Origin of the sequence: Ancylobacter sp. G4_0304 (genome assembly GCF_047501495.1) — a bacterium.
Taxonomy (GTDB): domain Bacteria; phylum Pseudomonadota; class Alphaproteobacteria; order Rhizobiales; family Xanthobacteraceae; genus Ancylobacter.
In genome coordinates, this window is the sequence record NZ_JAZDRM010000034.1 from 1 (window position 1) to 50,900 (window position 50,900).

A 50,900-nucleotide genomic window follows, 5' to 3' on the forward strand; every position below is an offset into this window, starting at 1 on the left:
AAGCGGGGCGATGATCGCCCATTCCTCGTCCGTCAATTCGTGGCGGCGCATCTCTCTCTCCCCTATCGAGAGAGGTTGAATCACGCTCCTAGCCGGCCCGCAAATTTATGGGGCCACTGCCTAGGCGCAGCAGCCTGCGCAGCAGAACCCGCGGCCGTGGCCGCGGGTCTGCCGGGTGGGGCTCTAGGATCAGGAGCGCTTGTCCATCTCGATCTGGCGGCGGATATAGGTTTCGAGCTGGAACGTCGGGCGCTCGTTCACATAGGCGTTGCGGCCCTGATAGCCCGGAGCACGCGGCGCGGACGCCGTGGCCCCGGACGTGGTGCGGCTGGCCTCATAGCCCGTACCCGGCACATAAGCCGGCGCGTTCGCCAGCGCCGTGGTGGTCAGGCCGGCGGCAGCAAGAGAAAGAGCCGTGGCGGTAAGAGTGGTTTTCCAGTTGAAAACGCTCATGTCGATTTATCCTCATATCTACATCTCTTGTCCTGACGTTTAATCAGTCAAAAGAATGTTCGACAGAATGGACGAGCAAAGGATTTTGCTCCGTTTTCCTGATACGACTGGTTGTGCCGTCATCGGATGAAGGCAGACTAAGTGGCGCCTGTCGCAGATGTTCTTCAGATGTGGCCGTGAATGTCTCGCAATGTGCCGAGACGGCGCGGGCTATACGATTTGTTACAATTTTTCCCAGCGGCCAGAAGGCGATGACGGTATGTAAAGGGCGTGGAGCTCGCCCATGGACGCCGTACCGCACATCGCCATCGTCGACGATCATCGCGATATTCGTGATCTGGTCGGCAAATACCTGCACCGTCACGGCTATCGGACCTCGCTCGCCGAAAACGCCGCGGCTTTCCGCCGCCTGATGGAGCGCAACGCCTTCGATCTCGTCGTGCTCGATGTGATGATGCCGGGGGAGGATGGGCTCTCGCTCTGCCGTTATTTGCGCGAATCCACGCAGCTTCCGGTGATCATGCTCACCGCGATGGCGGAGGAGACCGACCGCATCGTCGGGCTGGAGCTCGGCGCCGATGATTACCTGTCCAAGCCCTTCAACCCGCGCGAATTGCTGGCGCGCATCAAGGCGGTGCTGCGGCGCGTGCAGAGCCTGCCGCCCCAGCGCGGGCAGTTGAAGGCCAAGGAGGTCCGTTTCGATCGCTGGGTGCTGAATGTCGGGCGACGCGAGCTGATCGACCCGGAAGGGCTCGCCGTGCCGCTCAGCACCGCGGAGTTCCGCCTGCTCAGCGTGTTCCTGGACCATGCCGGGCTGGTGCTGAGCCGCGACCAGCTGCTCGATCTCACCGTCGGGCGCAGCGCGGAGCCTTTCGACCGGGCGATTGACAATCAGGTCAGCCGGCTGCGCAAGAAGATCGAGGAAGATCCCAAATCCCCGGTGATCATCAAGACCCATTGGGGCGGCGGCTACAGCTTCTCGGTCGAGGTGGACGGCCAATGACCCGGATCTGGAATCGCAGCCTCACCGCCCGCTTCGTCGCCGTCGTCCTGCTGGCGCTGGCCGTGTCGCAGGGCATCAGCTTCCTGCTGTTCACCGACGAGATCGGCGGCGCGCTGGTGCGGGCCGCCAAGACGGAATTCCTGAGCCGCACCGCCTCGGTGGCGCAGCTTCTGGAGACCACGCCGCCGGCGGTGCAGCAGGACATTCTGCAGGCGAGCGGCACCAGCTATACCCGCTTCTGGGTGTCGCCGAGCTTCCCGGGCGATGTCGACAGCTGGCGGCAGGAGGCGAAGCGGCGCCTTGCCGAGCCGTTGCCAGCGCTTGCCAATCTGACCGGCACCGAGCCGGCGACGCGAGAGCCGTCCTCTCCCGCGTCGATGCCCGCGCCGCAGGCCGCGAGCGTGGCCGGAACCGCGGTGACGACGCCCAATGGCGGCCCCGATGCCGGCTGGATCGACCTGCCGGCGCATGCCTGGCCGCTCTCGCGCCCCGCCAAGTTCATGTACTGGGGCGAGTCCTACGCGATGGGGCTCGCCGTGCAGTTGAAGGACGGCTCGTGGCTCAACAGCGCGATCGCCAAGAAGATGGTGAACAGCATGCTCACCGCGCGCTCGCTGATTTCCCTCGCGGTGACCGCGGTCATCCTCTCGCTCTGCGCCGCCTTCATCGCCCGCACCATGACCAAGCCGATGCGGCGCCTTGCGGCGGCGGCGGAAGCGCTGGGGCGGGGCGAGAGCGTGCCGCCGCTGTGCGAGAAGGGGCCGGACGACATCCGCCACACCGCCGTCGCCTTCAATCTCATGCAGTCGCGGCTTCAACGCTTCGTGGAGGACAGGACGCGCATGCTGGCGGCGATCGGGCACGATCTGCGCACGCCCATCACCTCGCTGCGGCTGCGCGCGGAGTTCGTTGCCGACGACGAGACCCGCGAAAAGATGCTCGGCACGCTCGACGAGCTGCGCGCCATGACCGAGGCGACCCTCGCCTTTTCCCGCGAGCAGGCGGCCGAGGAGCCCACCCGAAATGTCGATCTCACCGCGCTGGTCGGGAGCCTGTGCGACGATCTTGTCGAGCTCGGTCACGACATCACCTGTGCCGAGGCGCAGCAGATCAGCTATCGCTGCCGGCCGGACGCGCTGAAGCGGGCGATCCGCAATCTCGTGGAAAACGCGGTGCGCTATGGCGAACGCGCGCATGTCTTCCTGCGCGTCACGCCGCAGGCGATCGAGATCGTCGTCGAGGACGAGGGGCCGGGCATTTCCGCCGACGCGCTGGAGAAGGTGTTCGAGCCGTTCTTCCGCCTGGAGCATTCGCGCAATCGCGAGACCGGCGGCATAGGTCTCGGCCTGTCCATCTCGCGCAACATGGTGCGCCAGCATGGTGGCGATATCCTCCTCGCCAATACCGCGCGAGGTCTGCGCGCCACCATCAGCCTTCCCCCAACCAGCCCCGCGACGGCGGCGGCGGCGGAGCCGAAGCGGGCGGTGCGTTCCCGGCGGCGGGTCGGCCGGCCCATCGGCGCCACCGGCCGCACTCCCGCCGCGTAGGACGTTCGCTACGCGGCCTGCAAGACGGGACGGCTCACGGGCGGACGCCGGGCGTCTCCATCGCCATGCCGGCGGCACGCTGCATCAGATAGAGTTCCAGGGCGATGATGTCGTCCGATCCGGGCGCGAAGGGTTCGGCGCGCACCCCGACCATGCAGTTGCGCATCCGGCGCTGGAGCGAGCCGACGCCCTGCCATTCCAGCCGGTAGAGCGGATAGGCGGTCGGATGGCCCTGCGTCACCGCGCTGCCGGCCAGGCGGCCGCCCCAATTGGCGTCATGGCACTGGGCGCAGGCGAGATCGAGCTGGCCCATGCGCGTGTTGAACAGCTGCCGCCCGGCCTCGCGAAAGGGATCGAGGCGCGGCTCCTCCGGTGGGGTGATCGGCAGGCCGCGCGACTGATGGGCGACGACGGTGGTGAGGGCCAGCAGATCGTCGCTCTCGGCCGCGAGGGCTGGCGCATCCTGATGCTCGGCGCGGCATCGGTTGATGCGGCCGGCGAGATCGACGGGCTTGCCGCTCGCCGCGTCGAGGGCGGGATACCGCGCGGCCACGCCACGCATACTCGCCGCCGGGCCGTGGCAGTCGGCGCAGGAACGGCCCGCCGCTCCGGCCTTCTGCTGCCACAGCGCCTCTCCCTGAAGCACCCAGAGCATGCCGGGGTTGCTGGCATCGTCCGCCTGCATGGCCCGCGTCTCCGGTGCCATGAAGTCGCGCCCGGAGCGGCGCTCGGTCGGGGAGAGGCCCTGCGCGGCGACAGGGCCGGCGAGGGTTGCGAGTACCCCCACCAGGACGATGAGGCGCGCCGCGGGGCCCGGCATCAGCTCACCACGATCTCGGCGCTCGCCGTCATGGTCTCGCCGGTCTCGTCGGTCCAGGCGAAGGCGACTGTGCCGCTCTCAGTTGCCACAAGGCTGAACGACACGAAAGGATTGGCCGAGACCGCCGGGAAGAACTCGGCCGCAAACACCTCCTCCCCGCCATAGGTGCAGCTGAAGCGGGTGATGATGCGCCGGGGGATGGCCGCCCCGTTCGGGCCCATGCGGTAGCCCGTCTCCATCGGGTGGGCGATCATCGCGCGGATATCGACGATGTCGCCGCGCCGGGCCGTCTTCGGCACGCTGACGAGGGCTCGGGTGGGGGTGTCGCTCATGTCAGGTCCTCGATGCAGGCGGCGAGGGTGACGATGACATTCGCCTGGCTCGACCAGTAGCTGCCGTCGCTGAGCTCGGCGACCGCGACCACGGTCTGAGATGTGGCAAGGCGGATGCGGCTGGCGATGCGCGCCCGGCCATTGGCTGGTCCGAGATGGAAGACCGCGACCTCGGCCTGCGGGTTCTTCTCGTTGAACACGCCGATGCGCCGGACATGATCCGCCGCGGTCATCGGACTCTCGACCTCGACCGTCACGCCCACGGCGTTGCCGTTCTCGACCAGCGGCGGCACGGTGAGCGTCACCCCGCCCGCCTGGACCGGCGCGCCCCTGGCGAAGGTGGCGACCGCCTCGTGCAGCGAGGGCCGCGCCAGCGCCGGCAGCGGCAGCGCCAGCACGAAGAGGCCGGCGGCCCCGGCAAGCACCGCCCGCCGGTCCAGCGCCGTGCCGTCCGCGATCTCAGGCGTGGCGGCGTCCTCCATGAAATCACGAGCGACCGGATCACGAACCATGGGTTCACTCCTTCAGCGTCACGAGATAGGCGACGAGATGCTCGATCCCGGTGGCGTCGAGCAGCGGCCGGCCTCGCCAGGCGGGAGCGACGCGCACGCCCTCCCGGATGGCGTAATAGCTCGGCATGATACTCTCCCGGTTCAGCCGCTTCATGTCGACGATGCGCAGCCGGATCTGCCCCTCGCTCAGCCGCGCGCCGATGCCGTCAAGGCTCGGCGCGAGCGTGCCTTGAAACGGTTCCGGCACGCCGGGCGCTGCATGGCAGAGGATGCACAGGCTGCGGTGGCGGTCCTCCAGCAGTTTCCGCCCTTGAGCCGCATCGCCGCGCCGGCCGGCCAAGGGCTCTGCAATGGCGTCCCCGGAGACCACATAGGGCGCCAGCTCTACCGCCGCCGCGCCTTGCGCATGGGCCAGCGGCGCGCCGACGAGCACACACGCCGCGCCTATGGCCCACGCCGGGCGCCTCATCCGAACGCCTCGGCCGTGACGGTCTCGAACCATGCCTCACCATAAGCCGCCTCTTCCGCCCGCACGGCCGCGGGCGCGTCGAGCGGCGAGGTGCCGCCGGCGCCCTCGACCTCGGCCAGCAGGCCGTCGCGCGGGGTGTACACGCCGGCGATGGATATGCCGTAATCGGGCGCCAGCAGGCTGTAGCAGGTGTTGATCAGCTTGGGATCGCCGGGCGTCTCCCCGCGCAGCAGCGCGATGACCGCGCTGGCGCAGGCCTTGGCCTGGGCGTTGGCGGTAAAGGCGGATTTTGGCATCGCCCCGCCGATCGCCGCGTCGCCGATGACATGGATGTCAGGCACGAGGCGCGACTCGAAGGTCACGGGATCGATCGGGCACCAGCCCGTGGCATCGGCGACGCCGGCGATGGCGGCAATGGCCCCGGCGCGCTGCGGGGGAATGACATTGGCCACCGCCGCGCGATGCTCGCCGAACTCGGTGCGCAGGGTCCGCGTCGCCGCGTCCACCTCGGTGACGCCGCCGCCAAGCGACTCCCCGACCCATTCGATCCTGCCCGGATAGAGCGCGGCCCAGCCGGCCTCGAACAGGCGCTGCTTTGAGAAGGCGTCCTTGCGGTCGAGAATCAGGATCTTCGAACGCGGCTTGTGGCGCTGCAGATAGTTCGCGATCAGGCTCGCCCGTTCATAGGGACCGGGGGGACAGCGAAAGGGGTTGGCCGGCGCGGAAATGACTACCAGCCCGCCATCCTCCATGGCTTCCAGCTGGCGGCGCAGCAGCCGCGTCTGCTCGCCCGCCTTCCAGGCGTGGGGCATGAGATCGGCGGTCGCCTTGCCATAGCCGGGCAGCGCGTCGAACCGCAGATCGATCCCCGGCGCGACGATCAACCGGTCGAACGTCAGCCGCACCCCGTCGGCCAGCACGACCTCGCGCCGCTCCGGCTCGACGCGCGTCGCGGCCTGCGGCACATGGACGATGCCTTCCGCCGCGATCGCGGCATAGCCGAAATGCTGGCGCTTCATGTCGCGCAGCCCGGCGATGACGGCATTGCTGAGCGGACAGGCGGTGTAGCGCGGATTGGGCTCGACCAGCGTCACCGCGAGGCGCGGGTCCTCGCGCTTCAGGGCGCGGGCGGCGCTGGCGCCGGCAAATCCGCCGCCGATCACCACCACGCGCGGCGCCGCCTGCGCGCGCACGGCCGGGCTGCCGAGCGCCGTGAAAGCGCCGGCCGCCAGCCCCCGCAGCACGCGTCTACGGCTGAGCGGGGGCGTTGCCGCCGGCCGCGAAATAGTCGGCGAGGGCGCGGATTTCCTCATCGGTGAAGCCTTTGGCGATGCGCGTCATCACGGTCGAGCGACGCTCGCCCGAGCGGAAGGCCGCCATCTGCGACATGAAATGGTCGGCGGGCCTGCCGTTCAGGCTGGGAATGGGGCCGTTGCCGGCGGCGCGGGGATGGCAGCCCGAGCAGGAGGCGGCCCCGCGCGGCGGCGCGGCCTCTGCCGGCGCGAGGGCGATAAACAGCCCCAACGCCGGCAGAAGCAGACGGAGCACGCGCATCAGGACAGCTCGTGGTTCTTGAGCGGCAGGGTGCGGTAGCGCGTGCCAGTGGCGGCGAACAGCGCGTTGAGCACGGCGGGCGCGGCGACCGCGATGGTGGGTTCGCCCACCCCGCCCCAGAAGCCGCCCGAGGGCAGCATGATGGTCTCGACCGCCGGCATTTCCGCCATGCGCAGCACCTCATAGGTGTCGAAGTTCTCCTGTTCCATCCGGCCGCCCGCGACCGTGCATTCGCCATAGAGGCAGGCGGAAAGGCCGTAGACGAAGGAGCCCTCGACCTGCCGCTCCACCTGCGCCGGGTTCACCACATGGCCGGGGTCGGTAGCGGCGACGATGCGATGGATCTTCAGCTCGCCATCCTCCACGGACACTTCGGCAGCGGCGGCGACATAGGAGCCGAAGCCCATGATCTGGCCGAGGCCGCGGAAGCGCCCCGGCGCCGGCGGGGTCTGCCAGCCGATGCCATCGGCGGCGGCGTCCAGCACGGCGAGGTGCTTCGGGTGATTCGCCATCAGCTTGCGGCGGAAGGCGAGCGGCTCGGCACCGGCGGCGTGGGCCAGCTCGTCGATGAAGCACTCCACATAGATCGCGTTCTGGTTGAGGTTCACCCCGCGCCAGAAGCCCGGCGTCACCGGCGGGTTGCGCATGGCGTGATCCACCAGCAGGTTGGGCACGGTGTAGCCGAGATGGCCTTCCGGCGCCGATTGGGTGAGCCCCTGGAACACGATCGGGTCCATGCCGCCCTGCATGCCTTCCGGCCGCACCGCGGCGAGGATCGATTGGCCGGAAATGCGCAGGTGCAGCGCCGTCAGATTGCCGTCCGCGTCCAGCGCGCCGGTGAGCTTGGCCTGTGTCGTGGGATGATAAGCCCCGTGCAGCATGTCCTCCTCGCGCGTCCACAGCAGTTTCACGGGGGTGCCCGGCATCTGCCGGGCGATGCTGACCGACTGGCGGACATAATCCTGGAAATTGCCGCGCCGGCCGAAGCCGCCGCCCAGATGCAGCTTGTAGATCTCGCACTGGCCGACCGGCAGGCCGGCGGCCTCCGCCGCGGCGGCAAGGCTCGCCTCGCCGTTCTGCGTCGGCACCCACACCTCGCATTTGTCAGCCGTCCACAGCGCGGTGGCGTTCATCGGCTCCATGGTGGCGTGGTTCTGATAGGGGAAGGCGTAGGTGGCAGTGATCACCTTGCCGCCGGCGGCGGCCATGCGAGCAAGTTCGGCCTTGGCATCGCCCTGGCGGTTGCCGACGAAGGCGTCCTCGGCCTCCAGCCCCTCCGCCAGCATCTGGCGGATGGCGGTGCTGGAGAGGTCCTTGTTGGGGCCATCCTCCCAGGTGACGGGCAGCGCATCGAGCGCGGTCTTGGCCCGCCACCAGGTATCGGCGACCACGGCGACGGAGCGGTCATCGACCCGCACCACCTTTTTGACCCCCGGCATCGTCTCGATCGCCGCCGCATCGAAGCTTGCCAGCGTGCCGCCGAACACCGGGCAGGCCTTGATGGCGGCGTTGAGCATGTTCGGCAGCGTGAGGTCGGCGCCGTAGATCTGTTTGCCGGTGAGCTTGTCCAACGTGTCGAGGCGCGGCAGCGGCTTGCCGGCGATCTTCCAGTCCTTCGGGTCCTTGAGCGTGATTTCGGTCGGGGGCGTCAGGCGGCCTGCCGCTTCGGCTACCTCGCCATAGCGCAGCGTGCGCCCGGTGGGTGCGTGGGTGATGACGCTGCCGGCCGCCGTGCATTCGCCCGCCGGCACGCCCCAGCGCGCGGCCGCGGCGGCGACGAGCATCTGGCGCGCGGCGGCGCCGCCCTTGCGCACATAGTCATGGGAATCGCGGATGCCCCGGCTGCCGCCGGTGGAATAGCTGCCCCAGACGCGATCGCGCCTCAGGTTCTCGCCCGGCGGGGGATACTCCGTCGTCACCTTCGACCAGTCGCCTTCCAGCTCCTCGACCACGAGCTGGGCGAGGCCGGTGAGCGTGCCCTGGCCCATCTCGGAGCGGGCGATGCGGATGATGATGGTATCGTCGGGCTTCACCACCACCCAGGCGTTGATCTCTGGGGAGATGCCGGTCTCCTGCGCCAGCGCCGGGCCGGCGAACGGGACGTGAAAGCCGAGCGACAGACCGCCCAGAGTGGCGGCGGAGCCGACGAGGAAATTGCGGCGCGAGACCGAGGCGGGAGTGTGCGCGGGATGGACGTTCATCGTGCTCTCCTCAGCCGGCCTTGCCGTCGGCCGCCATATGGATGGCGGCGCGGACACGGTTATAGGTGCCGCAGCGGCAGATATTGGTGATCTCGGCGTTGATGTCCTCGTCGGTCGGCGACGGATTGGTCTCCAGAAGGCTCGCCACCGCCATGATCATGCCGGTCTGGCAATAGCCGCACTGGGGAACGTCGAGCGCCAGCCAGGCCTTCTGTACCGGGTGCGAGCCGTCCGGCGACAGGCCCTCGATGGTGACGATCTTCTGGTTCGCCTCGATGGCCGAGACCGGCATCACGCAGGAGCGCGTCGCCACGCCGTCAATATGGACCGTGCAGGCGCCGCACTGGGCGATGCCGCAGCCGAACTTGGTGCCAGTGAGCCCGACCTGCTCGCGCAGCATCCAGAGAAGCGGCGTATCGGGGTCGACCTCGACCGTGTGCGTCTGCCCGTTGACGGTGAGCTGGACCATCATGACCTCCCGGCTGGAGAAAGGGTGTCGGCCGGCCCCGGCAAGGGCGCGGCGGTGTTCATCGGCCGGGCAACGCTAGGCGGGCGGTGTCGCAGAAGCGTGCCGCCCGCCCGGCCTATTGTCGCGAGCTGTCGCGTCTTCGGGCCTTGATAAGAATTGATACAAACTGGGTGGGCGGCGGTGCCCGGCGCTACACCGCGGCCGCGAAGGGATCGACCGCGAAATAGCCGGCGTGGCGGATGTCGCTCAGCAGGTCCGGTCCGGCGGGCGTCCATCGCAGGCGCTCTTGCGTCCACGCGCTGGACACCGGCTGATGCATCGACGCGAAGCCGAGAAACCAGCCGAAATGCGCGCGCGCCTCGTCGCCGGTAAGCGACACGCAAGGCACGTCCAGCCCTTCACCGATCGCATGGGCGATGTCGCGGAACGCGATGCCGGTCTCGGCGGCGGCATGGAAGGTCGCGGCGCCCGGCCCCTGCTCGACGGCAAGCCTGAAGGCGCGGGCTGCGTCGCCCACATGCACGGCGGGCCAGACATTCGCGCCCTCGCCGAGATAGGCCGAGCGGCCGTTGCGTCGGGCCAGATCGATCAGCATCGGCACGAAGCCGTGATCGCCGCATCCGTGGACGCTCGGCGGCAGGCGCATGATGGCGGTGGGGATGCCGCTTGCCGACAGGCGCCGCGCCGCGCTGTCGGAGGCACGGGGATAGGCGGCCGAGGGGGGCGGCGCGAGGTCGCTTTCGGTTGCTGCCCGACCTTCGACGCTAAGCCCGGCAAGGCCGGCGGTGACGATGAACGGCTTGCCCGTCCCCTCGATCGCGGCGCCCATGGCCTCGATCGCCGCCTCGTCAATCGCGCAGGATGCGGCGAACCGCGCGAAGTCGTGGACGAAGCCGGTGTGGATGATGGCGTCGCAGGCCCGTGCGCCCTCCTGCAGCGTTTTCGGGACCGCCAGATCGCCGATCAGGCTCCGCGCGCCCTTTTCCTCCAGCCCGGCGGCGCGCTCCTGCGAGCGCGCGAGGCCCAGAACCTCGTGGCCGTGAGCGAGCAGTTCCCCCGTCACGGCGGCGCCGACGAAGCCGGTGGCGCCGGTAACAAATACACGCATGACCCTTCTCCTTCTTGTCGAGAGGGAGATTAGGCGTCAGGATATATCCAGTTAAATATGTGACTTTATACGGGTATAATGGCTAACATGACTGATGTCGGCGGCGACGCGAACCGTTTGGGCGCTTTTCTGAAGGACCGGCGGCTTCGGCTCGACGCAACCGCGCTCGGCCTGGGCGGTCGTCGCCGGACGCCGGGCCTCCGGCGCGAGGAAGTCGCCCAGCGCGCCCATATCAGCACCACCTGGTACACCTGGCTGGAGCAGGGGCGCGGCGGCGCTCCCTCTGCGCGTGTTCTGGACAGTCTCGCCACCGCGCTGATGATGACCGAGGCGGAACGCGAGCACCTGTTTCTTGTCGGCCTCGGTCACCCGCCGAAAGCCCGCCATCCGTCGCGCGAGGGCATTTCCGGCCGCCTCCAGCGCCTGCTCGATGCCTTGCCGCTGATGCCGGCGACGATTGCCACCGCCACATGGGACATCATCGGCTGGAACCGCGCGGCCCGGCTGGCCCTCGCCGACTACGAAGCCATGGCGCCCGAGGCACGCAACATCCTGCGGCGGATCTTCCTCGATCCGGCCACGCGCGGGGCGCAACTCGACTGGGAGCCGGTGGCGCGCTTCCTCGTCGCCACCTTCCGCGCCGAAACCGCCCGCACCGGGGAAAATGCGCGCGCGGCCGAGCTGGTCGCCGAGCTCTCCGCCGCCAGCCCCGACTTCGCGCGCCTGTGGAGCGAGAACGACGTCACCCTCACCGGCGACGGCGCCAAGACGATCCGCCACGCGGCGGCGGGGGAACTTTCCTTCGAATTCTCGTCCTTCGCCATCGACGGCCGGCCGGACCTCCGGCTGCTGGTCTATGTGCCGGCCGATGCCGCCACGCAGGACAGGATGCGCCACCTGTGCGGCACGCAATGACGGGCGCTTCGGGGTCCCTCGACACGCGGCGCTTCCAAGGGCCAGCGCCGCCTTCACCCTCGGGCGGGAGGCCGGCGTCGGTCCCCGGCGATTCACGGCAACCAGCGATCCTCCCCGCCGTCGGGGCGGCTGATCTCCTTGACGAGGCGCATCGGCGCCGGCGCGGCGCATGGCGGCTGCGGCGCGATCGTCGTGGCGGGCTCCACCGCGGTGTCCTCATCGTCAAGGAGGGCGACGGGCGTGCACACCCGATAGGTCGCCTGCAGGTTGGGCGAGGCCTGCGGCGCTTCCGCGGCGATGGCGGGCACCAGCACCAATAGGCTGACGGCCAGCGCACAGAGTACGCCTTCCACCAGCAGGGCCTCGCCGAACCGGACCCGTGTCACGCGGTGCCCGACATAGTCCGGCTCCCGATCTTCCTCTCGCCTGGTCATGACGTTCCTTCCGTCGGTCGCGGTGCGATACCGAGGGAAGGCTAGCGGGAACCTGTCGCGCAGATTGCGCCGCTGAACCGCAATTTTGTCGTGACCTGTCGCGGGAGCGGATGCGCATACGAACTGTTACAATTTCGGCGCGGGGGTCCTCAGCCGATGGACGCCGTGTCGGGATTCAAGGTCGTCCGTTCCTTTCAGGGGCCGGTGCGCAGGCAGGCCCCATCAACCCCGCTCTGCATCGCGCTCCCGGAACAGGCGGGAGCGTCCTGCCAATCGGCCGAGGCCGCCTTGCGTGAGACGGATGGTTGCCGCACAATCTACGTTCCGGAAAACAGCCGGCCGAGGTCGACGCTTCTGCGCGTGTCGCGATCGAGATCGAGCCTGTCCTCGACATTGCCGAGATGCTCCTCCATCAGCGCGGTGGCGCGGGCGCTGTCGCCTTCAAGGATGGCGTCGAGGATCATCTGGTGTTCGTGGTGCGAGCAGCTGGGCTGTCCCGGCTTCTCATAGACCAGGATCACCAGCGCCTCGCGGGTGATGAGCTCGCGCAGGAAGCGCAGCAGGATGTCGTTGCCGGCCATCTCGGCCAGAAGCACATGGAATTCGCCGGATAGCCGAACCATCTCGTGCCAGTCGCGGCGCGCCTCGGCGGCGACCTCCAGCGCGATATGGCGTTTCAGCGTGGCGAGTTCCGCCTTGCCGAGCCGGCCGGCCAGCAGCCGCACGATGGTGCCCTCGATGCCGCGCCGGGCGGCGAAGATTTCGCGCGCTTCCTTCGGCGTCGGCTGGAAGACCGAGGCTCCCTTGTTGGGCTCGATCGTCACCAGCCCGGCATAGGCCAGCCGCGAGAACACCTTGCGGATGCGGGCGCGGCTGACCCCGAAAATCTGCCGCATCTCGTCCTCGCGCAGTCGCGTGCCCGGCGGCAGGTCCTGCGCGGCGATGGCGGCGTAGATCTTCGCGTAGATGGCGTCGTCCGTGGCGCCCCCGCGCTCGTCATCCTGTGCCTGCGCAACCTCTGCCACGTCGCCGATCCCGTTCTTGCGCGCCATCGCCCACCGTGGCGATCACCCTGGCATGTAGACATGTAGTGGATTGGATGTCGAGAGGAATGCCCATTTTTGTTGCAACGCCAGCAAATTATTCGTGCACATAACCGGATTGTTTTGTCGACAATCAGCTATATGATTATCGACATAAACCGGCGCGCTGGCGCCGCCTCCGCTCCCGTGAGGTCGCCCATGTCGCTCGTTCAAGCCGACGATTCCCCGATACCGGCTGTTGCGCCGGCCGGCACCGTGGCCCGCCGCCGCCCGCTGCTGCCGGTGCTCGTTCTTCTGGGGCCGGTGGTGCTGTTCTTCCTCGCGGTATTCGTCATCCCGGTCGGGCTGATGGTGCGCTACAGCTTCCTGCAGCAGCTTCCCGACGGCACGCTGACCGGCAGCTTCACCTTCGCCAATTACATCCGGCTCGGTGCGGTGGATCTCTATCGCAACGTCGTCATCACCACGCTGCGCATCAGCCTGCTCACCACCCTCGGCGCCATGCTGCTGGCCTACCCGCTGGCGATGGTGATCGCGCGTGGCCCGGCGGTGATCGGACGGGCCATCACCGTGCTGGTGATCGCGCCGCTGCTGGTGAATGTCGTGGTGCGCGCCTATGGCTGGCGCATCATCCTCGGCAACGGCAATGGCGGCGTGCTCAACTGGGCACTGTCATGGGTCGGCCTCGGTCCGGTCGAGATCCTCTATACCGAATGGGCGGTGGTCATCGGCTCGATGCAGGTGTTCCTGCCGATGATGGTGCTGCCGCTCGCCGCCGCCATCGGGCGCATCGATCCGGCGGTGGAGGACGCCGCCCGCACGCTCGGCGGCTCCAGCCTTGCGGTGTTCCGCCGCGTGACCCTGCCGCTCAGCGTACCGGGCCTCGGCGTCGGCTGCACGCTGGTGTTCTCGCTCACCGCCTCGTCCTTCATCCTGCCGGCCCTGCTCGGCGGCAGCTTCACCAAGATGCTCGGGACGCTGGTCGAGGAGCAGATCCTGACCGTGTTCGACTGGCCGTTCGGCGCCGCCATCGCCACCGCCATGGTACTGATCGTTATGGCGATCAACCTCGCCTACATGACATTGATCGAGCGACGCTTCCGCTCCCGTGCGACGGAGGGCGCGTGATGTCGGAAAACGGTCTCGGTCGCGCCGCGCCGCTCATCTACACGCTCACCGGCTTCATCGTCCTTTTCCTGCTGCTGCCGCTGATCTTCCCGATCGTGCTGTCGATCTCCGACACGCCGTTCGTCACCTTCCCGCCCAAGGGTTTCACCCTGGAGTGGTACGGCAAGGTGCTGCAGGACCCGGACTTCACCACGTCCTTCGGCTTCAGCGTGCTGCTCAGCACCACGGCGGCCTGCGGCGCGGTCCTGCTCGGCACGCCGACCGCCATCGGCCTCGTGCGGCTGTCCTTTCCCGGCAAGGCGCTGGTGCAGGCGCTGGTGCTCTCGCCGCTCATCTTCCCCTCGCTGGTCACCGGCATCGCGCTGCTGCGGCTGTTCTCGTCGATCGGTTCGAACGATGCCTTCCTCAATCTGTGGATCGGCCATGTGCTGGTAACGACGCCCTATGTGGTGCGCACCGTCTCGGCCAGCCTGGTGGTGGTCGATCCCGGACTTGAGGAAGCGGCCCGCACGCTGGGCGCTGGCAGGTTTACTGCCTTCTGGCGCATCACCCGGCCACAGATCATGCCGGGGCTGGTGGCCGGCGCGCTGTTCGCCTTCGTGACCTCCTTCGACAATTACGCCGTCTCGATGTGGCTGTTCGATGCCTCGCATGTGCCGCTGCCGATGATGATGCTCTCGCTCATCAGCCGCATGTTCGACCCCGGCATCGCCGCCATCGCCTCGCTGATGATCTTCTTCTCGCTGTTCATGGTGCTTCTGCTGGAACGCCTCGCCGGCCTGAGACGCGCCATGAGCTTCTGAACGCCCGCTTCCTACCCCATCGCCTGCCATTCCCATCGCTGCGCGCGGCCCGGCCGGAGCGCAAACCCGGAGACTTGCCATGACGACCTCCACAGTTGCCTCCAAGGTGCTTTCGACCAGCCTCAGCCGCCGTCGCCTGCTCAAGGCGGGCGCGGCGACCGCCGCCGGCCTCGCCGCCCCCAGCTTCTTTGTCCGCAATGCCTGGGCCGCCGGCAAGACCATGCAGATCGGCATCTGGGGCGGCGTGCAGGGCGAATTCATCCGCAAATCCGTGCTGCCGGCCTTCGAGAAGGAGTTCGACTGCAAGATCGACGCCCAGCAGGGCTCGACGCTCGGCCAGATCGCACTGCTGCGCGCCGGCAAGGATGCGCCGAAGTTCACCGTGATGTTCGTCGACGATCTCGGCGTCGAAATCGCCAAGCGCGAGGGCCTGATCGACCCGCTGCCCAAGGACAAGATGCCCAATCTGGCGAAGGTCTATCCGCGCTTCATCTACAATGACGGCTACGGCGTCGCGCTCGCCATCTCCTCGGCCGGGCTGTTCTATAATCCGCAGGCCACCAAGCCGCTGGAAAGCTATGCCGAATTGTGGGACCCGCGCTTCGCCCGCAAGGTCTCGCTGGTCGGCACCAAGACCACGCCGAGCGTGTTCACCGTGATCATCGCCGCCGCCATCGCCAGCGGAAAGCCCTACAAGGAAGCGCAATATCTCGCCGATCAGGCCTGGCCCAAGCTCCGGGAGCTGAAGCCGAACGTGCTGAACCTCTACAGCACCGATGACGCGCCGCTGCTGGTGGCACAGGGCCAGGGCGCCATCGGCGGGCCGGAATATTCCAAGTACGTCTATCCCTACAAGCTCAAGGGCGCGAGCATCGACATGTGCTTCCCCAAGGAGGGGGCCTTCGCCGGCGTGAACTGCCAGATCCTGGTGAAGAACGCGCCGAATGCCGATCTCGGCGCCGAATTCATGAACCGGATGCTGGATCCCGCGGTCCAGCAGGGCCTCGCCGAGACCGCGCTCGCCGCGCCTGCCGTCGGCGGCCTCAGCTTCAAGCCGGAGATCGCCGGCCTGCTCGCCTATCCCGAGAGCAAGATGGACGAACTCGGCCTGTTCAGCCCGGATTGGGCCTATGTGAACTCGGTCCGCTCCAGCTGGATCGAGAACCTCAACCAGATCTTCACGGCATAACGGCAATGAACCCGCACCCCGAACAGGCGGTCCGCGCGGCCGACATTGCCGTGGACGACGTGCAGAAGACCTATGGCGGCCACCGCGCCGTGCACGGGGTCAGCTTCACCATCGAGCCGGGGCACGTCCTGTCCCTGCTCGGCCCCTCGGGCTGCGGCAAGACCACGATCATGCGGATGATCGCCGGCCTTATCGATCCCAGCGCCGGCGATATCCGTATCGCCGGCCGCTCGGTCACCCGGACGCCGGTGCATCATCGCAATATCGGCATGCTGTTCCAGAACTACGCCCTGTTTCCCCACCTCACCGTCGCCCGCAACCTCGCCTTCGGGCTGGAAATGCGGAAGGTGCCAAAGGACGAGATCGCCCGTCGCGTCGCGGCGACGCTCAATACCGTGCGGCTGTCCTCCTTCGCCGACCGGCTGCCGCACCAGCTTTCCGGCGGCCAGCAGCAGCGCGTCGGCCTCGCCCGCGCGCTGATCGTCGAGCCCTCCGTGCTGCTGCTCGACGAGCCGTTCGGCGCGCTCGACAAGAAGCTGCGCGAGAACATGCAGATCGAAATGCGCCAGCTGCAGCAGCGGCTCGGCATCACCACGCTCATGGTCACCCACGACCAGGACGAGGCGCTTACGCTGTCCGACCGGGTCGCGGTGATGAACAATGGCCGCATCGAGCAGGTCGGCACGCCGCGAGAGGTCTATGAGAACCCGGCGACCCGTTTCGTCGCCAGCTTCATCGGCACCTCCAATTTCTTCCACGGCCGGGTCACCCGCCGCGAGGCCGGCGGCTATCTCGTGACCACCGAGGACGGCCTCACCCTCGCGCTGGACGGCACGCCGCCGGCGGATGGGCGAGCCACCATCGCGCTGCGCCCGGAATCGGTGCGGATCGCGCCGGCCCATGGCGAGGCGGGCCCGAACGCGGTGCGGATGACCGTCGAGCAGGTGGTCTATCACGGCGTCAGCACGCATTATTATTTGCGCCGGCCCGGCGAGGAGCCGCTGATCGCGGTGCGCCAGAACGATGTCGTCGAGGCCGGCGCGCCCGATATCGGACCGGGCAGCGAGGTGCTGGCGAGCTGGGCGTCCGAGCGAAACCGGCTGGTGCGGGAGGACGCGGCGTGAGCCTCTCCTCACTGCGCCCGGCGTATCGCGCCGCCCTCGGCATGATCACGCCCTCGGCCAATCTGGTGGTCGAGCGGGTGACCTGCGCGATCCTGTCCGATTTCCCCGAGGTGTCCGGGCATTTCTCGCGCACGCCGGTGTTCGGCGCCCGAGACCTTTTCCCCGACGATTACGACTGGGATGGCATGCTCGCCGCCGCCCGGCTGCTGGCGCAGGCGCGCCCCGATGTCATCGTTTGGAACGGCAGCAAGGGCGCGACGCTTGGCTTTGCCACTGACCGAGAATTCTGCCGCCGCGTGAGCGAAGAGACCGGCATTCCCGCCACCACCTCGTCGCTCGCATTGGAAGCGGCTCTCGGCAGCCTCGGTGCCCGCCGCATCGCGGTGGTCGCTCCCTATGCCACCGACTATCAGAAGAAACTCGTCGCCGGCTTCGCGCGCGAGGGGCTGGAGGTCGTCGCCGAGGCGCATTCCGGCATCGCTGATAATCTCGACTATGCCGGCGTGCCCGACACCGCGATCGCGTCCATGATCCGCGACGTCGGCGGGGCGAAGCCCGACGCCATCCTCACCTGGTGCACCAATTTCCCCGCCGCCTATGTGGTCGATGCGCTGGAGCGTGAACTCGGCATCCCGATCCTCGATTCCGTGACGCTGGCGGTGTGGCACGGCTTGCACATGGCGGGCCGCGCCGACCTGCGTGGGCGGCGCTGGGGCCGGCTGTTCGACGGGCCGGCGTCATGAGCACGCTGTTCCGGGGTGTCCATCTGCTCGAACTCGACGGCGATCGTGGCATGTCGCCGGCCACCGACGTGCTGGTCGCGGGCGAGCGCATCGCCGCCGTCGGCCCCGATGCCGCCGCGCTCGCCCCGGCGGACGCCCGCGTCATCGATGGCCACGGCAAGCTGCTGATGCCTGGCCTCATCAACGCGCATTTCCATTCGCCGGTGAACCACATGAAGGGGCGGCTCGACAGCCTGCCGCTGGAAATCTTCATGCTGTACGAATCCCCGGCGCTGGAAGCGCTGCGACCCACCCCGCGCGAAGCCTATATCCGCACGCAGCTCGCCTGCGCCGAGATGCTGAAGACCGGCGTGACCGCGGTGCAGGACGACGCGTTCTTCATCCCGGAGCCGACCGCCGACATCATCGACGCGGTGATGCAGGCCTATGCCGATAGCGGCATCCGGGTGTCGCTCGCCCTCGACGAGCCGAACCTGCCCGAACTCGACAAGCTGCCCTTCCTCAAGGAACTGCTGCCCGCCGATCTGCGGGCGGAGCTGGCAAAACCCCGTGCTTTCGGCATGGAAAGCCTGCTCGGCATGTACCATCACCTCATCTCCCGCTGGCACGGTGCGGAGAACGGCCGGCTGCGCGCCGCTGTCTCCTGCTCGGCGCCGCAGCGCGTCTCGATCGACTATTTCCACGCGCTGGACGATCTCAGCCGCCGCCACGGCCTGCCCTTCTACGCGCATATGCTGGAGACCAAGCTCCAGCGCGTGCTGGGCCACGAGCGCTTCGACGGCCGCTCGCTGATCCGCTACGTGTCCGATCTCGGCCTGCTGTCGAGCCGCATGAACATCATCCACGCCATCTGGGTCGACGAAGACGATCTCGACCGGATCGCGCGCGCCGGTTCAGTAATCGCGCATAACCCGATCAGCAATCTGCGGCTCGGCAGCGGGGTCATGCCGTTCCGCGCCATCCGCAAGCGCGGCATCCCGATCTGCCTCGGCACCGACGAGGCCATCGCCGACGACGCGGTGAACATGTGGGCGGTCGCCAAGATGGCCGGACTGATCCACAACATCGCCGGCCCGGACTATGAGAGCTGGCCGCACGCGCGCGAGATACTCGACGGCCTGCTGCGTGGCGGCGCCCGCGCCATGGGATTGCAGGACGAGCTCGGCCTCATCGCGCCGGGCCGGCTCGCCGATCTGACGCTGGTCGATCTCGATACCCTTGCCTTCAGCCCCTTGAACGATCTGCACCGCCAGCTGGTCTATTGCGAGAACGGCAGCTCTGTCGTGCTCACCATGGTCGCCGGCCGCATCGTGTTCGACGACGGCCGTCTCACCACTCTGGACGAGCCCGCGCTTCGCGCCGAAGCGCGCGAGCTGTTCGCCGCCCGCGCGCCGGCACTGCGAACCGCCGCCCAGGCCGCCGAGCGGCTGCTTCCCTTCTACCGCGCCATGTACGCCAAGGCCGCGGCCTCGGATGTCGGCATGAACCGCTGGGTCGGCGATGCCGGTCCACGTCATTAGGAACAGATCGATGTCCGCCACCCCGTTTGCCACCCAGCTTGCCACCCACGGTCGCTACGGTTTTTCCTCGATCAGGGACCGCCCGACCTATCGCTGGCCCAATGGCGCCGGCCTCGCGGTCTATGTCGCGGTCGGCGTCGAGGAATATTCCTTCGGCGAAGGCATGACCGAGGACCTGTTCCCCGGCGCCTCGAAGCCCGATCTCGTCAACACCTCCTGGCGCGATTACGGCAATCGCGTCGGTGCGTTCCGGCTGTTCGAGCGCCTCGCCGCGTTCGGCATCAGGCCGGCGGTGCTGCTGAACACGGCGGTGTACGACCACGCGCCGGCGGTGATCGCTGCGGCGCGCGAGATCGGCGCCGAACTGGTGGCGCATGGCATCAGCAATTCCGACACGCTGGCCGGCATGGACCCGCAGGCGGAGGCCGCCTATCTGCGGGCCGCGGTCGAGCGCATCCGCCGCGAGGAAGGCGCCCCGCCCGCCGGCTGGTCGAGCCCCTGGCTCGCCCACAGCCCGGCGACGCTCGATCTGCTGGCGGCGGAAGGCTTCAAATATGTCGCGGATTTCCGCATGGACGACCAGCCGGTCTGGCTGACGACCCAGACCGGCCGGCTGATGTCGATGCCCTATGCGCTGGAGCTCAACGACAGCACCACCATCATCGGCCGTCAGGCCAGCGCCCGCGACTTCGCCGAGATGATCATCGACGAGTTCGACGAGATGCTGCAGGCCTCGCGCACCCAGCCGCTGGTGATGAGTGTGGTGGTGCACTCCTTCATTTCCGGCCAACCCTTCCGCCTGCGGGCGCTCACAAAGGCACTGGAACACATCGCCGCCCACGGCGACGACATTTGGCTGGCCCGGCCGGGCGACATTGCCGGATGGGCCGAAAAATGGATGAACCCAGCCCGATAGATCCGATCCGATCATGCGACCGAGGGTCCGCTTCCACCGAATCGCCTCTCGTCTCGCTACGAGGGGCCGCATAAGGCGGCTAGAGCAATCCCCGCAAAAGCGTATCCCGATTTTGCGAAAAGAGATGCGCTAGGCCGCCAGCTGGGCCGTGCCGGCTGTGCGGGCAATGTGTCGGGCCGTCGGGATGAAAAAAGACCTGTCCGATTTGGACGGGTCTTTGATCCTGTTCAGGATTTTGGTTGCGGGGGTGCGCAGCCCCCTATGCCGGCACTTCCTGGAAGTGGCGGTGTAGAGGTGCGGAAATCCGGCACTCGTCTGCGATCTCGTGGACATGCCGCCCTGTCACGCGCCCGCGCCTTGGCCGCCGCAGCGCTTTCCGCCTCGACGGGCCCGCCCGCCACAGGGGCGTCATCCTCCATCGGCCATCGCATCACACCCGCTTGCCAGCACCGCCGAAGTCCACGATGGTTGCATGGATCGACGCCGGCACCCTCTGGTCGGCGTTTCGCGGGCGCAGCGGGAACGGGCGCGATGGGCGACGTGGCTGGGAGCGAGGCGCGCGGCGCCATTGGCTGGCGATGGGTTGGGCTCGTCTTCCTTATCGTCGTGCTGTGGTCGCTGTTCGGCATATTGACCCGACCCATGGGCGGCCATCTCGCCGCCTTCTGGCCGGCTAATGCGGTCCTGCTGGGTCTCTTCATAAGGCTGCCGGAGCTTGCCGGACCGCGCGGCTGGTCCGCCGCGGTGCTCGGCTATCTGGCGGCAGACATCGCCACCGGCAGTTCCCTGGACAAGGCCGCGCTGCTCACCTTCGCCAACCTCATCAGCGTAGCCGCCTGCCTCCTCGCCTTTCGGCGCGTGCCGACGGAGCATGTCGCGCTGTCCCGGCCTTTCTCCGTACCGATCATGGTGGGGGCGCTGGTGTTCGGTGCAGTCGCCTGCGGCGCGGTCGGCACCGGAATGGCTCTGCGCACGATCGGGATCAGAACTAGGCAGAGCCATAGGTGTCAGGCCAGGAAACCTCCGAGCTGGGCGAGCAGTTCGGCCGGGGCCTCCTCCGGCAAATAGTGTCCGCACGGCAGGCTGCCGCCGCGCACGTCCAGAGCCTTCTCGCGCCAGGTGGCAATCACATCGTAGGTGGAACCCACCACGCCCTTAGCTCCCCACAGCACGAGGAGGGGAGCGGCAATTCTGGCGTCCGCGTCCGCCGCATCGTGCGTGAGGTCGATACCGGCCGATGCGCGATAGTCCTCGCAGACGGCGTGCAGCGTCTCGCGCGTGTAGCACCGCTGATACTCGGCAAAGGCGGCGGGATCGATAGCACCAGGCGTCTTGTTCTGCTTGGCGATGTGGGTCTCGACATAGAAGTCGAGATTGTTGCCGATCAGCGTCTCGGGAAGCGGCGCCGGCTGGATGAGGAAGAACCACCACATATAGCGGGTAGCAAAATCCTTGGTCGCTTTGGCGTACATGGTGGCGGTCGGAGCGATGTCGAGCAAGGCCGCCTTCGTCACGACATTGGGATGGTCGAGCAGCAGGCGGTGCAGCACGCGCCCTCCACGGTCGTGGCCCACGGCGGCGAAGCGGGGAAAACCGAGATGGCGCATCACCTCCACCTGATCCTCGGCCATCTCCCGCTTGGAATAGGCGATGTGATCCGGGCCGCCGTCGGGCTTGGAGCTATCGCCGTAGCCGCGCAGGTCGGTGATGACGACGGTGAAATTCCGCGCCAGCGCCGGCGCCACCTTGTGCCAGCAGACCATCGTCTGCGGATGGCCATGCAGCAGAAGGAGCGGCGGCCCGCTGCCGCCGACCACGGTGTTGATCTCGGCGCCCGACGTGCTGATGCGCTGCTGGCGGAAGCCGGGGAGAAGCCTCGCGATGCCAGTGTCGTCCATGGGTCTGGTCTCCGTGGAGAAGGCGGTTCGGGGCAGAAGGCCGGCGCCCATCATGCCGGCGATCGAGGCGCCGCTGGAGAGGAGATTTCGGTGCGACAGGCGGTCTGGCCGGGTTGCAGGCGCGTTGCTGCGTTGGGTCATCGGCGTTTGCTCCCTGGTTTTGTTGTGGGCCGGCGGGTCAGTAGAGGACCTTCATCCGCAGCGTCGCGACGACGATCATGATGGCCCCGCCTACTTGCGTGGCAATCTGGGCGAAGGCCATCAGTCCCATGCGGTTGGAGACGCTGAGAATGGCCACGTCGCCCGTCGGGCTGTCGGCGGCGGATGGGACGGCTCAGGCGAGCCAGGGGTTCTCGGCGCGATGGCGGGCCTCGAACGCCCGGATCGCGTCGGCCTCCTCGAGTGTCGTTCCCACAGCATCGAGCCCGCGCAGAAGCGCCTCCTTGCGCAGTGGCTCGATCTCGAACGGGATCTCCTCGCTAGTGGCCACGATGCTCATGCGCTCCGCCGGCAGATCGATGCGCAGGCGGTTGGTCTGCGGCTGCGCCACCAGGGCGGCGATGCGCTCCACCACGGCCGGATCGAGGCCGATGGTGAGCAGACCGTTGTTTCGGCAGTTGTCGCCGAAGATTCCGGCGAAGGAAGTGCCGATCAGCGCGCGGATGCCGAGCTGCGCGAGGCCCCAGACCGCATGTTCACGGCTGGAGCCGCAGCCGAAATTGGGGCCGACCACAAGAAAGCGCGCCTCCTCATAGCCCGGCCGGTTGAGGATGAAGTCCGGCTCCGGCGCGCCGTCCGCCCCGAAGCGCAGAAGGTTGAACACGCCCCGGTCGAGGCCGGCGCGGTCGATCCCCTTCAGGAACGTCTTCGGCATGATGACGTCCGTGTCCACATTGGGCAGGAGAAAGGGCGCGGCGACGCCCTCCACGCTCACGAAAGGCTGCATGGCTCTGGCTTTCTGGCGGGTGCCGCGAAGTGGCGGACGTCGGTGATACGGCCGGTGACGGCGGCGGCGGCCACCATGGCGGGGCTCATCAGGTGGGTGCGCGCGCCGGCGCCCTGGCGGCCCTCGAAATTTCGATTGGTGGAGGAGGCGCAGCGGTCGCCGGGCTTCAGCACGTCGTCGTTCATGGCGAGGCACATAGAGCAACCGGACTGGCGCCACTCGAAGCCCGCCTGCCGGAAGATCTCAGCCACGCCCTCCGCCTCCGCCTGCGCCCGCACGGCGGTGGAGCCCGGCACGACGATGGCGCGCACGCCCGGCGCCACCGTGCGGCCCGCAAGCACCCGGGCGGCGGCGCGCAGGTCCTCGATGCGCGCATTGGTGCAGGAGCCGATGAAGGCATGACTGACCGGGATGGCGTCGAGCGGCGTGCCGGGCTTGAGGTCCATATAGGCCAGAGCCCGCTCGGCCGCCCGTCGCCGGGCGGGATCGGGCTCCGCCTCGGGCGCTGGGATACGCCCTGCCACCGGCGTCACCTGGTCCGGACTTGTGCCCCAGGTGACCATGGGCGCGACCTCCCCCACGTCGAGGGAGAAGCTCCGGTCGAAGCGGGCGCCAGGGTCGGAGGCAAGGCCCGCCCAGGCGGCCAGTGCCTGCTGCCACAGCACGCCACGGGGCGCGCGGGGGCGCCCCTCGACGTAGCGGAACACCTTGTCGTCCGGCGCCATGACCGCGCCCCGGGCGCCGGCCTCCACGATCATATTGGCGAGCGTCATGCGTTCCTCCACCGAGAGCGCGAAAAGCGCCGGTCCGTCGAACTCCACCGCATGGCCGACGGCCCCATCGGCGCCGATGCGGCGGATCACCTCCATCACCATGTCCTTGGCGGTGACGCCGAGACCCGGCACGCCATGAAGGGTGATGCGCATGGTCTTGAGGCGGCGGTAGACGAGGGTCTGCGTGGCCAGATAATGCTCGATGTCCGAGGTGCCGATGCCGAAGCCCAGCGCCCCCAACGCGGCATAGGAGGTGGTGTGACTGTCGCCGGCCGCCACGACCATGCCCGGCAGCACCAGTCCCTGCTCGGGCGCCACCACGTGCTCGATACCCTGGCGTGGGTCCAGGACGTCGATCAGCTCGATGCCGAAGTCGCGGGCGTTCTGCGCAAAATAGGCAGCCTGCCGGGCCGCTCCGGCTGGGCATCTGCGCTGTCCGATGCGGCGTGGTGGGGTTCACGTGATCAACCACCATCAGCGCGGCAGCGGGATTCCACACCTTGCAGCCCCTCTCGCGGAGGCCGCTGAAGGCCTGCGGGCTGGTGTATTCGTTGAGGATGGTGCGATCCACATAGAGCAGAACGCGGTCCTTGTCGTCGAGCGCCCGCACCGTATGGGCGGCCACGATCTTGTCATACAGCGTGCGGGGCCCTGCCATGCTCGCTCCCCTCCGTGACGATTGTCGCGCAGAGCATGGCGAATGGGCCGGGGTCACTCCAATGCCGGCTGGCTATATCGTTATGCGCCCCGTGCATTACGACCTGGGATATGACGGCGGCAATGCCGCGATGATGGCAGGAACCAGAGGTGAACCCATGGAGATCGCGTGGCTGGAGGACTTCCTCGCCGTGGCCGGGTCCGGGAGCTTCTCCCGTGCCGCGGAGGAGCGGCACATCACCCAGCCGGCACTGAGCCGGCGGATCCGCGCGTTGGAGGACTGGGCGGGCACGCCGCTCTTCTTCCGCACCACCCACAAGGTGGAGCTGACGCCCGCCGGTGACAGCTTCCGGCAGACCGCGGAGGACGTGTTGCGGCGCCTCGCGGTCGGCCGCTCCGTCGCCCGTGAGCAGGCAAGCGGGACCATGGAGCAGTTGCAATTCGCCGCCACCAATGCGCTGGCACTGACCTTCTTTCCCGGCTGGCTGCGCACCGTCGAGCACCGGCTGCGGTTCGTCGCCAACATCCAGCTCGTCGCCAATCACATGGTGGCCTGCGAGCGCCTGATGCTGCAGGGGCAGGCGCAGTTCCTGCTGGCCCACCACCACCCGGCCGCCGATACACTGCTGACGCCGCGCCAGTTCCTGTCCCATCCCGTTGGTGTGGACGTGCTCATCCCCGTCTCTGCTCCGACGGGAGAAGGCGGCAGTCCGTCCTTCGCCTTGCCGGGAACCGAGGAGCAGCCATTGCCCTATCTCTCCTACCGGCCGGAATCCGGCATGGGCCGCATCATCGCGGCGGTGCGCGAGGGTGCGCCGGACAGGGCTTTCCTGCGGTCCTGTTTCCAGTCCCATGTGGCCAAGCTGTTGGTAACCATGGCGGTGGAGGGGCGAGGGCTGGCCTTTCTCCCGAAGAGCCTCATCGGCGAGGAATTGGCGCAGGGCACGCTCGTCCGCGCCGGCGACACCACATGGGACATTACCATAGAGATTCAGCTCTTCCGCCCGCGCACGCGCCTTTCGAGCACCGCTGAGGCTTTCTGGGCCGCCGTTGCAGGTGATCTGAACCGCCGATAGCCGCCGGCAATCTCTCCCCGATTGCTCACTATTCGACGCGGTCTCGGACCTGCTGATCACTCCGCTGTCACCCGCGTTGACGCGCGAGACGTGGTGAAAAACAGGGGCCAGTTCTTGATGGAGGAATCCGCTCCTTGAGGGGCCCTTTACGTTTTGTAGCGTCCCCGAAGGAGCGGCTCGAGCAGTCCGATCTCGTGCCAGAGTCGCCTGCCTCGCTGCGAGGCTAGCGTCCTAAAGGAGAGCATACACTCCCAGTTGCCGCAGAGGTCGCGGCTTGACTCGGAACTGGGTCTTTGAAGGTCGCCTGCCAGTCAAAGGGTAGTCGGTAAATTTACCAGGTCTCCCCCGCTACCACGCCAGCATACGCCGGCCGATCAGCGCGCCGACGACAGTGATGAAGCCGATGGCCAATCCGTACCAGACCAGCACGAAGAGCGGGGAATCGTCGACGCAATGCAGCGCGTAGAGCGCGGCTCCAAGGCTACCGGCCAGCGCGCCGCCAGCCGCGCCCGCAAGCATTGGGTGCTCCGGCGCCCCGCGCTTCAATGCGTAGAGCATGGACGCCAGTACCGGGGCAGCCATCAACGTCACGAGAACCAGACAATAGATTGCGTTGTGGCCGATGAGGCCTGGCATCCAACTTGGTGGCGGCGTGACGACGAGTTCCGCGACCACCCCCAGAAGCAGGGCGCCGGCTGGGATGGAGAGCGCCCAAACCAAAGCCCGCGCATCCGCGCCCGGACGCACGAGACGCAGCGCCAACCAGAGTAAGGCCGCAGCCAGTGACAGCGTGACAACGAATTTGAGCAGGACGCGTGGCTCCAGCATCAATCCCGGCATGCCTGCGCGTGGCGCCAGGATCAGCGCGAACAGCGCGACCGCTCCCGCCAGCCCGATGCCGAGCGCACGCGCAAGGCCGCTTTCAAGGCTGCGCTCCCTCCGCGTATCGGCGGCAAGGCCGCGTATGAGATCCTCGGTCCTCACGTCATCCGGTCCTTCATTCGTCGGCTTTCAGCCTGGCCGACAGGCTGGCAAAGGCACGATGCAGTGTCACGCGTACCGCGCCCGGCGTCATCTTCATGCGTTCGGCGGTTTCGCCGACCGAGACCCCATCGACCGCGATCGACCGTATCACCGAGCGCTGCTTATCCGGCAGCAGCGCCAAATGGCGTTCGACATCTTCGGCCTCGGTGCCGGGACGCTCCTCGGGCGCGGCGAGCAGCTCTGCAAAATCCTCCACCGGCACTTCCACCCGCCGCCCGCGCCGACGCAGATGGTCGATCAGCTTGTTGCGCGCGATGGTGCGGAGCCACGGCCCGAGTGGGTCACCCGTCCGCCAGGTATGCCGCTTCAGATGCACCGCCAGCAGCGTCTCCTGCACCACATCCTCGCTCTCACCTGTCGGCGCGCCCATCTGTCGGAGGCGCCGCTGCACGATGGTTCGTATTGCGGGCGCGATCTCACGCAGCAACCGCTCATAGGCTGACTCATCGCCACCCAGCGCCGCCTGCATCAACTGCATCCAGCGCTGCTCGCGATCATCCATCAACACGTCCCCGAAGGTAAGTTCGTTGGCTGCGGGCCGATCGTTACAGTGCAGCCGCGCGATCGGCGAAATTTGTGCCGCGGCATTTTTCTTCGCTCACCGCTGTAACGCAATGGCGGGCACGTCCGAAAGAGGATGTAGCGCCGGGTTGAATGACAGGCCCGCGCCAAAGCAACCTCACAGAGGACATCCTTCCATGACCACCAAGAACACCCTCGCCGCCGCCACCCTCGCCGGTTCGCTCGCCGCTGCGCTCGGCATGGTGGCCGCCGCCTCCGCCGGCCCGGTCGCTCCGCAGCCGAACATGGACAAGTGCTATGGCGTCTCGATGGCTGGCCAGAATGACTGTGCCGCTGGCGCCGGCACCACCTGCGCCGGTACCTCCAAGGTGAATTACGACGCCAAGGCCTGGAAATACGTCGCCAAGGGCACCTGCGAGAACATCAAGACCCCGAAGGGCATGGGCCATCTGAAGGCCATGTGACACCGATCCCGCGAACCGGAGGGCGCCTTTTCGCGCCCTCCGCATCCCACGCAGGAGATTTCCATGACGACGAAACTTCCCGCCGGCGCCGGTGTCGGCTTCAAGCCCGAACATTTCGACGCGATCCTTGCCGATCCTGCCGCTCCGATCACCTTTCTCGAAATCCATGCCGAGAACTATATGGGTGACGGCGGGCGGCCTCATGCCCAGCTTGCGGCGCTTTGCGAGCGCTTCGCACTCTCCATCCATGGCGTCGGACTTTCCATCGGCGGCGAGGCGTCGCTCGACAAGGCGCATCTGGCGCGTCTCAAGGCTCTGATCGAGCGCTACCGGCCGGAGAGCTTCTCGGAGCATCTCGCCTGGTCGTCCCATGGCGGCGCGTTCTTCAACGATCTGCTGCCGCTGCCCTATACGCCAACGACGTTGGCCCGGGTCGCCGATCATATAGCCGAGGTACAGGACACACTCGGGCGCCGCATGCTGCTGGAGAACCCATCGACCTATGTGCGCTTTGAGGAGAGCACGATCGGCGAGGTGGATTTTCTCGCTGCGCTGGTGGCCCGCACCGGCTGCGGCCTTCTGCTCGACATCAACAATGTCTTCGTCTCCTCCGTGAACCACGGCACGGATGCGCGGTCCTATCTCGCCAATTTTCCGCTCGAAGCGGTCGGCGAAATCCACCTCGGCGGCCATGACGAGGATATGGACGACCACGGCGCACCACTGCTGATCGATGCCCATGGTAGCGCGGTCGCGGATCCGGTCTGGACCCTGTTCGCCGAGGTGATCGCACGCACCGCGCCGCTCCCCAGCCTGATCGAATGGGATAACGACGTGCCCTCATGGCCGGCGCTCCGCGCCGAGGCGGCGCGTGCGGCTACGGTGCTGGCGCGCCCTTTCCGCCGCGTAGCGGCCTGAGCCATGACCGCGCTCACACTGTTTGCGGCGGCGCTCACAGCGCCGGATCGTCGCCCGCCGCCGGAATTCGCCGGGCATGCCGAGCGGCGCTTCGCGATCTACCGCAACAATGTTGCAGTCGGGCTGATCCGCGCGCTTGAGACGCGGTTCCCCGTTTTGGTCTCGCTGCTGGGTGAGGAATTCTTCCGTGCGATGGCGTGGGAGTTCACCCGTGCGCACCCGCCGAGCTCGCCGGTGCTGATGAGCTTCGGCGATGAGCTGCCGGCCTTCATCGCCGGCTTCGAACCAGCGGAGGAGATGCCCTACCTCGCTGACGTCGCCCGGATCGAGATTGCCCGCACGCGCGCCTACCATGCGGCGGACGTGCCTCGGATTGGCGCGGAGGCCTTCTCGGTGCTGACGCCGGATGAGATCTCGGCGATGCACGTCGAGCTTCATCCGGCGGTCACGGTGCTCCGCTCGCCTCATCCGATCTGGGCTATTTTCGCCCTGGCAAGCGGCTGGCAACCTGCCGCGGCCATAGACGACTGGCTGCCGCAGGCGGTGGTGGTCGACCGCCCCGCATTCGACGCCGTCGTACGTCCGCTGACCACGGGGGCCGCGCTGTTCCTTGGCGAGCTCGGCGCGGGTCAGCCGCTCGGCATCGCGGCCGCCGGGGTCGCACAGGAGGCGCCGGATTTCGATCTGCCCGCTGCGCTCGCCACCCTCATTGGCAATGGCCTGGCGACCCGCATCCACGTTCTCGATGGAGACGTTTCATGACCGCGATCGATCACCGTGCTTCGGCGGCCAGCCTCTCTTCCACGATACTGCGCGTGCGTGACCGGCTCGACACCGTCCCGCTCTCGCTGGTGCTGCTCTGCGCGCGCATCTTCCCGGCGACCGTGTTCTGGCAGTCCGGCCAGACCAAGGTCGAAGGCTGGCAGGTGACGGACAGTGCCGTCGCCCTGTTTCAGGAAGAGTACCGGTTACCCGTCATCGATCCGTCGCTCGCCGCCCACCTCGCCGCCTTCGCGGAGCACTTCTTCCCGGTGCTGCTGGCGCTGGGCCTTGCGACACGGTTCTCGGCGCTTGCGCTGTTCGGGATGACGATGGTGATCGAGATCCTGGTCTATCCCGACGCCTGGCCCACCCATGGCGTGTGGGCGACCTGCTTCCTGCTGCTCATCCTGCGCGGACCCGGCGCGATCTCTTTGGATTCGTTGATCGCAAAGCGGTCGCGATCGTGAAGCGCTCGCGACTATCCGGGAAACACGGCCAGCCCATTCGACCAAAGCGCGGACCTCACGCATCGATATGGGCTGACCGAGAAGTCATCAAGCCGGAATATCTCAAGCTGGGCCCGGCCGGCGACCGGCTGCGTGACGGCGCGCTCGATGCCTTTCTTCGTCGGCGGCTACCCGACCGGTGCGGGAATTTTTTGGCCCGGATAAGAAGCTCGACAAAAAGCAAACGCCACGGCGATGTTCCGTGGCGTTTGTTGTCGCCGGGTCAGGTGTAGCCGAAAGGAAGGTCGATGACCCGCGTCGCGCTCTATGCCCGCTATTCCTCAGATCATCAGCGGGAAGCCTCAATCGAAGATCAGCTTCGCCTCTGCCGGGAGCAGGCGAGACGCGACACGTGGAACGTGGTCGCCACTTACAAGGGCGCAGGGATTTCCGGTTCGAGCATGATCCTGCGACCGGGCATCCAGATGCTGTTGCAGGACGCCCAAGCGGGATAATTCGATGTGGTGATGGCCGAGGCGCTGGACCGCATCAGCCGCGACCAGGCTGATATTGCGACGCTGTTCAAGCACCTCAAATTCGCCGGCGTGCCGATCGTCACATTGGCCGAGGGCGAGATCAGCGAATTGCACGTCGGCCTGAAGGGCACGATGAATGCGCTGTTCCTCAAGGACCTTGCCGCCAAGACGCATCGCGGCCTCCGTGGTCGTATCGAGGACGGCAAGTCGGGCGGTGGGCTCTGCTACGGCTACAAGGTGGTGAAGAACCGGCTCAACCGGGAGCGCCGCTCGAATGGCGACGCCTGGAAAACCGAGCTGGTCAAGGTGGAGAAGCAGATCAGGGGTATCATCGAGGCCATCAAGGCTGGAATGTTCCATGAGAGCATGAAGGCCGAAATGGACGCGTTGGAGGCGCGAAAGAAGGAGCTTTCAGCGCTGCTGGCCGACGTTCCCAACGACGTGCCGGACATGCTGGCGAGGGCCGCGGCAATCTATGCGAGCAAGGTCGCGACGCTGACCCACGCGCTGAACCGGCCAGAAGAAAGGCCTCAAGCAGCGGAAGCCTTGCGGATGCTGGTCGAGCGGATCGTGCTGACGCCCGGCAATGAACGAGGCGAGATGTTCGCGGCGCTGCACGGCGAACGGCTTACCATCCTCGAATGGACCGAGCGCCAAGCAACCAAAAAGACCGGCAGAAAAACAAAACCCGCAGCCGAGGCTGCGGGTTTGTCGGTATCAGTGGTTGCGGGGGCAGGATCTAATCTTCACTTGCGCCCCGAGCAAGTAAAGATGGTTGCGGGGACCGGCGTCGATCATAACTTGCGATCGACGCCAGCAAAGATGGTTGCGGGAGCATGCACCCATCTTAACTTGCTTTTTCGTACGGCAGCATAAATGTTGCCAGAACTTCGGCGCCACGTCCATCGAGTCGACGCGAAGGATTGCCAGGAATTATCGGCTGAAGTCGGTCTTACTAACGACTAGCTTGAGATTACCGTGCTCATCGATAATTTCTCGCGGGCGCAATTTTGAGACCCAAGTCGGGTGCATTCCCCCATCGCGCCCGCTCTTGATCGGGGCAGTTTCCACGCCCTGCGAGACGAGTTGCTCGAACTCCTGGTCATCACGGCGCTGCTTTTTCCGCACCGCCTGAGCGATCTCCGGTGGCACTTCATAGGCCGGGCATTCGCCATATGGATCGAATTTCAACTGAATGGCATCATCTCCTGGCGCGAACGCATTGAACACGTAGCGTTTATTGCAGACATCGACTTTAGGTGGGCGGTGCGTCACCTCGAAATGATCGTTGCCGTCCTTGAGCATGCGCCAGAACGGCATGTGGGGGTTTCCGCGATGCCTGGCCATGTTGGCGGGGGTCATGCGGAACGGGAAAGCTTGCACTTGGAAAGATCTCTGTCCGCCGGAGAAGGACTCCCGGCCGAGTGCGAAGATTTCCAGGATTTGCGCGTCGGTCATCGCGTAGCAGCCTTGCGAAGAGCAATCGCCATGCACCATGAGATGGGTTCCGGTGCGCTCATGGGCACGATCGAAGGCGTTCGGGAAGCCGAGATTGAACGACAGATAATACTCCGAATTCGGGTTCATCTGCGCCGGCGTGATGTCATAAAAGCCTTCCGGCGTCTGCCGGTCGCCTTCCGTGATCTTCGGGCCGAGATCTCCTGACCACTTACAGATTGGATAGGTTTTCAGGAGCACGAAGCGGCCTTTGCGATCTTCCTTCCAGACTTCGAGCTCGGCTTCCACCTTGAATACGCGCAGGAGGATCGGCGACCCAAATTCCATGTTCAGAGTTGCCATTTCTGCTCGCAGCCTGCTCGGGACAGGGGCGGTTGCCTTAGTGCTGGCGCTCGCCAATATGTCGGTCTGGCAGCCCCCAAGCGCCGCCGCCCCTAATAGAGCAGCCGAGTTCGCGATGGTCCGCAACGCGCTTCGGCGGGCGATCATTTTGCCGGGCTTCAACGTCCTTCCCCCGTTTCCAATCGCCCGAGGCAACATCTCAAACTTAACGCAAGCTTAAAGGAGGAACCCTCGGCAAAGGAGACAGTGAGATCGGCAAATAGCTATATGGATCATGATTTTCGAGCGATCCCTATTGCATGACTTTCCGCGGATTGAACCAACGGTACATCTGGATATTGCAGCCAAATGGTCCGATGGTCGCGGCGTAGACGCCCTGAGTCTGCATCAGGTTTTGAGAACCGCTCGGATAACGAAAGCGACCAGCGTCAACACCAGGACGCTGGCAAGCCAGATGGCGGCGAACCACATCAGACGTTTCCAGAGCTTCGGCAAAGCCTTGTCAGTGGTATCCGGTTTCATCGACTTTGCCTCGGAAGACCCAATAGGCCCAGGCTGTGTAGGCCAGGATAACCGGGACGAGCAGGCCCGCACCGATCAGCATGAAGACCTGACTTCGTTCGGGCGCGGCGGCATCCCAGATCGAAACGCGGCCGGGGATCACATCGGGCCAGATCGAAATCGCCAGCCCGGCCATCGAGAGACCGAACAGGATAAGCGTCATCGCAAACGGCAGCCAGTCACGGCCGAGGTCGATCGATCGCCAGAGAATAAATGCGGCAATGGCGACGAGCAGAGGCATTTGGGCCGCGGCGAGCACACCCGGCCAGCCGAACCAACGTTGGTAATAGCTGGCATCGAGAAAGGGAGTCGCCGTGCTGACAGCGACGATTGCCCCGACAAGGGCGATCGTGAGCATGCGAGCATGTTTGCGCGCATGGGCCTGCGTTGGGCCGTCAGTCTTCCAGATCAACCACCCCGCTCCGAGCAGTGCATATCCCGACATTAGGCTGACACCCGTAAGAAGGGTGAACGGGGTGAGCCAGTCCCACCAGCCGCCGCCATAGGCCCGGCCCTCGACATGGATGCCTTGAAGAAGCGCGCCGAGCGTGATCCCCTGAGCGAAAGTGGCGACAACCGACCCGCCGCAAAAGGCTATATCCCAGAAACGTCGATGGCCGGGATCACGCCACCGGAATTCGAAGGCGACGCCGCGAAATACCAAGCCAAGCAACATTGCGATGAGCGGAGCGTAGAGGGCCGGAAGCACGATTGCGTACGCAAGCGGGAACGCGGCCATCAGGCCGCCGCCGCCGAGAACTAGCCAGGTCTCGTTGCCGTCCCAAACCGGCGCGATGCTGTTCATGGCGCGGTCGCGCTCGCCGCCAACGCGAAACGTCGGGAACAGGATACCGATTCCGAGATCGAACCCGTCCATGACGACATAGGCTGCCACGGCAAAAGCGATGATCGCTGCCCAGATGATGGTGAGATCGATCATCACGACGCTCTCCCTTCGACGGCCACTGCCGGGGTGATGCCGGCGGCGCGGATAGGCTTTCCACCCGACGGATCGGCTGTCTCGTGGGGCTGCGGTGGTTTGGCCATTAGCTTCAGAATGTAGAAGGTCCCCGCGCCGAAAACCGCGAAGTAAACGACGATGAACGCGACCAATGAGGCGGCGACAGCGGGTGCCTCCAAGGGCGCCGCCGATTCCGCCGTCCTCAGCAGGCCGTAGACTGTGAAAGGCTGACGCCCGACCTCGGTTGTGACCCAGCCGGCGATCACCGCCACGAAACCGCTCGGCCCCATTGCGATCGCAGCGCGATGTAGCAACGGCCAATCGTAAAAACGTTTGCGATACCGGGCGGCGAGGCTCCAAAGGCCGAGCCCCAGCATCGCGAAACCCAGAGCAACCATGATGCGGAAGGACCAGAAGACCACGCCAACCGGCGGATGCTGATCCTCGGGAATCGTGTCGAGTCCGGCCAGGGGCGCATTAAGATCGTGCTTTAGGATGAGGGAGGACGCCTTCGGAATCTCAAGGGCGTAGTCGACGCGCTTCTCGGCGCTGTTGGGGATACCGAACAGGATGAGCGGCGCACCTTCGGGATGACTGTCGTAGTGCCCCTCCATCGCCATCACTTTGGCGGGCTGGTGCTCGAGCGTATTAAGGCCATGCAGATCGCCGGCGAAGATCTGGATCGGCGCGACAATCGCCGCCATCCACATCGCCATGGAGAACATTTTGCGCGCGCCGGGATTCGTCTTGTCTTTGAGAAGATGCCAAGCGCCGACCGCGCCGACCACGAACGCCGTTGTGAGGTAAGCGGCGATGACGGTGTGAACGAGGCGATAGGGGAAGCTTGGATTGAAAACGATCGCCCACCAGCTCGGGCCGGGCAGAAACTGGCCGTTGGCGCCGATCTCGAAGCCGGTCGGCGTCTGCATCCAACTATTGACCGACAAAATCCAGAAGGCGGAAATGAAGGTGCCGAGCGCGACCATGCAGGTCGCCACGAAATGCAGTCTCAGCCCGACCTTGTTGATGCCGAAGAGCATCACGCCAAGGAAGCCGGCCTCAAGGAAGAAGGCCGTCAGCACCTCGTAGGCCATCAACGGACCAATGACGGGACCGGCCTTGTCGGAAAAGACCGACCAGTTCGTGCCGAACTGGTAGGACATGACGATCCCCGATACGACGCCCATCCCGAACGCAAGTGCGAAGATCTTGAGCCAGTACCGGTACAGATTGGCGTAGACCCCATTGCCGGTCTTCAGCCAGAGCGCCTCCAGAACCATGAGGTAGCTCGCCAAGCCGATGGAGAAAGCCGGGAAGATGAAATGGAAGCTGACGGTAAAGGCGAACTGGATTCTGGCGAGCAGCAGGGCGTCGAGCATCGCGGTTTTCCTCGGATTGAGCAGAGGTGCGGGTCCCGACGCGCCGCCCGCCAACAACAGCCGACCCGTCGAGTACTGAAACTCCGCTCCGCGGCCGAGCTTCACGTTCATTGTCGGGCTTCCTGAAAGCTTTGATCGGGCACGCCCAGCTCGACAACGGCAGCATTTGCCACCACGGCACGCCAATCACTTATGTTATTGTCGAACTATGTAATTATGTAAGCGTCTTGCGTCAACCCGAACGCCGTGCGACATAGTGGGTGAATGACGTTTGCGAGACCGCTTTACGAATGGACAATGTGACCACGTATCCCAGTGCTTTGCGGATGGGCGACCCCGCTCCCGACTTCGAGGCACGTTCGACCCAAGGAGCGCTCCGGCTTTCCGACTACAGGGGCCGGTGGCTTGTCTTCTTTTCCCACCCTGCGGATTTCACCCCGGTCTGCACGACGGAGTTCGTGGCGCTGGCGAAGGCGCACGACCGTTTCGCCGCGCTGGACTGCGCCCTGGTCGGATTGTCGGTGGATAGCCTTTATGCGCACCTCGCCTGGACCCGAGCGATCCGCGAGCTCTTCTCGGTCGAGATCCCCTTCCCGGTCATCGAAGACCCGTCGATGCTCGTGGGTCGTGCCTACGGCATGATCGACGAGGCCGCCGAGAACAGCGCAGGGGTGCGGGCGACCTATTTCATCGATCCGGAGGGCGTGATCCGTGCGATTACGCATTATCCCCTGACGATCGGTCGTTCGATCGACGAGATGCTGCGGATGGTGACGGCGTTGCAGGCTGCCCACTCAGGAGACAAGCTCGCCCCGGCGGATTGGCAACCGGGCCAGCCGCTGCTCTTGCCGGCGAATGAAAAAACACAGCAGGAAACCGACTGGTTCTGCCGGAGAGAGGCATGAAAACCCTGTGGCAGTCGCGCGCGCAGGCTGATGTCGCGGCCGACAAACTGCGTAAATTCGCTCAGCCTCAACGGCTGATGATCCTGTCCCTCCTGCTGGACGGGGAAAAATCCGTAACCGAAATCGATATGGCCTCTGGAATCGGCCAGCCTGCCCTTAGCCAGCAGCTTGCGGAACTGCGCAAGGCCGAGCTGGTAACGACACGACGCCAGGCCAAGCAGGTCTATTACAGCCTAGCCGACGAGTCGGTCATTCTGTGCGTGCGCAGCATCGAAGCCGTGTTCGGGGCCGGAGATCCGGAGCGGGCGCTCCTGAACATGGTCAGGCCGGAAGCCCGCTCCGAGCGGAATGGCATCGTGCGCGGCGCCGCGAATTTCGCCCGGATTCGCTGACCAGTCCGCATTGCCTTAAGCCAGCCTTAAGCTCGTGAGCCAAGCACTCAGCCATCCGGTGGCGCGTTGCCCGGAAAGGATGGGCAAAATGGGTGCATCGTCAAAGCGCAGTATAACGCTTCTTCAAATCAATGACACGCATGGGTATGTGGAGCCGCATCCAGAATTGATCTGGCACGGCGCGACGCCGCGCTTTCCGATGCTCGGCGGTTACGCCCGGATCGCGGGATATTTCAAGAAGGTTCGAGCGGAACGTCCCGACGCCGTCGTCGCGCTGGACAATGGCGACACCTTTCATGGGACCTACGCGGCCGTCTCTTCGCGAGGCGAGGCGCTGGTACCGCTCACCAATGCGCTCGGCCTCGACGCCATGACCGCACATTGGGAGTTTGCCTGGGGGCCGGCGCATTTCAGGGCGCTGGCAAAGCGCCTCGACTACCCGGTGCTGGCGGTCAACTGCTTTGATTTGAAGACCGGCCGTCGCCCATTTCGCCCGTCGCGCATTATAGAGCGTGGCGGGGTCAGGATCGGAGTGGTCGGAATCGCGGCGACGATCCTCGACAAGACGATGCCGCCGCATTTCAGCGAAGGGCTACGCTTCACGAACGGAGACAAGGAGCTGCCGCGCGAGATTCGCAGGCTCCGTCAGAAGGAACGGGTTGATCTCATCGTCGTCCTGTCCCATCTCGGCTTGCCACAGGATATCAAGCTCGCCGGACTCGTAGATGGGCTGGATGTCATCCTGAGTGGCCATACCCATGACCGGCTTGAGAAGCCGATCGTCGTCAATGGAGCAACCATCATCCAGTCTGGTTGTCATGGCGCCTTCGTCGGCCGTCTGGATCTCGGCGTCGAGCGCGGGACGGTCCGGGTCGAACGGCATGAGCTCGTCGCCATGGATGAGACGATTGATCCTGATCCCATGATGTCGGATTTGGTCGAGGCGGTGGTGTCACCCATGCGTGACCACCTGGCCACCGCGGTGGGCAGCGTGGATGCCGCCCTGCATCGCAACACGATCCTTGACTGCTCGATGGACGACGTCCTCCTGGCGGCGCTCTGCAACGCCTCGGGCCGGGAAATCGCCTTCTCGAATGGCTGGCGTTACGGCGCTCCGGTCGTGCCTGGCCCTGTCAGGCTGAGCGATCTGTGGAACATGATACCGGTCAATCCTCCGATCTCGACGGTGATCCTCAAAGGAGAGGAAATTCGCATGATGATGGAGGAGAATCTGGAACGGACGTTCTCGCCAGACCCCTTCGGCCAGATGAGCGGTTACGTGAAGCGCTTCTGCGGCCTGACGATCCTGGCAAAGATCGAAAATCCATCCGGAACCCGCATAGCGGAGATTTTCGTCGGGGACCAAAAGCTCGACCTCGATGCATCCTATGACGTTGCCTTCGTCACCGCCCAGGGAGTGCCCGGCCGTTTTGGGCGTGATCGGGGCCAGATGTCCGTCACGGCGATCGAGGCCCTGGAGGCCTATTTCCGCCACCCGCCCGCTAAGGTGACAAGTCCTGGCCGCGTGATCGCGATATGATGACGCCGCTAGCTTGCTGGTGCGTCCGAGAGCTTCGCGGGCGGTCCCTCGGCTGCCGATGAGGGCGCCGTAGCGGGCGGCAGGGTCAGTCGGAGGCTGTTGAGACCGACCGACAAGGAGCTCGCGAGCATAGCGAGTGCAGCCAGCGATGGAGACAAGACGCCGAAGATTGCGAAAGGAATGGCGGCGAGGTTGTAGACCAGGGCGAGGCCGAGATTCTGTCGTGTGACGGATGCGGTGCTGCGCGCAAGGTTCATCCCGGTCAAAAGCCGGCCAATGCCACCTCTGACAATCACCACGTCGGCGGTCTGGGCTGCGGCACTGTGGGCCCCCGCGACCGATATCCCGCAATCGGCGGCGGCGAGTGCCGGGGCATCGTTCACACCGTCGCCGAGGAACAGGACCGGCGAGGCCAAGGCCTTCACGAGTTCGGCCTTCCCGGCCGGCGTGCAGCCGTGACGCACCTTGTCGTGCGGAACGCCGAGCGCGTCGGCGATCCGCAGAGTCGGCCCGACGGCATCTCCCGAGGCGATCCATGTCTCAACGCCGAGCGCTCGAAGCCGGGCAAGCGTCTCCCGCGCGTCACTGGTCGGGGCATCGGCCAGGGCGAGCGTCGCGATGCGGATACTGTCCAGGGTTACGGCCAGCGAGGTCAGTCCGTCGTCGCGCTCAATTCCGTGAACAGCGATGCGGTGTCCGGCGTGATCCTGCGCCTCGGCGCCCCGCTCCAGACGCGTCCCGCCCGCCCCTTCTTCCCGGCCGTGCCGATCGACGACCGCGCGCGCCAGCGGGTGGTCGATTCCGGTTTCCGCTCGCGCGGCGATTTGCAGAACTTCGGCTTCGGACCAGCCGGACGCCGGAGCAACGTCGACCACGATGGGGCGTCCATGGGTCAAGGTGCCGGTCTTGTCGAAGATGGCAGTCTTCGGACGGGCGAGCGCCTCGAAGGCGGTGGGATTACGCAAACGTAGGCCAGAGGCCGCGGCGATGCTGGCCGCGCGCGCCTGAGCGAGCGGAGCGGCGATCGACAACGCACATGGGCAGGCCGCCGCCAGCACGGTCAAGGCTCTGAGGACGGCATCCTGCGGGGTGACGCTAAACAGCGGTGTCAGGAGCGCGGTCAACAGCGCGAGCGCAGGAATTGCCCAGCTCAGCGCGGCGGCGAGACGATCGGCGCGTGAGGCAGCCGCGCCGCGCCGGGCAAGCTCGATCGCGATCGCTCCGCCCATCCGGTCGAGATCGCGGTCGCCGAACGCACGGTCGGTCGCGACGACAATGCGCCGCTGGAGATTGACGGAGCCGGCCTCGACGCGCTGCCCGACCTCGACGGGAATCGCCCGGCTCTCGCCCGTCAACACGGCGCGGTCGACCAGCGTCGCGCCCTCCCGCACGGTTCCATCGACGCCAACAGTCATTCCGGCGTCGATGACGACGAGATCACCGATTCCGACCTGCGCGCACAGGACCACCTCGTCTCCCGACGCCGTACGCCTGACGGCGGTTTCAGCGGCCGCGTCCTCGAGCGCCTTCAGCGCATCGAGGGCGCCGCGACGGGTGGTGGAGTCGAGCAGTCGCCCGACCAGAAGAAGCGTGATCAGCATCGTCGCTGTGTCGAACCAGACATGGGAGGAGCCGGAGACGAGCGAGGCGATGGAAAGGAGGAAGGCGCCGCCGGCGCCCAGCGCGATCAGCAGGTCCATGCCGGGCGCGCGCAGGCGGATCGATCGCACAGCCATCCAGAAGATGTCGGCTCCCGCCCAAGCGACAACCGGCAGGGCCAGCAGACCGGACCCGAGCGCGATCCACCACGCGACGTCCGGATCGAGAACGGAGACGTAGAGCACGACGGCAAGAGCCATCGACCACATCCCCGACATGACGGCGACGGCAAGGCGCAGCGAGAGGCGGCTTATATCGGCTGTGAGGATCGCCGAGAGCTCCTCGGGCCGGTGGCGGTCGATCAGCCTGTAACCGGCGCGTGAGACAGCGGCGGCAATGTCGTCAACGGAGAGCCGCTCCGCGTTCCAATCGACCAGCATTGACGCGGTCAGGTGATGCACCCCGACGGCGCTGACCCCTTCCAGCCGGCCGATCTGCCGTTCCAGCCCGCGCGCGCAGCCGCCGCAAGCCATGCCACTGACGCCGAACAGGCGGCGCACGGCACTCAGTCCACGGCGCCGACCGGACGTTCCGGATCCGGCGTTCCCACCCCGAGCAGCACCCCGTTGACGGTCTGACCGTAGTAGATCTGATCGCCGTCGTGGTACTGCTTGCGTGTTTCCTCGATCGTCTTGCCTTTCTGTCTCGCATCCTTCGGGCGCTCGAAGCTGTTGATGTAGGCAGCGACGTCCCAGGCGTCCTGATCGGTCAGTCGGCCGGGCTGCGACAACGGCATGTTGTGCTTGATGAAAGCGGCCGCGGTGTCGATGCGCGCCATGCCGGCGCCCCAATTATAGGAACTGGCGCCCCAGAGCGGCGGGAAGACATAGCGCCCGTTGATGTCCTTCTGGCCCTGTCCGTCACCGCCATGGCACACGGCGCAATTGGCCGCGAACACCTGCGCGCCGCGTTCGGGGGAGTAGCCGAGCTCCGTCTTGGCAACCTTGCCGAAGCCGACACCCTCCAGCTCCTTGTTCGTCGGCGCGTTGGTCGCCAGCCAGAAGAAATAGCTTTCGAGATCGCGATAGATGTCGTCGCCATGCGGCGGCGGGCCGCCGTTGACCGAGTGCTGGGCATTCATCGAGAAAGTGAAGCAGCCCTGGACACGGTCTTCCATGGTGTTGATCTGCTTGTTCTTCGACCGGTATTTCGGGTACTGGACCCAGGCAGCCCACATAGGCGCCGAGAAGGGCTGGCGGCCGGCGCCGAGATGGCAGTTCGAACAGGACAGGCCATTGCCGACATACTGCGAGGCGTTGGTCGAGGTGTTCATGAAGATCGCCTGCCCGCGCCGGACAGCAGCACCGAATTGGTCGTTCGGAATCTGGTCGTCGGTCGGTGGCTGGAAGAAGCCGGCGGTCGCATGGCCAGCGGTGTCCTGCGCAGTCTGTCGACCCGGAATGAAACCACTCTCATAGGCGAGTGCGCCGAGCGCGGCGACGATCAGGCCCGCTCCGGCCGCATGGATCCACATTCGCGCGATGCGTCCCTTCTGGGGATCGGCGGGTTTTGCGCTTACGCTTTGCACAGGCTCCGTCATGGCCGTTCTCCGATCTTTGCAATCTTGGCGTCTTCTCCTGCCGGCACGGGGGGAAGCGAGGCGAGATAGTCTGCGACCGCCCTGCGATCGGCGTCGGAGAGCGCGCGGGAAATTCGTCCCATCAGGTCGAGCGAGGAATTGTTGCGCTGTCCACCGACCCAAGCGGCGAGTTGGCTTGCCGTGTAGGAGGCGTGCTGGGCGGCGAGTGCGGGAAACTCCGGCGAGACGCCGAAGCCCGAGGGTCCGTGGCAGGAGAAGCAGGCAGGCACGTTGCGGCTCCAGTCGCCGTGCAACGCCAGCGCCTCGCCGCGCGCGAGATTGCCGCCGAGTTCCGGTTTGGCGTTAGAAGGTACGCGCAGGCCGGCATAGTATTCGCCGAGCTGGCGCTTCTCCTCGTCGGTCAGCGACGCCACCACGATCTTCATGGATTCGTTCTGGCGACGCCCGCTATGGAAATCGTCGATCTGCTTGACGATGTAATCGGCGGGAAGGCCCGCCAGACGCGGGACGTTTTCCTTGCCCTGGCCTAGATCGCCGTGACAGCTCGCGCAGGCCCATTGCTCGCCGCGCCCGGTAAAGATCATCGCGGAGACGTCCGGGCTGAGGGAGACGGCAGTCTGCTCCACGAAGGGGGGCTGACTGCCGAGTTCGAGTGCGGTTGAGGACGCGATCTCCGTCCCGCCTTTGAAGCTGCCCTCGTCCGCGAGCTCGCCGCGCAGCTTCGCGACGGCTGCCGCTTCGATCGTTTCGGACGACTTGCCGAAGCGGTGCGCCACATAGGTCGCGAGTTCGCCGAGCTCGACATCGGTCAACACGCTGGCGAAGCTCGGCATGTGGCCGTTGAAATTGTGATCGCCGACGCGGATCGGCCCATCGATGCCGCGCAACAGGATCGTCGAGACGAGCTCGGGGCCTTGCGCGACGAAGGCGGAGCCGGCGAGCGGGGGAATAGCGCCGCGCACGCCCATGCCGTCAGGCTGGTGGCATGTCGAGCAGCGGGCGACGAAGAGCGCGGAGCCTGGCTCCGTACCGGCGCCCGTCGCCACACGGCTTTCCGCGATGCGCTCATCGCGCGCTGCCGCGACATCCTCGCGCGTGTCGAACAGCGTCGCCGCGCCCCAGATGCCGAGGCCGACGGCGATAGCGATCAGCGGCCATGGCATCTTGCCATGAAGCTCGTAGGGCTCGAAGTTCTCGTCGGGCCGTCCGGCAGAGTCCTTGCGGGGAGATTTGTCTGCCGTCATCGCGCGCCCTCCGGACGGTTGTAGCCGTCGTCGCGCAGCGCGTTGGCGGGCGCGGGATAGGTCCGGTCGAGCGATTGCAGGTAGGCCGTCAGGTCGAGCGCTTCCTGCCTGGCGATCACGACGCCGGATTTCGGCGCGTATTCCGATGGAAGGGCGACGACGACATCGCCGGGCGCAGCCGCCCCCTTTTCTTCGAACAGGAAGGGATAGGCCGGCATGATGCTCCAGTCGAAGATGGCGCGCGGCTGGTAGAGATGGGTCAGATGCCAGTCACGCGAGGGAAGGCGCGCGCCGACATTGAGGAGGTCCGGTCCGGTGCGCATCGTGCCGAGCTGGTGCGGACGGTCGTAGGTGTAGTCGGCGGCAATCGCCGGCCGGCCCCAGCCACGCACGCCGTCAGGCGCCTGGTCGGGCGAGCGCGGCTGCTGGCTGTGACAGTAGACACAGCCGAGCGAGACATAGACCTCGCGCCCGCGCAATTGTTGCTCGGTATAAGGCTTGAGCTCCGGCGGGATGTCGTGCCGGCTGATCTGGATGCCGGGCGCGATGACGAGCATGAGGGTCGCGAAAGCGAGAATGCCGAGGGCCAGAATGGAAAGAGGGAGATAGCGGTTCATTCTGCGGGCACCACCTTTGCGGCGGCCATTGCCCGGCGCGGAAGAAGGATAGCGGCGACGTTGATTGCGAAGACGATGTGGCCGAGCGTCATCAGGCCGCCGCCGACGCTGCGAGCTTCGAGATAGGGAATCGTGACCGTCACGCTGTCGGAGAACGGGCGGGTCGCGTCGAGCATGGCTAGGCCCTGAAGCACGCCTCCGATCGAAAGCCCGAAGAAGTAGATCGCGAAGCCGACGACGATCAGCCAGAAATGCGCGTTGATAAGCGCCGGCCAGGGAAAGGCCCGTCCGGTCATGCGCGGCAGCATGTGATAGGCGGCGCCGAACATGACGAGTGTCACGAAGGCATAGGCACCGAGATGGGCGTGGCCGACCGTATAGTGGGTGAAATGGGTGACGGTGTTGATCGAGCGCAGCGCCTCGGTCGAGCCCTGGAACGAGGCGAGCGTGTACATGACCGCGCCGAAGGAGATGAAGCGCAGCGGCAGCGATTCCTTCAGCGCCCAGAGATTGCGCGCGACGGTGACGTGCTGATTGATGGCGACCGCGATTACCGGGATGAACATCATCACCGAATGGACGATCGACAGGGTCACAACCCAGGTGGGCACCGGCCCGCCGATCAGATGATGGATGCCCACCTGGCTGTAAAAGAGCGCGAGGCCCCAGAACCCAAGCAATGAGACGGAATAGGAGTAGATCGGCTTGCCGATGATCTTCGGGATGAAATAATAGGCCGTGCCGACCCCGAGCGGCGTCAGCCAGAGCCCCAGCACATTATGGGCGAACCACCAGTTGACGGTCGCCTCTTCGACGCCGGAATGGATGTAGGGGATGTTGGCGATGACGAAGAGACAGGGGAACCACAGGATGCCGGCGAGGAAATACCAGCCGGACACATAGATGTGGTGCACCTGCCGGGCGATCGTCGTTTTGACCAGAGGGATGACAAAAAACACACCGGCGAGCGCCAGCAGCATGTCGAGCTGCCAGGGGATTTCCAGCCATTCCTCGCCATCGGTCCAGCCGTTGGCGATGGCAATGGCTCCAAGACAGACGGCGATGTTCCAGAGGATCGCGCCGATGATCGGCAGCCGCGGGGCACGCAACGGCGTGTGGAAGATGCGCGGCAGGATCCAGATCATCGAGGCCACGCCCATCTGCGAGAGCCAGCCGTATATGACGAGGTTGAGGTGCAGAGTGCGGACGCGGCCGAAGGTGAGCGGCGCATAGGCCGAAAGCCAGTCGTGCCAGTGCAGCTTCAGCGAGGCGATCAAGCCGAAGGTCGAGCCGACGATCAGCCAGACGGTCGCCGCGACCAGAAGCACGGTGACGGGCTTCTTGGAAATTCGATCGATCCCGGAGGTAGCCGCGTCGAAGTAATGGCGTCTGGCAGGCGAGTGTTCGGCATCGGGACTGTCGAGGTGGCCTTCATCGCCGGCCGCGAAAATGACTTTGGCGTCGTCCTGATCGAGCTTGAGCTGCCGGTTGCTGATCGCCCAGATCAGGAAGGCGAGCGCGAGCAACGATACGGCGAAGCTCAACGCCAGCAATAGTCCCATCGTCACCATGCGCTATCCCTCCCGCTCGCGTCCTGGCTCTTGCGGCAGGCACACGGAGTTCAGCGCTCGGAAACCAACCTTAAGGCAAGCTTAAGAGAAGCGATCCAGCCACAAAAAAGTCACGTTTAGTACCGGGCGTCCTTGGGCTTCTTGACGCCCTTCCAGTCGTTCACCTTGCCGGCGAAATCGGGCCGCGGCATGTGGGTGAAGAATTCCGCGACGTCGACGGCATCCTGATCCGACAGCACCCCGCCGGCTCCGAGCGGCGCCTCCAGATGCATGGCCGGCGGCATGGCGTATTTGACGAACTGCGCCGCCTTGTAGGTCCGGGCAAGGCCTGCGCCAATGTTTAACGATTCATCACCCCAGAGCGGCGGGAAGATGTAATCTCCGGCCTGATCCTTCATGCCCTGGCCGTGGGCCCCATGGCAGGAGGCGCACTGGGCGGCGTAGATCGTCCTCCCCCTCTCGGGATCGGGCACCAGGCTCTCGTCGATCGGCCCGGCGTTGCGCACGGCTGTCTTGTCGCCTTTCGCCACCCCCTGGCGCAGCCAGTCCATATAGGCGAGCATCGCATGCATCTCGGTGCTGTCTGTGCCGAGCGGCTTGCCGTTCATCGAGCGCTGGAAGCAGCCGTTGATGCGCATGGTCAGATCGACCTCGCGGTTGGCGCGCGGATTGAAGGACGGATAGCTGTTGGTCGTGTTGATGTAGGGATTGGCGTCGGACAGCTTTCCCTGAGCCATGTGGCACGAATTGCAGTTGAGACCATTGCCGACATTCGCAGGCAGCAGGCGCGCGGTCTCGTTGAGGAGCCGCTGTCCAAGCCGAATGGCATCGGCGTTCGGTTCCGCCGCAATGGTATTGTCCGCCGGAATTCGATAGTCGCCGATCCTCTTGCCGTTGGCATCCAGCACTGCGATCGCGTCCACGGCCGGCGCGTCAAGTGTCGGCTCGTGCAGGAACGCGAATGCTCCTGCTGTCGCAGCGACCGCCACGATGGCAGCTCCGGTCAGTGTAAGGGAGCGCTTGTTCATTTTTGTTCTCCCGGCACGTAGTGTTTCGGTTTGCGCTCAATCTCGTGGCGCATACGCGAGATGTCGGCTTCACTGATCTCGCTGCCGTGATTGCCCCAGCCGTTGCGGATAAAGTTCAGGACGTCGGCGACCTCGCGGTTGGTGAGGCTGGCGAAGCCCGGCATGGTGAAGGCCATTGTGTCGTGCGGGGTCTTCGGCATCCGCCCTCCGGCGAGCGTCACCTGAATGAGCGAGCTCGGATCGTCGGCGAACACCATCGAATTTCCGGCGAGCGCCGGATAGATGCGTGGCGCCCCCTTGCCGTCCATACGGTGACAGATCGCGCAGTGCTCGACATAGGAGGTGGCGCCCGGTGCGCTGTAGTCGCCGGCCTTGAGCGCCGCGGTGGTGATATCCTCTTTCGGCTGCCATGTCGGACTGCGGCCGTCGCGAGCTTTCAGGGATTTCAGATAGGTCGCGATCGCCGTGAGGTCTTCGTTCGACAGATGCTGGGTCGAATGCTCGACGACATCCGACATTGAGCCGAAGGCGGCGGTCTTGTCGTTGCGTCCGGTCTTCAGGAAGTCGACGATTTCGGCGGTCGTCCATGTCGAGAGGCCGGTGTCCTCGCCGCGCAGGTTCTTCGCGTACCAACCCTCAAGAACCGAGCCCGACAGGAAGCGGCTGTTGGCGCCGTCGGCAAGCGCCGTCTCCTGAAACGCGATGCCGCGCGGCGTATGACAGGCGCCGCAATGGGCGAGCCCCTCGACCAGATAGGCCCCACGCTCAAGCTGCGCATCCGTGACCGTGGTGGTGAAGTGGCGGGGCTGGGCGAAAGCGAGCTGCCAGTAAGCGAGCGGCCAGCGCATGCTGAGCGGCCACGGCATGGTCGTTGGCTGGTTGTCCTGCCGAACGGCCGGGACGCTCGACATGAAGTAGGCGTAGAGTGCCTTGATGTCGTCGTCGCGGACGACGGCATAGGAGACATAGGGCATGGCCGGGTAGAGATGCGTGCCGTCCGGTCGGACACCCTTGCGCACGGCCCGCTCGAAATCTCCATAGCTGTAGCCGCCGATCCCCGTGTCCTTTTCCGGGGTGATATTCGTGGAATAGATCGTGCCCATCGGTGTCTGCATGCCGAGCCCTCCAGCGAAGGGCTTGCCGCCGGGGGCGGTGTGGCAGGCGATGCAATCGCCGGCATGGGCGAGATATTCGCCCTGCCGGATCAGGGTCGCATCCGTACTATCGACGGACGCTTCGGTCTTCGGCTTGAACCAATACGGCGTCGAGATGGCGATGGCGTAGGACAGACCAAGCCCGCATACGCCGGCAAATGCGAGTTTGAGCAACAGTTTCACGACACGTTCCATGACTTTCTTTAATTATGTAAATATCCTAACTTTCCTCCATCCCGCTTTGATTTCAATCAATGAGAACGGGGACGCTTCAGCACCTAAGCGAAGGGGCGCAGGCGTCGAATGAGATCGCGCGCGGTCACGGACCCGACCGACCGGGTGCCGCTGTATTCGCGCCCACTCTCGGTCTGGACCACGAAGAGCGTCGGCGGCCCGTCGGCGCGCAGGTATCTGAGGAGCTCGCGGCTCGTCTGATCCATCCGGGTGACGTCGACCTTGATCAGCGCGATCCGTTGCATCGCGTGCTGGACACCGGGATCGGGCAGGATTTTCTGATCGATCGTCTTGCAGACGGCGCACCATTCCGCTCCGATGTCGACAAGTGCCGCCTGGTAGTGCGGCGACAGCCGCGCCAGGGTCTCGTGATACTCGCGCAGGTTCGTGACGAGCGAAGGTGCGGCGGTCGCGTCGGCAGACAGAGCGCAGGCTGCCGCCATCGAGAGCGCGCCGACGAGGATCTGCCGCCGCGTTGCAGCGCCCTCAAGCTGTCGTGAGACCTTCTGGCGGCTCGCTGGTTTAGAAGCGCGGTCGCGGACCGCAAAGTATGTCCATTTCGTATGAGGCATGCAGGGTTCTCCGTTGTCGATGGCAACGGGAAGCGCCGGCCTTAAGGCAGGCTTAAGGTGGGGCTGGAGTTTCGGCCTTCTGAACTGAACGAATTCAGAAGGTTGAGAGACAATTGACGAACACCATGTTTATCGGCCCGATGGGCCGACGCGCGTTCATGCTCGGTGCCAGCGCCTTTATTTTGGCCGGCTGCGTTTCGACCGGCCAAACCGTTCCGACGATGACGCCTGTCGCTGAGATCGAGCCGGAACCTGTGGTCCCGCTCATGTACGCGGCGCTGCCGAACGAGCAATTTCCGATCCCCGAAGTCGATGTCTCCAAGGTCGACCAGAAATGGTGGCGAACCGAAGTCGACTATCCGACCGGCGAAAAGGTAGGGACGGTCGTCGTCGATACACCAAACCGTTATCTGTATCATGTCAGATCGAACGGTCGGGCGACCCGGTATGGCGTGGGCGTCGGACGTGATGGGTTCGCCTGGGCCGGTCAGGGGCACATCGCATACAAGCGCGAATGGCCTCGTTGGCGTCCGCCCAACGAAATGGTCGCGCGCCAGCCTGAACTCGAGCCGTATAGCATCGACAATGGCGGCATGCCTCCCGGCTTGAACAACCCGCTCGGCTCCCGGGCGCTTTATATTCATGAAGGAAACCGCGATACGATCTATCGCATCCATGGCACTCCTGAATTCTCAACCATCGGGAAGTCGGTGTCCTCTGGTTGCATCCGCATGCTCAATCAGGATGTCATTCATCTCGCCGACAACGTCCGCGACGGCAGCGCTATTGTGGTCATCCCCGATCCCTCGATGTCGCATTTGCTGGTTGGATAGCTGGGGTCAGATGCCGAACGAAGTCGTCAGCTATGAAGTCGAGATGCGTGGCTATGTGCTACACGCGAGCTACTTCGGGCCTCGGGATCGATCGGCGTTGCTGCTGCACGGCGGCGGTAACACGGCCTCCGCAGACATATTCCCGCTTCGCGTCGATCTCGCCGAGCGCGGTATTGGTACGCTGGCATTGGATCATCGGGGCCATGGACTGACCGGCGGCGATGTACAGAAGAGTTCGCTGGCGCTGAGGGTCGACGAAGCGCGAGCAGCGATCGAGGCGGTCCGGCCGCGCAATCTGCTCGGTGCGGTTTCCATGAGCATGGGAGGCTATGTCGCTGTCAGGTTGTCGCAAACCGTCTCGCTGAACGCCCTGGTCATGATCGCGCCGGCGATGTACGTCGGCCAGGCGTTTACGGTGCCCTTTGGCCCGGCGTTTTCGGCCATCATCCGGCGCTACGAGAGCTGGCGCGACAGCGATGCCTTTGACATCCTGAGACGTTTCGGTGGGCGGGTGCTGATCGTTGCGGGCGAAGAGGATCGAACGATCCCGGCCGGCGTGATCGAGGCTTGCGCGGACGCAATGCCTTCCGATTGCTCCGCCGTGATCTCGCTACCCGGCGTCGATCACTTCGTGATGAGCCGCCTGCGCGCGGGCCCGGCCGATCGTCTGGCCGGAATCCTGGATCGGATGGCTGCGGCCCTTCTGGGAGATGATCAGGGGTGTGCCTCCGCAATATCCGCTCCGGGCCGTGCGGAAGCCTGAGCGGCGACGCGAAGCTCGGCATGCTCCGCCCCGATCGCCGGCAACGGAAGGGCATCGTGCCTTGCCTTTTCCGCGACGAGATCGATCAGCGCAGACATGCCGGAATGCCCCACGCCTTCCTCGATCGCGCTGTCATGCGCGCGAAGATGGCGGATTTCCCAATGCCCGAACGATCGGATCAGCAGGTCCTGCGTATAGAGATGATCGGCGTGCGGCGGGCCGCCGGTGCCATAGCCGAGCTGTTCGACGCGATAGCCCTGCATGATCAGGAGCCCGCCCGGCCTCAGGCAGGTGTGGAAGCCTTCGAACATGATCCGGCGCAGCTCGGGCGGAGCGAACTGCACGAAGATCGCGACGACGAGATCGTAGGCCTCGGGCTCCCACTCCCATTCGGCGAGATCGGCAAGCACGGTCTCCAGGGTGACGCCGCGCCGGCGGGCGAGCTCGCGCGCCTTGGCAAGGCCGACCGTCGAGGCGTCGATCGACACGACGTCGAGGCCGCGCTCGGCGAGCCAGACGCCGTTACGGCCCTCTCCATCGGCCACTGCGAGCGCCTTCATGCCTGGCTCAAGCCGGAAGGCTTGCGAGGCAAGAAAGGCGTTCGGCTCAGTCCCGAACAGATAGTCTTCACCTTCAAATCTACGATCCCAATCGTTCTCCATGGCAGTCGTCCCAGTGGCTTGAAAGGCTTCCGGCTCGAGGAGACAGAAGCCTGTTTTTGTTAGGCAGGCATATTGTCGGTATGGCTAGATCACGACAACCTTCGAACCCGTCGGAACCCGGCGATAGAGGTCGATGACATCCTGGTTCATCATGCGGATGCAGCCGGAGGAAACGGCATGGCCGATCGTTTCCGGCTGGTTGGTGCCGTGAATGCGGAACAGGGTGTCCTTGCCGTTCTTGAAGAGATAGAGCGCACGGGCGCCCAACGGATTGTTGGCTCCGCCCTCCATGCCTCCGGACCATTGGGCGTATTTTTCCGGCTCGCGCCTGATCATGTCCGGTGTGGGCGTCCACTTCGGCCATTCCTGCTTCCAGGCGATATTGGCGGTGCCCGTGAATTCCATTCCCTCGCGGCCGACGCCGACGCCATAACGCATCGCCTTTCCGCCCTCCTGAACGAGATAGACGAAGCGGTTTTTCGTATCGACCACGATGGTGCCCGGCCGCTCGCTTGTGCGGTAGTCCACCTGCTGCCGGAGGTTCTTCGGATTGACGCGAGATGTGTCGATCGCCGCGACCGGAAACCTTTCATTGGTCTGGGCGGCGTAGCTGGCGACTGTCGCGGGCCGATTGCGGTCAAGCGGCTGCGTGACGGCGGTTGTCGGCATCGTCGCCGTGGTGCAGCCGGCGGCGACCAGGCTGAACAGGAAGGCGGAAAACAATCCGCTCTTTTTTGATAGACTCATTTCGATTCACGCATCGTTGTCCGCGCTCCGGTCAGGGAATGCGGATGGTTCAGGTTCGGGGTTAAGGGAACGGGCCGCCCGCCATCGGATCGGGCAGGCAGGCATCATGTCGAGCCTCCAAGCCTCTCGATGGCGGCATTGAGCGCCTCGCGCGAGATCTCGCCCATGTGCATGGAGGCGAGTGTCCCGTCGGCTCTGAGGAACAGGGTGATGGGAAGTCCCATGCTTCCGTAGTGGCGGGGGATCTGCATCGACTGGTCGAGCAGGACGCGATCGAGCTTGAGGTTGTTGATTTCCGCGAAGAACTGACCCTGGATTTCCACTGAGAATTGACCCGGGCTGATGGTGGTCGGCGGTCAGGTGGCGGTCAAGTTTCGTGGCTTCTCCCTGGTGGGTTTGGGTGGCTTTGCCGA

53 protein-coding genes and 2 pseudogenes are annotated in these 50,900 nt (G+C 65.7%); 22 read left to right on the forward strand and 33 right to left on the reverse strand.

What is annotated here, in order from left to right; translation table 11 throughout:
- Positions 1-189: 189 nt before the first annotated feature.
- Complete coding sequence (locus VRZ77_RS17360) at positions 190-453, reverse strand: hypothetical protein (RefSeq protein ID WP_414593864.1); 264 nt, start codon at positions 451-453, stop codon at positions 190-192.
- A 283-nt stretch (positions 454-736) separates the two neighbouring features.
- On the opposite strand from VRZ77_RS17360, the gene VRZ77_RS17365 reads away from it, so the two are divergent.
- On the forward strand, positions 737-1,456 hold the full coding sequence (locus tag VRZ77_RS17365; RefSeq protein WP_414593865.1) for a response regulator: 720 nt from the start codon (positions 737-739) through the stop codon (positions 1,454-1,456).
- Positions 1,453-3,003: a sensor histidine kinase gene (locus VRZ77_RS17370; protein ID WP_414593866.1), complete on the forward strand. Its 1,551-nt coding sequence runs from the start codon at positions 1,453-1,455 to the stop codon at positions 3,001-3,003. Before VRZ77_RS17365 ends, VRZ77_RS17370 begins: the two co-directional genes overlap by 4 nt.
- A gap of 34 nt (positions 3,004-3,037) precedes the next feature.
- Here VRZ77_RS17370 and soxA read toward each other — a convergent pair whose 3' ends face one another.
- The 9 genes from soxA to VRZ77_RS17415 form a co-directional block, all read right to left on the reverse strand.
- Positions 3,038-3,823, reverse strand: a complete 786-nt coding sequence (soxA, locus tag VRZ77_RS17375) for a sulfur oxidation c-type cytochrome SoxA (RefSeq protein WP_414593867.1) — start codon at positions 3,821-3,823, stop codon at positions 3,038-3,040.
- Positions 3,823-4,155, reverse strand: coding sequence for a thiosulfate oxidation carrier complex protein SoxZ (gene soxZ, locus VRZ77_RS17380; RefSeq protein WP_414593868.1), 333 nt, complete (start codon positions 4,153-4,155; stop codon positions 3,823-3,825). The genes soxA and soxZ overlap by 1 nt, the downstream gene beginning before the upstream one ends.
- Positions 4,152-4,637: a SoxY-related AACIE arm protein gene (locus tag VRZ77_RS17385; RefSeq protein ID WP_414593897.1), complete on the reverse strand. Its 486-nt coding sequence runs from the start codon at positions 4,635-4,637 to the stop codon at positions 4,152-4,154. The genes soxZ and VRZ77_RS17385 overlap by 4 nt, the downstream gene beginning before the upstream one ends.
- Before the next feature lie 34 nt (positions 4,638-4,671).
- On the reverse strand, positions 4,672-5,136 hold the full coding sequence (soxX, locus tag VRZ77_RS17390; RefSeq protein WP_414593869.1) for a sulfur oxidation c-type cytochrome SoxX: 465 nt from the start codon (positions 5,134-5,136) through the stop codon (positions 4,672-4,674).
- A complete protein-coding gene (locus VRZ77_RS17395; RefSeq protein ID WP_414593870.1) occupies positions 5,133-6,380 on the reverse strand; it encodes an FCSD flavin-binding domain-containing protein in 1,248 nt (415 codons plus the stop codon). Before VRZ77_RS17395 ends, soxX begins: the two co-directional genes overlap by 4 nt.
- 4 nt (positions 6,381-6,384) lie before the next feature.
- The gene (locus VRZ77_RS17400) at positions 6,385-6,690 is read right to left on the reverse strand and encodes a c-type cytochrome (protein WP_414593871.1); all 306 of its coding nucleotides are present in this window, start codon (positions 6,688-6,690) and stop codon (positions 6,385-6,387) included.
- Complete coding sequence (locus tag VRZ77_RS17405) at positions 6,690-8,891, reverse strand: molybdopterin cofactor-binding domain-containing protein (protein WP_414593872.1); 2,202 nt, start codon at positions 8,889-8,891, stop codon at positions 6,690-6,692. The genes VRZ77_RS17400 and VRZ77_RS17405 overlap by 1 nt, the downstream gene beginning before the upstream one ends.
- Positions 8,892-8,901: 10 nt before the next feature.
- Positions 8,902-9,360: a (2Fe-2S)-binding protein gene (locus tag VRZ77_RS17410; protein WP_414593873.1), complete on the reverse strand. Its 459-nt coding sequence runs from the start codon at positions 9,358-9,360 to the stop codon at positions 8,902-8,904.
- Between the two features lie 190 nt (positions 9,361-9,550).
- Positions 9,551-10,468 (reverse strand): SDR family oxidoreductase, encoded by a 918-nt coding sequence (locus VRZ77_RS17415; protein WP_414593874.1) that lies wholly within the window; start codon positions 10,466-10,468, stop codon positions 9,551-9,553.
- Between the two features lie 87 nt (positions 10,469-10,555).
- On the opposite strand from VRZ77_RS17415, the gene VRZ77_RS17420 reads away from it, so the two are divergent.
- A complete protein-coding gene (locus tag VRZ77_RS17420) occupies positions 10,556-11,383 on the forward strand; it encodes a helix-turn-helix transcriptional regulator (protein WP_414593875.1) in 828 nt (275 codons plus the stop codon).
- Between the two features lie 92 nt (positions 11,384-11,475).
- Here the strand turns inward: VRZ77_RS17420 and VRZ77_RS17425 are convergent, their stop codons facing one another.
- The gene (locus VRZ77_RS17425; RefSeq protein WP_414593876.1) at positions 11,476-11,817 is read right to left on the reverse strand and encodes a hypothetical protein; all 342 of its coding nucleotides are present in this window, start codon (positions 11,815-11,817) and stop codon (positions 11,476-11,478) included.
- Positions 11,818-12,134: 317 nt separating this feature from the next.
- A complete protein-coding gene (locus VRZ77_RS17430) occupies positions 12,135-12,869 on the reverse strand; it encodes a GntR family transcriptional regulator (RefSeq protein ID WP_414593877.1) in 735 nt (244 codons plus the stop codon).
- Between the two features lie 189 nt (positions 12,870-13,058).
- Here VRZ77_RS17430 and VRZ77_RS17435 point away from each other — a divergent pair, with 189 nt between their 5' ends.
- The 8 genes from VRZ77_RS17435 (at position 13,059) to VRZ77_RS17470 (ending at position 21,351) form a co-directional block, all read left to right on the forward strand.
- A complete protein-coding gene (locus tag VRZ77_RS17435) occupies positions 13,059-13,988 on the forward strand; it encodes an ABC transporter permease (protein ID WP_414593878.1) in 930 nt (309 codons plus the stop codon).
- Complete coding sequence (locus VRZ77_RS17440) at positions 13,988-14,791, forward strand: ABC transporter permease (RefSeq protein WP_414593879.1); 804 nt, start codon at positions 13,988-13,990, stop codon at positions 14,789-14,791. The genes VRZ77_RS17435 and VRZ77_RS17440 overlap by 1 nt, the downstream gene beginning before the upstream one ends.
- Positions 14,792-14,870: 79 nt before the next feature.
- A complete protein-coding gene (locus VRZ77_RS17445) occupies positions 14,871-15,980 on the forward strand; it encodes an extracellular solute-binding protein (protein ID WP_414593880.1) in 1,110 nt (369 codons plus the stop codon).
- 5 nt (positions 15,981-15,985) lie between these two features.
- Positions 15,986-17,104, forward strand: a complete 1,119-nt coding sequence (locus VRZ77_RS17450; protein WP_414593881.1) for an ABC transporter ATP-binding protein — start codon at positions 15,986-15,988, stop codon at positions 17,102-17,104.
- Positions 17,101-17,847: an aspartate/glutamate racemase family protein gene (locus tag VRZ77_RS17455; RefSeq protein WP_414593882.1), complete on the forward strand. Its 747-nt coding sequence runs from the start codon at positions 17,101-17,103 to the stop codon at positions 17,845-17,847. The genes VRZ77_RS17450 and VRZ77_RS17455 overlap by 4 nt, the downstream gene beginning before the upstream one ends.
- Entirely contained in the window at positions 17,844-19,367 is a 1,524-nt protein-coding gene (locus VRZ77_RS17460) for an amidohydrolase family protein (protein WP_414593883.1), read from the forward strand. Before VRZ77_RS17455 ends, VRZ77_RS17460 begins: the two co-directional genes overlap by 4 nt.
- A 10-nt stretch (positions 19,368-19,377) precedes the next feature.
- Positions 19,378-20,283: a polysaccharide deacetylase family protein gene (locus VRZ77_RS17465; protein WP_414593884.1), complete on the forward strand. Its 906-nt coding sequence runs from the start codon at positions 19,378-19,380 to the stop codon at positions 20,281-20,283.
- Between the two features lie 531 nt (positions 20,284-20,814).
- Positions 20,815-21,351 (forward strand): hypothetical protein, encoded by a 537-nt coding sequence (locus tag VRZ77_RS17470; protein ID WP_414593885.1) that lies wholly within the window; start codon positions 20,815-20,817, stop codon positions 21,349-21,351.
- Here VRZ77_RS17470 and VRZ77_RS17475 read toward each other — a convergent pair.
- The 4 genes and pseudogenes from VRZ77_RS17475 to leuC form a co-directional block, all read right to left on the reverse strand.
- The gene (locus tag VRZ77_RS17475; protein ID WP_414593898.1) at positions 21,291-22,181 is read right to left on the reverse strand and encodes an alpha/beta fold hydrolase; all 891 of its coding nucleotides are present in this window, start codon (positions 22,179-22,181) and stop codon (positions 21,291-21,293) included. The two genes, VRZ77_RS17470 and VRZ77_RS17475, sit on opposite strands and share 61 nt — an antisense overlap.
- Before the next feature lie 178 nt (positions 22,182-22,359).
- Positions 22,360-22,479, reverse strand: coding sequence for a 2-hydroxycarboxylate transporter family protein (locus VRZ77_RS17480; protein WP_414593886.1), 120 nt, complete (start codon positions 22,477-22,479; stop codon positions 22,360-22,362).
- Between the two features lie 36 nt (positions 22,480-22,515).
- Positions 22,516-23,127, reverse strand: a complete 612-nt coding sequence (gene leuD, locus VRZ77_RS17485) for a 3-isopropylmalate dehydratase small subunit (protein WP_414593887.1) — start codon at positions 23,125-23,127, stop codon at positions 22,516-22,518.
- Positions 23,112-24,558: pseudogene (gene leuC, locus VRZ77_RS17490) on the reverse strand (3-isopropylmalate dehydratase large subunit). Before leuC ends, leuD begins: the two are co-directional and overlap by 16 nt.
- A 61-nt stretch (positions 24,559-24,619) precedes the next feature.
- On the opposite strand from leuC, the gene VRZ77_RS17495 reads away from it, so the two are divergent.
- Positions 24,620-25,633: a LysR family transcriptional regulator gene (locus VRZ77_RS17495; protein WP_414593888.1), complete on the forward strand. Its 1,014-nt coding sequence runs from the start codon at positions 24,620-24,622 to the stop codon at positions 25,631-25,633.
- Between the two features lie 348 nt (positions 25,634-25,981).
- Here VRZ77_RS17495 and VRZ77_RS17500 read toward each other — a convergent pair whose 3' ends face one another.
- Both VRZ77_RS17500 and VRZ77_RS17505 read right to left on the reverse strand, forming a co-directional pair.
- Positions 25,982-26,617 carry an NrsF family protein gene (locus VRZ77_RS17500; RefSeq protein WP_414593889.1) on the reverse strand — a complete coding sequence of 212 codons (636 nt, stop codon included), beginning with the start codon at positions 26,615-26,617 and terminating at the stop codon, positions 25,982-25,984.
- 13 nt (positions 26,618-26,630) lie between these two features.
- The gene (locus VRZ77_RS17505; RefSeq protein WP_414593890.1) at positions 26,631-27,179 is read right to left on the reverse strand and encodes a sigma-70 family RNA polymerase sigma factor; all 549 of its coding nucleotides are present in this window, start codon (positions 27,177-27,179) and stop codon (positions 26,631-26,633) included.
- A 196-nt stretch (positions 27,180-27,375) separates the two neighbouring features.
- Here VRZ77_RS17505 and VRZ77_RS17510 point away from each other — a divergent pair, with 196 nt between their 5' ends.
- The 5 genes and pseudogenes from VRZ77_RS17510 (at position 27,376) to VRZ77_RS17530 (ending at position 31,201) form a co-directional block, all read left to right on the forward strand.
- Positions 27,376-27,663 carry a DUF2282 domain-containing protein gene (locus VRZ77_RS17510; RefSeq protein ID WP_414593891.1) on the forward strand — a complete coding sequence of 96 codons (288 nt, stop codon included), beginning with the start codon at positions 27,376-27,378 and terminating at the stop codon, positions 27,661-27,663.
- Between the two features lie 63 nt (positions 27,664-27,726).
- Positions 27,727-28,581, forward strand: coding sequence for a DUF692 domain-containing protein (locus tag VRZ77_RS17515; RefSeq protein ID WP_414593892.1), 855 nt, complete (start codon positions 27,727-27,729; stop codon positions 28,579-28,581).
- A 3-nt stretch (positions 28,582-28,584) separates the two neighbouring features.
- The gene (locus tag VRZ77_RS17520) at positions 28,585-29,343 is read left to right on the forward strand and encodes a putative DNA-binding domain-containing protein (RefSeq protein WP_414593893.1); all 759 of its coding nucleotides are present in this window, start codon (positions 28,585-28,587) and stop codon (positions 29,341-29,343) included.
- Positions 29,340-29,810 carry a DoxX family protein gene (locus VRZ77_RS17525; RefSeq protein WP_414593894.1) on the forward strand — a complete coding sequence of 157 codons (471 nt, stop codon included), beginning with the start codon at positions 29,340-29,342 and terminating at the stop codon, positions 29,808-29,810. Before VRZ77_RS17520 ends, VRZ77_RS17525 begins: the two co-directional genes overlap by 4 nt.
- 287 nt (positions 29,811-30,097) lie before the next feature.
- Positions 30,098-31,201: pseudogene (locus VRZ77_RS17530) on the forward strand (recombinase family protein).
- Between the two features lie 57 nt (positions 31,202-31,258).
- On the opposite strand, the gene VRZ77_RS17535 reads toward VRZ77_RS17530, so the two are convergent.
- The 4 genes from VRZ77_RS17535 to VRZ77_RS17550 form a co-directional block, all read right to left on the reverse strand.
- Positions 31,259-32,287, reverse strand: a complete 1,029-nt coding sequence (locus tag VRZ77_RS17535; protein ID WP_133036373.1) for a L,D-transpeptidase family protein — start codon at positions 32,285-32,287, stop codon at positions 31,259-31,261.
- 225 nt (positions 32,288-32,512) lie between these two features.
- Positions 32,513-32,647 carry a DUF2474 family protein gene (locus tag VRZ77_RS17540; RefSeq protein WP_133036374.1) on the reverse strand — a complete coding sequence of 45 codons (135 nt, stop codon included), beginning with the start codon at positions 32,645-32,647 and terminating at the stop codon, positions 32,513-32,515.
- Positions 32,628-33,626, reverse strand: coding sequence for a cytochrome d ubiquinol oxidase subunit II (gene cydB / locus VRZ77_RS17545; RefSeq protein ID WP_162853170.1), 999 nt, complete (start codon positions 33,624-33,626; stop codon positions 32,628-32,630). Before cydB ends, VRZ77_RS17540 begins: the two co-directional genes overlap by 20 nt.
- Positions 33,626-35,026 carry a cytochrome ubiquinol oxidase subunit I gene (locus VRZ77_RS17550; protein ID WP_133036448.1) on the reverse strand — a complete coding sequence of 467 codons (1,401 nt, stop codon included), beginning with the start codon at positions 35,024-35,026 and terminating at the stop codon, positions 33,626-33,628. Before VRZ77_RS17550 ends, cydB begins: the two co-directional genes overlap by 1 nt.
- Positions 35,027-35,316: 290 nt before the next feature.
- Between VRZ77_RS17550 and VRZ77_RS17555 the strand changes: the two genes are divergently transcribed.
- From VRZ77_RS17555 to VRZ77_RS17565, 3 genes are all read left to right on the forward strand, one after another.
- Positions 35,317-35,931 carry a peroxiredoxin gene (locus VRZ77_RS17555; RefSeq protein ID WP_133036375.1) on the forward strand — a complete coding sequence of 205 codons (615 nt, stop codon included), beginning with the start codon at positions 35,317-35,319 and terminating at the stop codon, positions 35,929-35,931.
- Entirely contained in the window at positions 35,928-36,323 is a 396-nt protein-coding gene (locus VRZ77_RS17560) for an ArsR/SmtB family transcription factor (protein WP_133036376.1), read from the forward strand. Before VRZ77_RS17555 ends, VRZ77_RS17560 begins: the two co-directional genes overlap by 4 nt.
- Positions 36,324-36,411: 88 nt before the next feature.
- Positions 36,412-37,863, forward strand: a complete 1,452-nt coding sequence (locus VRZ77_RS17565; RefSeq protein WP_414593895.1) for a bifunctional metallophosphatase/5'-nucleotidase — start codon at positions 36,412-36,414, stop codon at positions 37,861-37,863.
- Positions 37,864-37,871: 8 nt separating this feature from the next.
- On the opposite strand, the gene VRZ77_RS17570 is transcribed toward VRZ77_RS17565, so the two are convergent.
- The 8 genes from VRZ77_RS17570 to VRZ77_RS17605 form a co-directional block, all read right to left on the reverse strand.
- Entirely contained in the window at positions 37,872-40,022 is a 2,151-nt protein-coding gene (locus VRZ77_RS17570; RefSeq protein WP_133036378.1) for a heavy metal translocating P-type ATPase, read from the reverse strand.
- A gap of 5 nt (positions 40,023-40,027) precedes the next feature.
- Positions 40,028-41,062 (reverse strand): c-type cytochrome, encoded by a 1,035-nt coding sequence (locus VRZ77_RS17575; RefSeq protein ID WP_245507837.1) that lies wholly within the window; start codon positions 41,060-41,062, stop codon positions 40,028-40,030.
- Positions 41,059-42,306 (reverse strand): c-type cytochrome, encoded by a 1,248-nt coding sequence (locus VRZ77_RS17580; RefSeq protein ID WP_133036379.1) that lies wholly within the window; start codon positions 42,304-42,306, stop codon positions 41,059-41,061. Before VRZ77_RS17580 ends, VRZ77_RS17575 begins: the two co-directional genes overlap by 4 nt.
- A complete protein-coding gene (locus VRZ77_RS17585) occupies positions 42,303-42,923 on the reverse strand; it encodes a cbb3-type cytochrome c oxidase subunit II (RefSeq protein ID WP_133036380.1) in 621 nt (206 codons plus the stop codon). The genes VRZ77_RS17580 and VRZ77_RS17585 overlap by 4 nt, the downstream gene beginning before the upstream one ends.
- Positions 42,920-44,494, reverse strand: a complete 1,575-nt coding sequence (locus VRZ77_RS17590; protein WP_133036381.1) for a cbb3-type cytochrome c oxidase subunit I — start codon at positions 44,492-44,494, stop codon at positions 42,920-42,922. The genes VRZ77_RS17585 and VRZ77_RS17590 overlap by 4 nt, the downstream gene beginning before the upstream one ends.
- 116 nt (positions 44,495-44,610) lie before the next feature.
- Positions 44,611-45,522 carry a c-type cytochrome gene (locus tag VRZ77_RS17595; RefSeq protein WP_133036382.1) on the reverse strand — a complete coding sequence of 304 codons (912 nt, stop codon included), beginning with the start codon at positions 45,520-45,522 and terminating at the stop codon, positions 44,611-44,613.
- The gene (locus VRZ77_RS17600; protein ID WP_133036383.1) at positions 45,519-46,871 is read right to left on the reverse strand and encodes a cytochrome c; all 1,353 of its coding nucleotides are present in this window, start codon (positions 46,869-46,871) and stop codon (positions 45,519-45,521) included. Before VRZ77_RS17600 ends, VRZ77_RS17595 begins: the two co-directional genes overlap by 4 nt.
- Before the next feature lie 83 nt (positions 46,872-46,954).
- Positions 46,955-47,482, reverse strand: coding sequence for a thioredoxin family protein (locus VRZ77_RS17605; protein ID WP_133036384.1), 528 nt, complete (start codon positions 47,480-47,482; stop codon positions 46,955-46,957).
- A gap of 125 nt (positions 47,483-47,607) precedes the next feature.
- Between VRZ77_RS17605 and VRZ77_RS17610 the strand changes: the two genes are divergently transcribed.
- Both VRZ77_RS17610 and VRZ77_RS17615 read left to right on the forward strand, forming a co-directional pair.
- Positions 47,608-48,315, forward strand: coding sequence for a L,D-transpeptidase (locus VRZ77_RS17610; protein ID WP_133036450.1), 708 nt, complete (start codon positions 47,608-47,610; stop codon positions 48,313-48,315).
- Between the two features lie 10 nt (positions 48,316-48,325).
- A complete protein-coding gene (locus VRZ77_RS17615) occupies positions 48,326-49,078 on the forward strand; it encodes an alpha/beta hydrolase (RefSeq protein ID WP_162853171.1) in 753 nt (250 codons plus the stop codon).
- Here VRZ77_RS17615 and VRZ77_RS17620 read toward each other — a convergent pair.
- From VRZ77_RS17620 to VRZ77_RS17630, 3 genes are all read right to left on the reverse strand, one after another.
- The gene (locus tag VRZ77_RS17620) at positions 49,030-49,740 is read right to left on the reverse strand and encodes an SAM-dependent methyltransferase (RefSeq protein ID WP_133036386.1); all 711 of its coding nucleotides are present in this window, start codon (positions 49,738-49,740) and stop codon (positions 49,030-49,032) included. The two genes, VRZ77_RS17615 and VRZ77_RS17620, sit on opposite strands and share 49 nt — an antisense overlap.
- A gap of 84 nt (positions 49,741-49,824) precedes the next feature.
- A complete protein-coding gene (locus tag VRZ77_RS17625) occupies positions 49,825-50,487 on the reverse strand; it encodes a L,D-transpeptidase (RefSeq protein ID WP_133036387.1) in 663 nt (220 codons plus the stop codon).
- Between the two features lie 104 nt (positions 50,488-50,591).
- Positions 50,592-50,810, reverse strand: a complete 219-nt coding sequence (locus tag VRZ77_RS17630; protein WP_414593896.1) for a TlpA family protein disulfide reductase — start codon at positions 50,808-50,810, stop codon at positions 50,592-50,594.
- Between the last annotated feature and the right edge of the window lie 90 nt (positions 50,811-50,900).

Excerpts from the sequence above, each read along its gene's own strand:
- VRZ77_RS17360 (WP_414593864.1), bottom strand. The coding sequence starts at position 453 with ATGAGCGTTTTCAACTGGAAAACCACTCTTACCGCCACGGCTCTTTCT.
- VRZ77_RS17365 (WP_414593865.1), top strand. The coding sequence starts at position 737 with ATGGACGCCGTACCGCACATCGCCATCGTCGACGATCATCGCGATATT.
- VRZ77_RS17370 (WP_414593866.1), top strand. The coding sequence starts at position 1,453 with ATGACCCGGATCTGGAATCGCAGCCTCACCGCCCGCTTCGTCGCCGTC.
- soxA (WP_414593867.1), bottom strand. The coding sequence starts at position 3,823 with ATGCCGGGCCCCGCGGCGCGCCTCATCGTCCTGGTGGGGGTACTCGCA.
- soxZ (WP_414593868.1), bottom strand. The coding sequence starts at position 4,155 with ATGAGCGACACCCCCACCCGAGCCCTCGTCAGCGTGCCGAAGACGGCC.
- VRZ77_RS17385 (WP_414593897.1), bottom strand. The coding sequence starts at position 4,637 with ATGGAGGACGCCGCCACGCCTGAGATCGCGGACGGCACGGCGCTGGAC.
- soxX (WP_414593869.1), bottom strand. The coding sequence starts at position 5,136 with ATGAGGCGCCCGGCGTGGGCCATAGGCGCGGCGTGTGTGCTCGTCGGC.
- VRZ77_RS17400 (WP_414593871.1), bottom strand. The coding sequence starts at position 6,690 with ATGCGCGTGCTCCGTCTGCTTCTGCCGGCGTTGGGGCTGTTTATCGCC.
- VRZ77_RS17405 (WP_414593872.1), bottom strand. The coding sequence starts at position 8,891 with ATGAACGTCCATCCCGCGCACACTCCCGCCTCGGTCTCGCGCCGCAAT.
- VRZ77_RS17410 (WP_414593873.1), bottom strand. The coding sequence starts at position 9,360 with ATGGTCCAGCTCACCGTCAACGGGCAGACGCACACGGTCGAGGTCGAC.
- VRZ77_RS17415 (WP_414593874.1), bottom strand. The coding sequence starts at position 10,468 with ATGCGTGTATTTGTTACCGGCGCCACCGGCTTCGTCGGCGCCGCCGTG.
- VRZ77_RS17420 (WP_414593875.1), top strand. The coding sequence starts at position 10,556 with ATGACTGATGTCGGCGGCGACGCGAACCGTTTGGGCGCTTTTCTGAAG.
- VRZ77_RS17425 (WP_414593876.1), bottom strand. The coding sequence starts at position 11,817 with ATGACCAGGCGAGAGGAAGATCGGGAGCCGGACTATGTCGGGCACCGC.
- VRZ77_RS17430 (WP_414593877.1), bottom strand. The coding sequence starts at position 12,869 with ATGGCGCGCAAGAACGGGATCGGCGACGTGGCAGAGGTTGCGCAGGCA.
- VRZ77_RS17435 (WP_414593878.1), top strand. The coding sequence starts at position 13,059 with ATGTCGCTCGTTCAAGCCGACGATTCCCCGATACCGGCTGTTGCGCCG.
- VRZ77_RS17440 (WP_414593879.1), top strand. The coding sequence starts at position 13,988 with ATGTCGGAAAACGGTCTCGGTCGCGCCGCGCCGCTCATCTACACGCTC.
- VRZ77_RS17445 (WP_414593880.1), top strand. The coding sequence starts at position 14,871 with ATGACGACCTCCACAGTTGCCTCCAAGGTGCTTTCGACCAGCCTCAGC.
- VRZ77_RS17450 (WP_414593881.1), top strand. The coding sequence starts at position 15,986 with ATGAACCCGCACCCCGAACAGGCGGTCCGCGCGGCCGACATTGCCGTG.
- VRZ77_RS17460 (WP_414593883.1), top strand. The coding sequence starts at position 17,844 with ATGAGCACGCTGTTCCGGGGTGTCCATCTGCTCGAACTCGACGGCGAT.
- VRZ77_RS17465 (WP_414593884.1), top strand. The coding sequence starts at position 19,378 with ATGTCCGCCACCCCGTTTGCCACCCAGCTTGCCACCCACGGTCGCTAC.
- VRZ77_RS17470 (WP_414593885.1), top strand. The coding sequence starts at position 20,815 with ATGGGCGACGTGGCTGGGAGCGAGGCGCGCGGCGCCATTGGCTGGCGA.
- VRZ77_RS17475 (WP_414593898.1), bottom strand. The coding sequence starts at position 22,181 with ATGGACGACACTGGCATCGCGAGGCTTCTCCCCGGCTTCCGCCAGCAG.
- leuD (WP_414593887.1), bottom strand. The coding sequence starts at position 23,127 with ATGCAGCCTTTCGTGAGCGTGGAGGGCGTCGCCGCGCCCTTTCTCCTG.
- VRZ77_RS17495 (WP_414593888.1), top strand. The coding sequence starts at position 24,620 with ATGCCGGCTGGCTATATCGTTATGCGCCCCGTGCATTACGACCTGGGA.
- VRZ77_RS17505 (WP_414593890.1), bottom strand. The coding sequence starts at position 27,179 with ATGGATGATCGCGAGCAGCGCTGGATGCAGTTGATGCAGGCGGCGCTG.
- VRZ77_RS17510 (WP_414593891.1), top strand. The coding sequence starts at position 27,376 with ATGACCACCAAGAACACCCTCGCCGCCGCCACCCTCGCCGGTTCGCTC.
- VRZ77_RS17515 (WP_414593892.1), top strand. The coding sequence starts at position 27,727 with ATGACGACGAAACTTCCCGCCGGCGCCGGTGTCGGCTTCAAGCCCGAA.
- VRZ77_RS17520 (WP_414593893.1), top strand. The coding sequence starts at position 28,585 with ATGACCGCGCTCACACTGTTTGCGGCGGCGCTCACAGCGCCGGATCGT.
- VRZ77_RS17525 (WP_414593894.1), top strand. The coding sequence starts at position 29,340 with ATGACCGCGATCGATCACCGTGCTTCGGCGGCCAGCCTCTCTTCCACG.
- VRZ77_RS17540 (WP_133036374.1), bottom strand. The coding sequence starts at position 32,647 with ATGAAACCGGATACCACTGACAAGGCTTTGCCGAAGCTCTGGAAACGT.
- cydB (WP_162853170.1), bottom strand. The coding sequence starts at position 33,626 with ATGATCGATCTCACCATCATCTGGGCAGCGATCATCGCTTTTGCCGTG.
- VRZ77_RS17550 (WP_133036448.1), bottom strand. The coding sequence starts at position 35,026 with ATGCTCGACGCCCTGCTGCTCGCCAGAATCCAGTTCGCCTTTACCGTC.
- VRZ77_RS17555 (WP_133036375.1), top strand. The coding sequence starts at position 35,317 with ATGGACAATGTGACCACGTATCCCAGTGCTTTGCGGATGGGCGACCCC.
- VRZ77_RS17560 (WP_133036376.1), top strand. The coding sequence starts at position 35,928 with ATGAAAACCCTGTGGCAGTCGCGCGCGCAGGCTGATGTCGCGGCCGAC.
- VRZ77_RS17565 (WP_414593895.1), top strand. The coding sequence starts at position 36,412 with ATGGGTGCATCGTCAAAGCGCAGTATAACGCTTCTTCAAATCAATGAC.
- VRZ77_RS17575 (WP_245507837.1), bottom strand. The coding sequence starts at position 41,062 with ATGACGGAGCCTGTGCAAAGCGTAAGCGCAAAACCCGCCGATCCCCAG.
- VRZ77_RS17580 (WP_133036379.1), bottom strand. The coding sequence starts at position 42,306 with ATGACGGCAGACAAATCTCCCCGCAAGGACTCTGCCGGACGGCCCGAC.
- VRZ77_RS17585 (WP_133036380.1), bottom strand. The coding sequence starts at position 42,923 with ATGAACCGCTATCTCCCTCTTTCCATTCTGGCCCTCGGCATTCTCGCT.
- VRZ77_RS17590 (WP_133036381.1), bottom strand. The coding sequence starts at position 44,494 with ATGGTGACGATGGGACTATTGCTGGCGTTGAGCTTCGCCGTATCGTTG.
- VRZ77_RS17595 (WP_133036382.1), bottom strand. The coding sequence starts at position 45,522 with ATGAACAAGCGCTCCCTTACACTGACCGGAGCTGCCATCGTGGCGGTC.
- VRZ77_RS17600 (WP_133036383.1), bottom strand. The coding sequence starts at position 46,871 with ATGGAACGTGTCGTGAAACTGTTGCTCAAACTCGCATTTGCCGGCGTA.
- VRZ77_RS17605 (WP_133036384.1), bottom strand. The coding sequence starts at position 47,482 with ATGCCTCATACGAAATGGACATACTTTGCGGTCCGCGACCGCGCTTCT.
- VRZ77_RS17610 (WP_133036450.1), top strand. The coding sequence starts at position 47,608 with ATGTTTATCGGCCCGATGGGCCGACGCGCGTTCATGCTCGGTGCCAGC.
- VRZ77_RS17615 (WP_162853171.1), top strand. The coding sequence starts at position 48,326 with ATGCCGAACGAAGTCGTCAGCTATGAAGTCGAGATGCGTGGCTATGTG.
- VRZ77_RS17620 (WP_133036386.1), bottom strand. The coding sequence starts at position 49,740 with ATGGAGAACGATTGGGATCGTAGATTTGAAGGTGAAGACTATCTGTTC.
- VRZ77_RS17625 (WP_133036387.1), bottom strand. The coding sequence starts at position 50,487 with ATGAGTCTATCAAAAAAGAGCGGATTGTTTTCCGCCTTCCTGTTCAGC.